Annotated in this window: 60 protein-coding genes, 6 tRNA genes and 2 pseudogenes (2 of these 68 only partly in view); 61 read left to right on the plus strand and 7 right to left on the minus strand. The window is 40.7% G+C overall.

Annotation, left to right across the window (positions count from 1 at the left end; translation table 11 throughout):
* The 7 genes in view from yqeH to MUO15_RS01545 are tightly spaced (at most 13 nt apart) and all read left to right on the plus strand, a layout consistent with a single transcriptional unit that may run on beyond the window.
* On the plus strand, positions 1-130 hold the final stretch of the coding sequence (yqeH, locus tag MUO15_RS01515; RefSeq protein ID WP_245032920.1) for a ribosome biogenesis GTPase YqeH. It extends 971 nt beyond the left edge of the window; the window shows 130 of its 1,101 coding nt (coding positions 972-1,101); the start codon falls outside the window, past its left edge; the stop codon is at positions 128-130.
* A 13-nt stretch (positions 131-143) separates the two neighbouring features.
* On the plus strand, positions 144-977 hold the full coding sequence (gene aroE, locus MUO15_RS01520) for a shikimate dehydrogenase (RefSeq protein ID WP_245032922.1): 834 nt from the start codon (positions 144-146) through the stop codon (positions 975-977).
* 1 nt (position 978) lies between these two features.
* Positions 979-1,269, plus strand: a complete 291-nt coding sequence (gene yhbY / locus MUO15_RS01525) for a ribosome assembly RNA-binding protein YhbY (RefSeq protein WP_245032924.1) — start codon at positions 979-981, stop codon at positions 1,267-1,269.
* 12 nt (positions 1,270-1,281) lie between these two features.
* Positions 1,282-1,854: a nicotinate-nucleotide adenylyltransferase gene (locus MUO15_RS01530; protein ID WP_245032926.1), complete on the plus strand. Its 573-nt coding sequence runs from the start codon at positions 1,282-1,284 to the stop codon at positions 1,852-1,854.
* Positions 1,838-2,434 carry a bis(5'-nucleosyl)-tetraphosphatase (symmetrical) YqeK gene (gene yqeK, locus MUO15_RS01535; protein ID WP_245032928.1) on the plus strand — a complete coding sequence of 199 codons (597 nt, stop codon included), beginning with the start codon at positions 1,838-1,840 and terminating at the stop codon, positions 2,432-2,434. Before MUO15_RS01530 ends, yqeK begins: the two co-directional genes overlap by 17 nt.
* Entirely contained in the window at positions 2,424-2,777 is a 354-nt protein-coding gene (gene rsfS, locus MUO15_RS01540) for a ribosome silencing factor (RefSeq protein ID WP_245032930.1), read from the plus strand. Before yqeK ends, rsfS begins: the two co-directional genes overlap by 11 nt.
* Entirely contained in the window at positions 2,778-3,503 is a 726-nt protein-coding gene (locus tag MUO15_RS01545; protein WP_245032932.1) for a class I SAM-dependent DNA methyltransferase, read from the plus strand. It abuts the gene before it with no gap.
* 68 nt (positions 3,504-3,571) lie between these two features.
* Here MUO15_RS01545 and comER read toward each other — a convergent pair whose 3' ends face one another.
* A complete protein-coding gene (gene comER, locus MUO15_RS01550) occupies positions 3,572-4,375 on the minus strand; it encodes a late competence protein ComER (protein WP_245032934.1) in 804 nt (267 codons plus the stop codon).
* A 77-nt stretch (positions 4,376-4,452) separates the two neighbouring features.
* On the opposite strand from comER, the gene MUO15_RS01555 reads away from it, so the two are divergent.
* The 3 genes from MUO15_RS01555 to MUO15_RS01565 all read left to right on the plus strand — a co-directional run bounded on the left by MUO15_RS01555 (position 4,453) and on the right by MUO15_RS01565 (position 7,959).
* Positions 4,453-5,031, plus strand: a complete 579-nt coding sequence (locus tag MUO15_RS01555) for a helix-hairpin-helix domain-containing protein (RefSeq protein WP_245032936.1) — start codon at positions 4,453-4,455, stop codon at positions 5,029-5,031.
* Between the two features lie 76 nt (positions 5,032-5,107).
* On the plus strand, positions 5,108-5,689 hold the full coding sequence (locus tag MUO15_RS01560; RefSeq protein WP_245035798.1) for a ComE operon protein 2: 582 nt from the start codon (positions 5,108-5,110) through the stop codon (positions 5,687-5,689).
* Positions 5,686-7,959, plus strand: coding sequence for a DNA internalization-related competence protein ComEC/Rec2 (locus tag MUO15_RS01565; RefSeq protein ID WP_245032938.1), 2,274 nt, complete (start codon positions 5,686-5,688; stop codon positions 7,957-7,959). The genes MUO15_RS01560 and MUO15_RS01565 overlap by 4 nt, the downstream gene beginning before the upstream one ends.
* 25 nt (positions 7,960-7,984) lie before the next feature.
* On the opposite strand, the gene MUO15_RS01570 is transcribed toward MUO15_RS01565, so the two are convergent.
* Complete coding sequence (locus MUO15_RS01570; protein WP_079530333.1) at positions 7,985-8,119, minus strand: YqzM family protein; 135 nt, start codon at positions 8,117-8,119, stop codon at positions 7,985-7,987.
* A gap of 341 nt (positions 8,120-8,460) precedes the next feature.
* On the opposite strand from MUO15_RS01570, the pseudogene holA reads away from it, so the two are divergent.
* Positions 8,461-9,461, plus strand: a pseudogene (holA, locus tag MUO15_RS01575) (DNA polymerase III subunit delta).
* Between the two features lie 134 nt (positions 9,462-9,595).
* Here the strand turns inward: holA and rpsT are convergent.
* On the minus strand, positions 9,596-9,856 hold the full coding sequence (rpsT, locus tag MUO15_RS01580) for a 30S ribosomal protein S20 (RefSeq protein ID WP_245032940.1): 261 nt from the start codon (positions 9,854-9,856) through the stop codon (positions 9,596-9,598).
* Positions 9,857-10,010: 154 nt separating this feature from the next.
* Between rpsT and gpr the strand changes: the two genes are divergently transcribed.
* The 36 genes and pseudogenes from gpr to MUO15_RS22055 all read left to right on the plus strand — a co-directional run bounded on the left by gpr (position 10,011) and on the right by MUO15_RS22055 (position 45,576).
* On the plus strand, positions 10,011-11,108 hold the full coding sequence (gene gpr / locus MUO15_RS01585; protein WP_245032942.1) for a GPR endopeptidase: 1,098 nt from the start codon (positions 10,011-10,013) through the stop codon (positions 11,106-11,108).
* Between the two features lie 81 nt (positions 11,109-11,189).
* A complete protein-coding gene (gene spoIIP, locus MUO15_RS01590; protein WP_245032944.1) occupies positions 11,190-12,344 on the plus strand; it encodes a stage II sporulation protein P in 1,155 nt (384 codons plus the stop codon).
* Between the two features lie 17 nt (positions 12,345-12,361).
* Entirely contained in the window at positions 12,362-12,580 is a 219-nt protein-coding gene (locus MUO15_RS01595) for a hypothetical protein (protein WP_245032946.1), read from the plus strand.
* A gap of 181 nt (positions 12,581-12,761) precedes the next feature.
* Complete coding sequence (gene lepA / locus MUO15_RS01600; RefSeq protein ID WP_245032948.1) at positions 12,762-14,582, plus strand: translation elongation factor 4; 1,821 nt, start codon at positions 12,762-12,764, stop codon at positions 14,580-14,582.
* Between the two features lie 65 nt (positions 14,583-14,647).
* On the plus strand, positions 14,648-15,787 hold the full coding sequence (gene hemW / locus MUO15_RS01605) for a radical SAM family heme chaperone HemW (RefSeq protein ID WP_245032950.1): 1,140 nt from the start codon (positions 14,648-14,650) through the stop codon (positions 15,785-15,787).
* Between the two features lie 99 nt (positions 15,788-15,886).
* Positions 15,887-16,903: a heat-inducible transcriptional repressor HrcA gene (gene hrcA, locus MUO15_RS01610; protein WP_245032952.1), complete on the plus strand. Its 1,017-nt coding sequence runs from the start codon at positions 15,887-15,889 to the stop codon at positions 16,901-16,903.
* Between the two features lie 205 nt (positions 16,904-17,108).
* On the plus strand, positions 17,109-17,684 hold the full coding sequence (gene grpE / locus MUO15_RS01615) for a nucleotide exchange factor GrpE (RefSeq protein WP_245032954.1): 576 nt from the start codon (positions 17,109-17,111) through the stop codon (positions 17,682-17,684).
* Between the two features lie 36 nt (positions 17,685-17,720).
* Entirely contained in the window at positions 17,721-19,550 is a 1,830-nt protein-coding gene (gene dnaK / locus MUO15_RS01620) for a molecular chaperone DnaK (RefSeq protein WP_245032956.1), read from the plus strand.
* A 142-nt stretch (positions 19,551-19,692) separates the two neighbouring features.
* Positions 19,693-20,814, plus strand: coding sequence for a molecular chaperone DnaJ (dnaJ, locus tag MUO15_RS01625; RefSeq protein WP_245032958.1), 1,122 nt, complete (start codon positions 19,693-19,695; stop codon positions 20,812-20,814).
* A gap of 120 nt (positions 20,815-20,934) precedes the next feature.
* The gene (gene prmA / locus MUO15_RS01630) at positions 20,935-21,873 is read left to right on the plus strand and encodes a 50S ribosomal protein L11 methyltransferase (protein WP_245032960.1); all 939 of its coding nucleotides are present in this window, start codon (positions 20,935-20,937) and stop codon (positions 21,871-21,873) included.
* A gap of 11 nt (positions 21,874-21,884) precedes the next feature.
* Positions 21,885-22,631, plus strand: coding sequence for a 16S rRNA (uracil(1498)-N(3))-methyltransferase (locus MUO15_RS01635; RefSeq protein WP_245032962.1), 747 nt, complete (start codon positions 21,885-21,887; stop codon positions 22,629-22,631).
* Between the two features lie 129 nt (positions 22,632-22,760).
* Positions 22,761-23,432: a deoxyribose-phosphate aldolase gene (deoC, locus tag MUO15_RS01640; RefSeq protein WP_245032964.1), complete on the plus strand. Its 672-nt coding sequence runs from the start codon at positions 22,761-22,763 to the stop codon at positions 23,430-23,432.
* A gap of 132 nt (positions 23,433-23,564) precedes the next feature.
* Complete coding sequence (locus MUO15_RS01645; RefSeq protein ID WP_245032966.1) at positions 23,565-24,134, plus strand: flavin reductase family protein; 570 nt, start codon at positions 23,565-23,567, stop codon at positions 24,132-24,134.
* Positions 24,135-24,228: 94 nt separating this feature from the next.
* Complete coding sequence (rpsU, locus tag MUO15_RS01650) at positions 24,229-24,402, plus strand: 30S ribosomal protein S21 (RefSeq protein WP_079530318.1); 174 nt, start codon at positions 24,229-24,231, stop codon at positions 24,400-24,402.
* Between the two features lie 20 nt (positions 24,403-24,422).
* A complete protein-coding gene (locus MUO15_RS01655; RefSeq protein WP_245032968.1) occupies positions 24,423-24,866 on the plus strand; it encodes a GatB/YqeY domain-containing protein in 444 nt (147 codons plus the stop codon).
* A gap of 371 nt (positions 24,867-25,237) precedes the next feature.
* The gene (locus MUO15_RS01660) at positions 25,238-26,521 is read left to right on the plus strand and encodes an NfeD family protein (protein WP_396266338.1); all 1,284 of its coding nucleotides are present in this window, start codon (positions 25,238-25,240) and stop codon (positions 26,519-26,521) included.
* A 21-nt stretch (positions 26,522-26,542) separates the two neighbouring features.
* Positions 26,543-27,526: a flotillin-like protein FloA gene (gene floA, locus MUO15_RS01665; RefSeq protein WP_245032972.1), complete on the plus strand. Its 984-nt coding sequence runs from the start codon at positions 26,543-26,545 to the stop codon at positions 27,524-27,526.
* A 29-nt stretch (positions 27,527-27,555) separates the two neighbouring features.
* Positions 27,556-28,050, plus strand: a complete 495-nt coding sequence (locus MUO15_RS01670) for a hypothetical protein (RefSeq protein WP_245032974.1) — start codon at positions 27,556-27,558, stop codon at positions 28,048-28,050.
* A gap of 69 nt (positions 28,051-28,119) precedes the next feature.
* Positions 28,120-28,419 carry a sporulation protein YqfC gene (gene yqfC, locus MUO15_RS01675; protein WP_245032976.1) on the plus strand — a complete coding sequence of 100 codons (300 nt, stop codon included), beginning with the start codon at positions 28,120-28,122 and terminating at the stop codon, positions 28,417-28,419.
* The gene (yqfD, locus tag MUO15_RS01680) at positions 28,419-29,603 is read left to right on the plus strand and encodes a sporulation protein YqfD (protein ID WP_245032978.1); all 1,185 of its coding nucleotides are present in this window, start codon (positions 28,419-28,421) and stop codon (positions 29,601-29,603) included. Before yqfC ends, yqfD begins: the two co-directional genes overlap by 1 nt.
* 2 nt (positions 29,604-29,605) lie before the next feature.
* Complete coding sequence (locus MUO15_RS01685; RefSeq protein WP_245032980.1) at positions 29,606-30,568, plus strand: PhoH family protein; 963 nt, start codon at positions 29,606-29,608, stop codon at positions 30,566-30,568.
* A gap of 756 nt (positions 30,569-31,324) precedes the next feature.
* The gene (gene ybeY, locus MUO15_RS01690; RefSeq protein ID WP_245032982.1) at positions 31,325-31,795 is read left to right on the plus strand and encodes an rRNA maturation RNase YbeY; all 471 of its coding nucleotides are present in this window, start codon (positions 31,325-31,327) and stop codon (positions 31,793-31,795) included.
* Positions 31,770-32,150: a diacylglycerol kinase family protein gene (locus MUO15_RS01695; RefSeq protein WP_245032984.1), complete on the plus strand. Its 381-nt coding sequence runs from the start codon at positions 31,770-31,772 to the stop codon at positions 32,148-32,150. Before ybeY ends, MUO15_RS01695 begins: the two co-directional genes overlap by 26 nt.
* Before the next feature lie 32 nt (positions 32,151-32,182).
* Entirely contained in the window at positions 32,183-33,088 is a 906-nt protein-coding gene (gene era, locus MUO15_RS01700; protein WP_245032986.1) for a GTPase Era, read from the plus strand.
* A gap of 109 nt (positions 33,089-33,197) precedes the next feature.
* Positions 33,198-33,338 carry a YqzL family protein gene (locus MUO15_RS01705; RefSeq protein WP_396266339.1) on the plus strand — a complete coding sequence of 47 codons (141 nt, stop codon included), beginning with the start codon at positions 33,198-33,200 and terminating at the stop codon, positions 33,336-33,338.
* 18 nt (positions 33,339-33,356) lie between these two features.
* Positions 33,357-34,100 (plus strand): DNA repair protein RecO, encoded by a 744-nt coding sequence (recO, locus tag MUO15_RS01710; protein ID WP_245032990.1) that lies wholly within the window; start codon positions 33,357-33,359, stop codon positions 34,098-34,100.
* 334 nt (positions 34,101-34,434) lie between these two features.
* Positions 34,435-35,316 carry a glycine--tRNA ligase subunit alpha gene (gene glyQ / locus MUO15_RS01715; protein WP_245032992.1) on the plus strand — a complete coding sequence of 294 codons (882 nt, stop codon included), beginning with the start codon at positions 34,435-34,437 and terminating at the stop codon, positions 35,314-35,316.
* Entirely contained in the window at positions 35,313-37,397 is a 2,085-nt protein-coding gene (glyS, locus tag MUO15_RS01720) for a glycine--tRNA ligase subunit beta (RefSeq protein ID WP_245032994.1), read from the plus strand. Before glyQ ends, glyS begins: the two co-directional genes overlap by 4 nt.
* Before the next feature lie 74 nt (positions 37,398-37,471).
* Positions 37,472-38,101 carry a transcriptional regulator CcpN gene (locus tag MUO15_RS01725; RefSeq protein ID WP_245032996.1) on the plus strand — a complete coding sequence of 210 codons (630 nt, stop codon included), beginning with the start codon at positions 37,472-37,474 and terminating at the stop codon, positions 38,099-38,101.
* Positions 38,102-38,129: 28 nt separating this feature from the next.
* Complete coding sequence (locus MUO15_RS01730; RefSeq protein ID WP_245032998.1) at positions 38,130-38,942, plus strand: pyruvate, water dikinase regulatory protein; 813 nt, start codon at positions 38,130-38,132, stop codon at positions 38,940-38,942.
* A gap of 514 nt (positions 38,943-39,456) precedes the next feature.
* On the plus strand, positions 39,457-39,636 hold the full coding sequence (locus MUO15_RS22050) for a hypothetical protein (RefSeq protein ID WP_396266308.1): 180 nt from the start codon (positions 39,457-39,459) through the stop codon (positions 39,634-39,636).
* 69 nt (positions 39,637-39,705) lie between these two features.
* Positions 39,706-41,523: a DNA primase gene (gene dnaG, locus MUO15_RS01735; RefSeq protein ID WP_245033000.1), complete on the plus strand. Its 1,818-nt coding sequence runs from the start codon at positions 39,706-39,708 to the stop codon at positions 41,521-41,523.
* Positions 41,524-41,556: 33 nt separating this feature from the next.
* The gene (gene rpoD / locus MUO15_RS01740) at positions 41,557-42,684 is read left to right on the plus strand and encodes an RNA polymerase sigma factor RpoD (protein ID WP_245033002.1); all 1,128 of its coding nucleotides are present in this window, start codon (positions 41,557-41,559) and stop codon (positions 42,682-42,684) included.
* Positions 42,685-43,334: 650 nt separating this feature from the next.
* Positions 43,335-43,703 (plus strand): cytochrome c550, encoded by a 369-nt coding sequence (cccA, locus tag MUO15_RS01745; protein ID WP_245033004.1) that lies wholly within the window; start codon positions 43,335-43,337, stop codon positions 43,701-43,703.
* Between the two features lie 63 nt (positions 43,704-43,766).
* Positions 43,767-44,474, plus strand: a complete 708-nt coding sequence (locus MUO15_RS01750) for a tRNA (adenine(22)-N(1))-methyltransferase (protein ID WP_245033006.1) — start codon at positions 43,767-43,769, stop codon at positions 44,472-44,474.
* Positions 44,471-45,576, plus strand: a pseudogene (locus tag MUO15_RS22055) (Nif3-like dinuclear metal center hexameric protein). The gene MUO15_RS01750 and the pseudogene MUO15_RS22055 overlap by 4 nt, the downstream one beginning before the upstream one ends.
* A 35-nt stretch (positions 45,577-45,611) precedes the next feature.
* Here MUO15_RS22055 and MUO15_RS01760 read toward each other — a convergent pair.
* The gene (locus MUO15_RS01760) at positions 45,612-46,559 is read right to left on the minus strand and encodes a 4-hydroxy-3-methylbut-2-enyl diphosphate reductase (protein WP_245033008.1); all 948 of its coding nucleotides are present in this window, start codon (positions 46,557-46,559) and stop codon (positions 45,612-45,614) included.
* A gap of 165 nt (positions 46,560-46,724) precedes the next feature.
* On the opposite strand from MUO15_RS01760, the gene MUO15_RS01765 reads away from it, so the two are divergent.
* Together MUO15_RS01765 and MUO15_RS01770 are read left to right on the plus strand one after the other, a co-directional pair.
* Complete coding sequence (locus MUO15_RS01765; RefSeq protein WP_245033010.1) at positions 46,725-48,050, plus strand: DEAD/DEAH box helicase; 1,326 nt, start codon at positions 46,725-46,727, stop codon at positions 48,048-48,050.
* An 18-nt stretch (positions 48,051-48,068) separates the two neighbouring features.
* A complete protein-coding gene (locus MUO15_RS01770; protein ID WP_245033012.1) occupies positions 48,069-48,962 on the plus strand; it encodes a deoxyribonuclease IV in 894 nt (297 codons plus the stop codon).
* Between the two features lie 30 nt (positions 48,963-48,992).
* On the opposite strand, the gene MUO15_RS01775 is transcribed toward MUO15_RS01770, so the two are convergent.
* Positions 48,993-49,277 carry a DUF2624 domain-containing protein gene (locus MUO15_RS01775; protein WP_245033014.1) on the minus strand — a complete coding sequence of 95 codons (285 nt, stop codon included), beginning with the start codon at positions 49,275-49,277 and terminating at the stop codon, positions 48,993-48,995.
* 144 nt (positions 49,278-49,421) lie between these two features.
* Between MUO15_RS01775 and MUO15_RS01780 the strand changes: the two genes are divergently transcribed.
* Both MUO15_RS01780 and MUO15_RS01785 read left to right on the plus strand, forming a co-directional pair.
* Positions 49,422-50,132, plus strand: a complete 711-nt coding sequence (locus MUO15_RS01780; RefSeq protein WP_245033016.1) for a lytic transglycosylase domain-containing protein — start codon at positions 49,422-49,424, stop codon at positions 50,130-50,132.
* Positions 50,133-50,275: 143 nt separating this feature from the next.
* On the plus strand, positions 50,276-50,689 hold the full coding sequence (locus MUO15_RS01785) for a DUF4190 domain-containing protein (RefSeq protein ID WP_245033018.1): 414 nt from the start codon (positions 50,276-50,278) through the stop codon (positions 50,687-50,689).
* A 45-nt stretch (positions 50,690-50,734) separates the two neighbouring features.
* Here the strand turns inward: MUO15_RS01785 and ispG are convergent, their stop codons facing one another.
* Positions 50,735-51,838 carry a flavodoxin-dependent (E)-4-hydroxy-3-methylbut-2-enyl-diphosphate synthase gene (ispG, locus tag MUO15_RS01790; RefSeq protein WP_245035800.1) on the minus strand — a complete coding sequence of 368 codons (1,104 nt, stop codon included), beginning with the start codon at positions 51,836-51,838 and terminating at the stop codon, positions 50,735-50,737.
* A 273-nt stretch (positions 51,839-52,111) separates the two neighbouring features.
* Here ispG and MUO15_RS01795 point away from each other — a divergent pair, with 273 nt between their 5' ends.
* Positions 52,112-52,747, plus strand: a complete 636-nt coding sequence (locus tag MUO15_RS01795; RefSeq protein ID WP_245033020.1) for an NfeD family protein — start codon at positions 52,112-52,114, stop codon at positions 52,745-52,747.
* Between the two features lie 37 nt (positions 52,748-52,784).
* Here MUO15_RS01795 and MUO15_RS01800 read toward each other — a convergent pair whose 3' ends face one another.
* Positions 52,785-53,285 (minus strand): DUF1189 family protein, encoded by a 501-nt coding sequence (locus MUO15_RS01800; RefSeq protein WP_245033022.1) that lies wholly within the window; start codon positions 53,283-53,285, stop codon positions 52,785-52,787.
* A 224-nt stretch (positions 53,286-53,509) separates the two neighbouring features.
* On the opposite strand from MUO15_RS01800, the gene MUO15_RS01805 reads away from it, so the two are divergent.
* From MUO15_RS01805 to MUO15_RS01845, 9 genes are all read left to right on the plus strand, one after another.
* Positions 53,510-55,147, plus strand: a complete 1,638-nt coding sequence (locus MUO15_RS01805) for a Na/Pi cotransporter family protein (protein WP_245033024.1) — start codon at positions 53,510-53,512, stop codon at positions 55,145-55,147.
* 205 nt (positions 55,148-55,352) lie between these two features.
* Positions 55,353-55,426: transfer RNA gene (locus MUO15_RS01810), tRNA-Met, on the plus strand.
* A gap of 73 nt (positions 55,427-55,499) precedes the next feature.
* Positions 55,500-55,575: transfer RNA gene (locus tag MUO15_RS01815), tRNA-His, on the plus strand.
* A gap of 4 nt (positions 55,576-55,579) precedes the next feature.
* A tRNA-Ile gene (locus MUO15_RS01820) sits at positions 55,580-55,656 on the plus strand.
* Between the two features lie 10 nt (positions 55,657-55,666).
* Positions 55,667-55,759 (plus strand) — tRNA-Ser (locus tag MUO15_RS01825).
* Between the two features lie 68 nt (positions 55,760-55,827).
* Positions 55,828-55,904: transfer RNA gene (locus MUO15_RS01830), tRNA-Met, on the plus strand.
* A gap of 195 nt (positions 55,905-56,099) precedes the next feature.
* Positions 56,100-56,175 (plus strand) — tRNA-Phe (locus MUO15_RS01835).
* Between the two features lie 305 nt (positions 56,176-56,480).
* Positions 56,481-57,095, plus strand: a complete 615-nt coding sequence (locus MUO15_RS01840) for a superoxide dismutase (protein ID WP_245033026.1) — start codon at positions 56,481-56,483, stop codon at positions 57,093-57,095.
* Between the two features lie 104 nt (positions 57,096-57,199).
* Positions 57,200-57,671: the 5' end (the start) of an MFS transporter gene (locus tag MUO15_RS01845; RefSeq protein ID WP_245033028.1), read on the plus strand. It continues 764 nt past the right edge of the window; the window shows 472 of its 1,236 coding nt (coding positions 1-472); it begins with the start codon at positions 57,200-57,202; the stop codon falls past the right edge of the window.

Consider the following 57,671-nt stretch of genomic DNA (forward strand, 5'->3'; position numbering starts at 1 on the left):
AATCCAAGAGCCTAAAACTGACATCGTATTTTCAGGATTAGGCTGGGTGACTGTCCCTGAAGGACATGCAACCGTGACGGCTTACGCTCCTGAAGGTGTAAAAGTATCTCTTCGGGATTCATTAATATAAGGAGGTGGATAGCATGAAACTTGGGTTAATTGGCTACCCAATCGCTCACTCCCTCTCTCCATGGATCCATAACCAATTACTTGATATACATGGGATGCTGGGAGAGTATCAATTGTTTGAATGTGAGACAGATGGGTTTGCTGATAAAATCAATGAGATGAAGGCAGATCACATAGCTGGGTTTAATGTTACCGTCCCTTACAAGGAACGGATCCTCCCATACCTAGATGAATTGGATGATGCGGCCCGATTTTTAGGTGCTGTAAATACAGTTAAATTAGATAAGGGACGCTATGTTGGATATAATACTGACGGAACAGGCTATCTCGCTTCTCTTGTAGATCGTCATGCTGATGCTGTAGAGTCACCAAAGCAGGTCCTTATTCTTGGCAGCGGAGGAGCAGCGCGAGGGATTTTTTATGCTTTACTGAAGCAAGGAATAAAGAAAATTGATCTCGCGAATCGAACGATTGAGAAAGCTCAGCAGGTGATCGATGATTTATCCGCAAGCTCAATCTCGCAAGCTCTTTCTTTAAAAGAAGCAGAGGAAAAATTGGTGAAGTATGACTTAATTATTCAAACTACATCGGTTGGAATGTCGCCAAATCACGAACAGACGCTTCTTTCCCTCTCAGGAATAACAAAAGACACGATTGTAAGTGATATCGTTTACCGGCCGATGAAGACAGCATTTTTAAGAGAAGCAGAAGCAAGAGGAGCACGGATACATTATGGTCACGGAATGCTTTTACATCAGGCAATCTATGCTTTTCAAATATGGACAGGAAAGCCAACGGATGCATCTGAAATGATGAAGGCGTTCGAAAAGAAGTTGAAAGGGGTATAGCATGTTAACAAGTAAACAAAAGAAATATTTACGAGGTCAATCCCATCAGATTCAACCTATTTTTCAAGTAGGAAAAGCTGGTGTCAATGAAAATATGACAACACAGATTTCTGAAGCACTGGAAAAGAGGGAATTGATTAAAGTAAGTATTTTACAGAATTGCTTCGAGGATAATTCTGTTGTAGCAGATGAAGTTATTCATAATACAGAGGCTGATCTTGTTCAACTAATCGGAAATACGATTATTTTATATAAAGAATCTAAAAATAATAAACAAATTGATTTACCATAAAGGAGAGCTCTCATGAAAAGGGTTGGGATTTTTGGGGGGACGTTTGACCCGCCACACCAAGGTCATTTGATCATGGCTGAACACGTACGTGAAGCAATGGATTTAGATGAAGTTTGGTTTATTCCCTCTCATCTTCCTCCACATAAAAAAGATGCCGCGGTGTCCCCGCAAGAACGAATGGAAATGGTAAAGGTAGCAGTAAGGGGAAATGATCGTTTTCAATGTTGTGACCTCGAATTAAAGAGGCAGGGGACATCTTATACAATTGATACGATCAAGGAATTGAAAATGGCCCATCCTGATCACCGGTTTTATTTTATTATCGGTGGGGATATGGTAAAACATTTATCAGAGTGGTATAAAATCAATGAACTAAAGGCGCTTGTCACTTTTGTTGGAGTCCAGAGACAGGACTTTGAAGGACAGGCAGCTGATGGTGTCGTGATGATTGATATCCCTAGAATAGATATTTCTTCATCATTGATTCGTGATCGATTAAGACAAGACTTAACTGTAAGATATCTCCTTCCAGAAACTGTCCATCACTATATAAAGGAGAATACGTTGTATGCAACTAAGCCGTGATGAACTTCTCGAATTTGTGCAGCCACATCTCACTGAGACGAGATATGAACATACGGTTCGAGTGACCGAAACTGCACTTATCCTGGCTAATCGATTTGGTTCAAATCAAGAAAAAACAGAAGTTGCTGCTATTTTGCACGATTATGCGAAGTATAAGTCTAAAGAAGATATGAAGCGCTGGATTGTAGCTGATCGCCGATTATCAAAGGATTTGCTGCATCACCATCATGAACTTTGGCATGGTCCTGTTGGGGCGATTATGCTCGAGCAAGAAATTGGATTACATGATTCAGCTATTCAGTCTGCCATAGCCTCTCATACATCAGGCAAGAAAAATATGAGCATTATGGATAAAGTCGTATTTTTAGCTGATTACATTGAGCCAGGCAGAGGTTTTCCAGGGGTTGAGGAAGTTAGAAAGACAGCGGAAACAAATTTAAATGCGGCTTGTTTGCAAGCATTGTCGAATACCATACAATTTTTAACTAAAAAAAGCAGATCCGTTTACCCTGACACGATCCATGCATATAATGATTTAATAGCAATTATAAACCTAAGGGAGGAAAATAATGGAAAGTAAAGAATTAGTTACATTAACTGCTAAAGCTTGTGATGAGAAACGAGCGAATGACATTGTTATTCTGGACATGGCTGACGTTTCACTTATTGCCGATTACTTTTTGATCTGTGAAGGTTCAAATGAGCGTCAAGTACAGGCGATCGCAAGAGAAGTAAAAGCACAGGCAGAAGAGAACGGCATTGAGGTAAAAAGGATGGAAGGGTTTGATAAAGCCCGCTGGATTCTAGTTGACCTAAATGATATTGTCTGCCATATTTTTCATAAAGATGAGCGAAGCTATTATAATCTTGAGCGCCTGTGGGGTGACGCAGAAACAGTTGCTGTTGAGGGTATAGAAGGATAAATGAGTTATCAGCAAATGGCAGAAGTATATGATGAATTAATGAAGGATGCACCCTATGACCAATGGGTTACATGGACAACGTATATGCTAAACAACTATCATCCAAAGGCTAAACAGTTACTCGATCTTGGTTGTGGGACAGGGGAAATAACGACGCGTTTATCTAATCAAGGGTGGCAATTGACTGGTGTAGATTTATCAGAAGAAATGCTCTCCGTAGCTGCTAATAAAGATCAGTCCATACAGTGGTTGAAACAAGATATTATCAACCTTCAGGGTTTGTCTAACTTTGATTGTATTGTCAGTTATTGTGACGTGATGAATTACATTACAGATCTTACATCACTTACAACTGTTTTTGAACATGCCTTTCTAGCATTACAACGGAATGGACTATTTTTATTTGATGTTCATTCCGTTGAGCACATCACATCTCACCTGTATGGTCAAACTTTCGCAGAAGTATATGATGATGTGTCTTACGTATGGTTTTGTGATCCAGGTGAAAAAAAGTACTCTATCGTCCATGATTTGACGTTTTTCATTCGTCACCATGATGAGTATCGACGTTTTGATGAACACCATTATCAGCAGGGATATGAGCTGAGCACTTTAAAACAGGCAATTGAAAAAGCAGGGTTTACCATTCAGCAAGTTTGCGCTGATTTCTCGGTAAATCCTGCTTCTAATGGGGACAGGCTATTCTTTGTTTGTCAAAAACTATAAAGGAGCATGAAATTTTTCATGCTCTTTTTATCTTTTTTGCAGGAATAAAGAAAAAAATGTCGAAAGTATTAAAAGTGTATTGTACGTTTATCCTCTTTATGCTTGTTATGAGTTGCTTGGAACATTTCCAGAAAAAGATCTCCTACATTTTCCTCGAGTGCCTTGATTCCTTCTCCTGTAACGCCGCCTTTAACTGTAACTTTTTCCATTAGTTCCGGCAATGTGTACGTGCGTTTTTCTAACAAAGTTCCTAACCCAATCATCATTTCCTCTGTTAACTGTGTCGCTTTATCTTTAGACATTCCCCCAACTTCTTGAGCGGCATTAATCATATTTTCCAATAAGAAGCTAATAAAAGCGGGTCCGCACGAAACAATATCCGAAGCTGAACGTATTGATTCCTCATCAATTTCAATAGGTGTTGAAATATGAGAGAAGATGGAAAGGAGTTCCTCTTTATAGAAATTAGAAATACGCTCACCGTACGTAAATAAACTAACCCCGGAAAACGCGCGATTCGTAATGGATGGGACCACTCTTGCAACTTGACACGAAGTAATTCGTTCTAAGTCATCTACGGAAACTGGGCTCGTAATGGATACGAGGCACTGGGTGGCTGACGGAGAGCATTGACTTAAAATGTCTTTATAATCATGAGGTTTAACACATATGAAAATCACTTCGTTGTCCCTGGCGACCTCCTCAACAGAATCTGCGATTGTAATTTCTTTGAACTGATTCTTTATCCATTCCGCTTTCTTGCGCGTGCGATTATAAATGGTTAAATCATTTGCATCGACCGCTCCACTTGAAATAAAGGCGTTTGCTAACATACTTCCCATGTTTCCCGTACCAATGATTCCATAACGCATCTGGAATCCCTCCTTTTTCATTTACTTTACTTACTTTATTCTTCAACTTTTTAATTATGAAAGGGGACAGGCGCACAGTGTTGTTCTTGAAAAGATATGGTTGGTTGTTGATTATTCCTTTCTTGTTATTTCTAATCATTTATCAACAAAAAGATGATCAGCAAACAGTCGTCCGTGAGAGTGAAAGACCAGCTTTAGATGCAACTATAGAAAAGGATAATGAAAAGACCTCCACGCAAAAGATGGTTGTTGATGTCAAGGGTGAGGTAGTAAAGCCAGGAATTTATGAATTAAATGCTGGATTAAGAGTAAACGATGCCATTGACTTGGCTGGTGGGATGACGGAACAGGCTGATCAAACTAGCGTCAATTTAGCTCAAAAGATTCAAGACGAAATGGTGATTTTAGTCACGTCATTGACAACAGGCAGTGAAGCTCAAACAGAGCAATCTGGAATTACTGGAAAAGTACGAATTAATCAAGCGACTCTTGAAGAGATGCAAGCACTGCCGGGAATTGGTCCTTCGAAAGCAGAAGCTATCATAAAACATCGTGAAGAGAATGGATTATTTAAAAAAGCAGAAGATTTACTTGAGGTTACGGGAATAGGCGAAAAAACATTAGAAAATATGATCGATACGATTCAAGTTCCCTAGTGGATTTGTTTGACTGGACGTCGAATGAAGGGGTAAACTGAATTCAATTAAAAACAAGTAAAGGGGGTTTAAAATGATGGAGCGCATCTCTTGGAATCAATATTTTATTGCTCAAAGTCATTTATTAAAATCGAGAAGTACATGTGAACGCTTAGCTGTAGGGGCAGTTATCGTTAGGGACAAACGAATGATCGCAGGCGGTTACAATGGTAGTGTTTCCGGTGGTGTACATTGTATCGATGAAGGCTGTTATGTGATGGAAGGGCACTGTGTTCGTACAATACATGCTGAAATGAATGCTCTTTTGCAATGTGCGAAATTTGGTGTAGCCACAGACCAGGCTGAAATTTATGTATCTCATTTTCCTTGTCTGCATTGTACAAAAGCGATTATACAGGCAGGGATTAAAGCGGTTTATTATAGTGAGGATTATCGTAATCATCCTTATGCCATTGAACTGTTAGAACAAGCTGGAGTAAAAATCCATAAAGTAGAAAGAGAAGACAACTTGATTGATCCGAGCGCAGTGGAAAAAGAACAGCTAGTCGATATTCTTTTACATAAGCTTGAACAGGGCGATCATAACAAAGAAGAAGTAGAAGGTTTAAAAGAAAAGGCAACACGGCTTTTTCAAATGAATGGAAATCAGCAGACATGAAAGCAAATCTCCATCTCCCGGTTTTAGCCATGGCTGGGGGAGGGGTACTATCTAACACTACGGGATTGATGATGTATCTGTCACTCGGTATGTTAATCATATGGTTGATTAAGCTCCGAGGGATGCCAATTTGGATAATCATCCTCTCAGTCTTTATCATGTTTGGCTATGTATATTTCACTCCCCAGGCACCTTCTTCAGCTAACCCCCCTACATTCCTTGAAGGCAAACTAATCTCACCTATTATCGAAACAGAAAGCACAATACGAACGACTCTTCGAAGGCAGCAAAGTGATGAAAAAGCGATCATTATTTATTTTAAAAAGGACGTTGAGCCGGCTGAGATTAGCCACGTCCGATCACAGTTAAAGCATGGTGCCCAATGTACCTTTTTGGGGGAGTCTACTATACCTGATCAAGCTCGCAACCCAGGGCAGTTTGATTATCGACACTATTTAAATAATCAACAAATATTTTGGGAAATGACATTACAGTCATCTGATCAGATAATCTGCAAAGGGCAGTCCTTTCTGCACAAGGCTTATAAAGCACGAAGCACAATTATATCCACGGTAGAAGAAGCAATGGATCCAAAGGCTTTTGCCTGGACGTCTGCCCTCGTATTTGGTGATACGCAATTTCTTTCAGAAGAGAGAATCGAATGGTTTCGAAATTTTAGCTTATCACATATTTTAGCGATTTCCGGTCTTCATGTCGGGCTTTTCCTGAGTGGAGTGTTCTTGCTGCTATTTCGGTCAGGCTTTACTACAATGGAACAAGCAAGAGGAATTATTCTATTCATTCTTCCTGCCTACAGTTTTCTTTCAGGTGCAGCGCCTTCTGTTTTAAGAGCCGTATTTATGGCAGTGTTTCTGCTGCTGATCCTACAATTAAAGATAAAAGCAGCTGTCATCGATGTCCTCGCTCTTGTTGCCTTTCTGCTATTATTAGTCTCTCCATCATACTTCTACAACTTGGGTTTTCAATTCTCATTTATCGTAACGTTTAGTTTACTGCTGTCTTTTCCATTGCTAAAACATAAAAATATCTGGGTGATCTCAGCTGTAATCAGTTTTATAAGCCAAGCCGTCATCTTACCTTTACAACTTCACTATTTTTATGAAATGAATCCCTTGTCCTTGATAGCAAATGTCTTGCTCGTGCCGTATTTCTCCTTTTTCATCATTCCGCTGCTGTTTTTCTTCGTATTCCTATCGTTCCTTTTTCCATCATTGACGTTGATCCTATCTAAAACCACAATTTCTATTCATGAACAGTTTCTAAATGGGCTAATGGCTGTGAGTCAACCTTTGAACATCCAGTGGGTCGTAGGTGAGCTACCTTTAGAGTGGATGCTGCTTTATTTCATCCTGTTTGGATTTATGATGGTTAACTGGGTCCAAAACCGGCTAAGCGCAGCCTTTTTGTTCGGGGTAGGTACGGTTGTCATTCTTGCTAGTTATTCGGTAAAACCCTACTTGTCTGAACATGGCACTGTGACCATGTTAGACGTCGGCCAAGGTGATTCATTTGTCATTGAGCTACCTCATAGAAAAGGAGTGATCATTATTGATGCAGCCGGACCACCAATCTTTAGCAATGATGCAAACAGGATTGCTGATCATATTATTGGGCCTTTCTTAAAGTCCAGAGGAATTAAACAAATTGATGCACTGATAATTTCTCATATGGATCGCGACCATAGTGGAAGTGTTAATCGATTAGTTGACTTATTTCGTATAGAGGAGATCTATGTAAGTCCATACCATAAAATCGATCAGAAAAATGTCAATGTAAATGTGGTCGAACAAGGGGATGTGCTTAAGCTGGGTGCGTACAAATTTCAAGTGCTTCATCCGGGGAATGATGAGAAAGAAACCAATGAAAATTCAGTAGTAATTTATACACAGCTCGGAGGCAGGACATGGCTATTTACCGGAGACATCTCAACTCAAATAGAAGCAAAACTTTTTAAAAATTACCCATCATTATCAGCAGATGTGCTAAAAGTTGGTCACCACGGAAGCCATACATCGACATCTGAAGCATGGATCAGGGGCTTAAATCCAGCCATCGCTCTAGTATCTGCAGGAGTGGATAATCGTTACGGGCATCCCCACGAAGAAGTGATCGAGCGTCTACTTCAAGAGGATGTACTTGTCTTAAGATCGGATATTCATGGAGCAGTGCATTATCAATTCACTAAACAATCAGGAACGTTTTCCACCTTCTTGCCGTATAATGCAGAAAACAGAAAAAGACTGCCTTAGGCAGCCTTTCAGCTTTCGTTATGGATTAGCGTCCGATAAATTCGAATAGTACGCCTATGAAGAAAATGACGAAAAAGAAAACAAACGAGAATACGAAACCTAATCCGGAATCAATTACGTCATTCGTCTTAGACTGTATATCCTTTCTAAATTCGTTCATTGTTACCCCTCCTATATCATTTTTATTATAAGCGAAAATAATTTAAAAATCCATATTGTTAGAAAAGGAAATTAAATATTCCTTTTCTAACAATCCTTTGCCTCATCTAGCAAGACTTGTCACAGATAATTCAATCTTAAAAGGTCACACTATACACATGAGGGGAACAATATCGTTTGCTTTCATAGCATCCGGGGTTATGAAAGCGGCGTTTATATAGATGGTTGCGGCGGCGGTACTTTTGACAGAAATGCAAATGAGCCATAAAATAGTGACACGAATGCACCCAATTGGGGACGTCGCCGTACCCCTTTTTTTAAGGTTGGAAAGGAATAGAAGATATGCCAGAACAGATTTATTTATTATACGGAACAGAAAGTTATTTAATACAGGAACACAAGCAAAAGATTATTGAACAGACGTTAAAGCCGGATGATCGGGAATTTAATATATCACACTACGATTTAGAGGAAACGCCAGTGGAAGATGTAGTTACAGATGCGGAAATTTTTCCTTTTCTAGGTGAAAAAAAGGTAGTGATTGCCCATCATCCTACTTTCTTAAAAGCGAAGCCGGAGAAGCTTGCTTTCGAGCATGATGTAGAGGCGCTGCTTGAATATGTAAATCGTCCTGCAGACTATAGTGTTTTGATTTTGATTGCCCCTTATGAAAAGCTTGATGAACGGAAGAAAGCATTCAAGCAGCTAAAAAAAAACGGAGAACTGATTCTTTGCCAGCCTATTCGGGAGTGGGACATAGACAAGTGGATTCAGTCAATAGCTAATGATTTACATATTACAATTCCCGAGTCTGTACATGAGCTTTTTGCCCAGGAAATTGGAACAAACCTCATGGCACTGCGTAAAGAAATTGAAAAGTTAGCTTTGAATGTAGAAGAAGGCGGAGTGGTTAGTCGTGAGCTCGCAGAGGATTTACTATCACATAGTGCAGAAGCCTCGGGACTTAAATTAGTTGATGCAGTTATGGAGAAAGATTTGGGGCGAGCGATTAGGCTTTATAAGGATTTAGTAAAAGCGAGCGAGGAACCTATCGCTTTAATTGCCTTATTAGCCTCTCAATTTAGAATCATCAGTCAGGTGAAAACGCTGAAGCAAAAGGGGTATGCCCAAAATCAAATGAAGAGTTATGTAAAGGCACATCCTTTGTTATTAAGATGGCACTTAAGAGAGAACGAGCGTTTACAAATGAAGAATTAAATGAAATTATGCAGCAGCTTGCTGAGACAGACTATGTAATGAAACAGGGGCAGATGGAAAAGGGGTTAGCCTTTGAAATGTTACTCTACCGTTTAATCCATATAAAAAAGACTGAAACTGTATAAGTAAAGCCTTCAGATTTTATCTGAAGGCCTTTTCTTATGGGTGGAAAGCGGGGTCTAAGCCACCCTCCCAGTTTTCCACATAAAAACGATCCCGATGAAAGGATCGCATGTTGGTCATAAAAAACGCGTAACGACTATAGTGCGTTCACTTTTTTAGCTAGGCGTGACTTTTTACGGTTACCATTGTTTTTGTCAAGAGCACCGCGTTGGACAGCCTTGTCAATTTTTTTAACGGCAGTTGTAAGGGCTTGTTTAGCATCATCTTTATCATTGCTTGATACAAGCGTTTCAACACGTTTAACCGCAGTACGCATGTCAGATTTGAATGCCGCATTTAGGGAGCGAGCATCGTCATTTACACGTACGCGTTTTTTAGCTGATTTAATATTAGGCATGGTTTCACCTCCTAGGTAAAAACATAAGAATCGTTCATTAGCGAACAAGAGACATTTTACCAAAGCGCGGGGTTGTTTTCAATAGGTTTCTAATGGAGGGTTTGCATACTATCCATTTGTATAGGGGAAAATGGGATGAAAGGAGGTCGTGAAAATGGCAATTGATGAAAACTTTGTAGTACGAACAGATTTAGCATTAGAAGCTCAGGAAATGAATGTTGAAGCTGATCCAGCTCAAACGGGTCCCGATGGTGTTGATGTAACGGAAGAACAGCTTGATGATATAAAGGTAACCTATGTAAAGGTTGACCCCGAAGGAGCGGAAAGAATCGGGAAAAAGGCAGGTAACTACGTTACGATTGAATCCCAGGCTATCCGTAAACAGGATACAAAAATGCAGGATGAATTATCGACCTGCTTATCAAAGCAGCTTAAAAAGCTGTTAGCTGACAATGGTATTAAGGATTCCGATCGCTGTTTAATTGTAGGGCTTGGCAACCACAGAGTTACACCTGATGCAATCGGTCCTTTTGCAATAGATGAAGTGTTGGTGACAAGCCATTTGTTTGAACTGCAGCCTGAAACCGTGGCGGAAGGATACCGCAATGTATCAGCTGTTACACCCGGGGTGATGGGGATAACTGGAATTGAAACGAGTGACATGATCCACGGTATCATCCATGAAATCAATCCCGATTTTGTCATTGCAATAGATGCCCTTGCATCAAGATCTATCAATCGCTTAAATGCAACGATCCAATTATCTGACACTGGGATCCATCCTGGTTCTGGTGTAGGTAATAAACGAAAAGAAATCAGCAAAGAGACTTATGGTATGCCGGTTTTTTCGATTGGTGTACCAACAGTCGTTGATGCTGTGACAATAACAAGTGATTCCATTGATTATGTATTAAAGCACTTTGGTAGAGAATGGCGTGAGAAAGATCGTCCATCTAATGCACTTTCTCCTGCCTTAAACCCTTTTGAAAAAAGAAAAGAACTGACAGAAGAAGACCTTCCGAGTGAAGAGCAAGGTCAAGCGGTCATGGGTATGTTTGCAAAATTGGGGGATGAGGAGAAGAGACAGCTCATTAAAGAAGTGTTGACACCACTTGGACACAACTTAATGGTGACACCAAAAGAAGTTGACTCATTTGTAGAAGATATGGCCCATTTGATTTCGGCAGGTATCAATGGTGCATTGCATGCAGTAATAGAAGACAGTGATGCACAATCCTATACTAAATTTTAATAACAATTAGAGATTTCGTTCTATGATTCCTCTCTCTGACATAAGATTTACTAGAGTTCAAAACAGGGAGAGGGTAGAGCGATGTCACTAATTAGAAAAAACCGCCCAAACTACATAAAACGCTTGTCAAAATGGATGGTCATTACTACTGCGATGCTGCTTTTACTATTTATCGGCATTGGGATTCTTACGGGTGCTAAATCAACCTATCGTCTTTATTCAGAGACTATCCAAAATTTTACTACACAGCTTGAAGGAAGCGATTTTCTTTATTTATTTGAAATGGAGAATAAAATTTATGCTAATGCTCGGCCTGAAGGGGCAGAGTTGCCTAGCTTATCACATTTATCTTTTCAGGTGCTTACGAGCGTCACGCCAAATGATCCTCGGAGCTTACTTGGCAGGGAAATACCGGGATTATCATCCTACAATAGTGAAATTGTTATTGCTGGTGAAGGAACAGATTATACGAACTTGCCAGTCGAATCACAGCCGCCGCTTGATGTCGTTTTAGAAGATAGGGAGGCGGTTGAACCGAAAAACAACGAGGAAGTATCTCCTCCTCCAGAGAAAGAAAATGAACGGAGTACAGGGAATCGTGATGTCGTGTTTATTTATTCCACACATAACCGGGAGTCTTTTTTACCTCATTTACCTGAGGGTACGGAAGCTGCTTATCATGATGAGGTGAATATTACGAAAGTTGGGGAACGATTCGCGCAATCATTGGAGGCAAATGGAATTGGCGCAAAAGTGGATCAGTCAGATATTACCACTACGGCTAATGAACAAGGAATCGGCTCATATGCTGCTTCAAGACCCGTTGTAAAAGAAGCAATGGCAACAAATGATGACATTAAATACGTTTTTGATCTTCATAGGGATAGTGTATCTAGAGACGTTACGACGACAGAAATTAATGGGGATACCTATGCACGAACGATTTTCGTTGTAGGTGCAAAACATCCAGATTATGAGCAAAACTTAAAAACCGCCACAGAACTTCATAAAATGTTGGAGGAGCAATACCCAGGACTTAGCCGTGGGGTGCTGACCAAAAAAGGAAGTGGGTCTAATGGAATATACAATCAGGACTTGTCGAGTAATGCTGTATTACTTGAATTTGGGGGAATTCATAACAGTCTGGATGAAGCGTATCGTACGGCTGATGTAATGGGAGAAGTATTTAGCGACTATTACTGGAAAAAGGCAGAAAAAGTTTCTTCAGAATCGTAATCGAGGGGGGAGAGGGTATGAAGGGGCTAACTATTTTACTCGTGGGTTTGTTATTATTTGCGGGCGGGGCCATGTTTGGCACAAGTCATTCAACAACAGAATCAGTGCCTCAAAACCCTAGGAAGCAGTCAGCTGAAGCTTGCAGCCCTGAGGTGAAAGAGGAGGAGGCTCCATTGATTGTTGATGTGGCGGTAGGTATGGGGAGAGTGTGGGCGCAGGGTTTGATCTTGTTCTGATGATTATGTCCGATTTTGTAAAAGCATAACTATTTAAAAGCCGTCCTATGGGCGGCTTTTCCTATAGAGATAATTAACTTGTCTAACTCCAAAGGAAGCCATTCTTTTGGTATGCATTGAATATTCGTCTTCCTATTGCTATAATCAGGCTAGCTGACTGCGTGTGAATTTAGTAGGAGTGATGAAGTTGACAAGTCAATCTAGACAGGAAAGAGTGCGGAATTTTTCAATCATTGCCCATATTGATCATGGGAAATCGACCTTGGCTGACCGTATTCTTGAAAAAACACAAGCATTAACGCAAAGAGAAATGAAAGAACAGTTTTTAGATGCGATGGATCTTGAACGTGAACGAGGCATAACCATTAAGCTTAACGCTGTTCAGTTGAATTATAAAGCGGGCGACAATCAAGACTATACGTTTCATTTAATTGATACACCAGGACATGTCGATTTTACATACGAAGTGTCCCGCAGCCTGGCAGCTTGTGAAGGGGCGATTCTTGTCGTCGATGCTGCTCAAGGAATTGAAGCACAAACCCTAGCAAACGTCTATTTAGCCTTGGAGAATGACTTGGAAATCATTCCTGTTATTAATAAAATTGATTTACCAGGAGCGGATACAGAAAGGGTTAAGCAAGAAATCGAAGACGTCATTGGTATTGATGCTTCAGATGCCATTTTAGCCTCTGCAAAAGAAGGGGTGGGTATTGATGAAATCTTAGAGCGGATCGTATCGGATATTCCTGCACCTGAAGGGGGTGCGGGTGATCCACTTAAGGCGCTGATTTTTGATTCATTATACGACACTTACCGCGGGGTAGTTGCTTATACTTGTGTCCGTGAAGGCTCCGTAAAAGTCGGAGATAAAATTAAGATGATGGCAACAGGAAAAGAGTTTGAAGTCAATGAAGTGGGAGTATTTAAGCCAACACCAACTCCATTAAAAGAGCTTCAAGTCGGGGATGTAGGATATTTAACCGCATCGATTAAGAATATTGGTGATTCACGGGTCGGGGATACGATTACGCTAGCTGGTCGCCCAGCAGAAAGCCCTCTTCCTGGTTATAAAAAAATGAACCCAATGGTATTCTGTGGTTTGTATCCTGTTGATGCCAATAATTATAATGATCTGAGAGATGCACTTGAGCGTTTAGAATTAAACGATTCCTCTCTGCAATTCGAACCGGAAACTTCCCAGGCTTTGGGCTTTGGATTTCGTTGCGGATTTTTAGGGATGCTGCACATGGAGATCATCCAGGAACGTATTGAACGTGAATATAAAATCGACCTGATTACAACGGCTCCAAGTGTTATTTATAAGGTTACGTTAACGGATGGTGAAGAAATCGAAGTCGATAACCCTTCTATGATGCCTGATAACCAGAGGCTTGAAGACGTTCAAGAGCCATATGTCAAAGCAACAATTATGGTTCCTAATGATTACGTTGGGCCGGTGATGGAGATCTGCCAGCGGAAACGTGGAAATTTTATAGACATGCAATACCTGGATGACAATCGTGTGAATATCGTGTATGACATTCCATTATCCGAAATTGTTTATGATTTCTTTGATTCATTGAAGTCCCAAACTAAAGGGTATGCCTCATTCGATTATGAACTGATTGGCTATCGCGCTTCGAACCTTGTTAAAATGGACATCTTATTAAACGGGGATACAATTGATGCGTTATCGTTTATCGTTCACCGCGATTTCGCCTACGAACGAGGTAAAGTCATTGCCGATAAACTGAAGAAACTTATTCCGCGCCAGCAATTTGAAGTGCCAGTTCAAGCAGCCATTGGCAACAAAATTGTTGCCCGTACGACGATTAAGGCGATGAGGAAAAATGTATTATCAAAATGTTACGGTGGTGACATTTCACGGAAGCGTAAACTGCTTGAGAAGCAAAAAGAAGGTAAAAAACGCATGAAGATGGTTGGCTCAGTAGAAGTGCCACAGGAAGCGTTTATGTCCGTATTAGAAATAGATGACGATTAATAAGAACAGGGTTAGGCCGCAGGAGATTCTCTTCTTGCGGTTTTCCTTATGAAAGGTTGAACACCATGACGATTTCCTCTGCATATATTCATATTCCGTTTTGCCAGCAAATTTGTCATTACTGTGATTTTACTAAGTTTTTTTATAATGAACGTTTAGCTGACGAATATTTAGACGCTCTTTACCAGGAAATACACACGTATATTCCTCAAGAAAAAGCCAAGGTTAGGACGATTTTCGTGGGAGGAGGGACTCCAACTGTTGTAACCCATAAACAGCTTGAGAAACTTTTAACCATGATTGACGAACACTTTGATGTCTCTACTTGTGAGGAGTACACCTTTGAAGCAAACCCCGGAGATTTAGATATGGAAAAAGTAAAACTTCTGAAGTCATACGGAGTCAACCGAATATCCTTAGGTGTTCAGGTATTTGATGATGAGATGCTTGAAAAGATCGGCCGAGTTCACCGAGTGAAAGATGTTTATACAAATATTGACCGTCTAATGCAAGTGGGTCTCACAAATATAAGTATCGACTTAATGTATGCTTTACCAGGGCAGACTGTTGAGGGCTTTGAGAAAACGGTTGATGAAGCAATGCAGTTCGGTTTGCCGCACTATTCTTCTTATTCGCTGCAAATTGAGCCAAAAACCGTTTTCTATCAAAGGTATAAAAAAGGGACCCTTGTTAAACCTCCAGAGGATGATGAAGCTGAAATGTATGAGTTGCTTCAAAGAAAGCTGACGGCTAACGGTGTAAATCAGTATGAGATAAGTAATTTTGCTAAACCTGGCTTTGAAAGTAAGCATAACTTGACATACTGGAATAATGATTACTATTACGGGATTGGCGCCGGTTCCCATGGGTACATGCCAGGAAAGAGAACAATTAATATTCGCCCGCTTCCAGCCTACGTTAAACAAGCGATGGAAAACGGGAGGCCCATCTTACATGAAGAATCAGTTGGTTTAAAAGAGCAAATGGAGGAAGAAATGTTTCTCGGTTTAAGGAAAGCGAGTGGCGTTTCCTTGGTGGGATTTGAGCGGAAATTCGGAAGAACCCTGAACGAAGTATTCAAAGGGGCAGTACCTAATCTGAAACAGCGTAATCTATTGATTGAAACCGAGGGAAATGTTCGCTTGACGGAACGTGGAAAGCTATTAGGAAATGAAGTGTTCCAGGAATTTTTGCTGGATTCTTGAAAAAAAGAAGTAAATTCGTTGACATCCCCACACCCATTTGATAATTTATTATTAGATTTAGCACTCACTAAATCCGAGTGCTAACAGAGGTGATCATCGATGTTAACTGAAAGACAATTGCTAATTCTGCAAGTGATTATTGATGACTTCATCCTGACTGCACAGCCTGTGGGCTCGCGGTCGATTTCTAAAAAAGAAGCTGTAACCTTTAGTTCTGCAACCATACGCAATGAGATGGCTGATCTTGAAGAAATGGGTTTCTTAGAGAAAACCCATTCATCTTCAGGAAGAGTTCCATCGGAGAAAGGTTATCGCTTTTATGTCGATCATCTTTTATCTCCGCTTCGATTGTCGAATAAGGAAACAGAGACAATTAGAGATGCATTTAAGGACCGTATGATGGAATTTGAACGAGTTGTTCAGAAATCGGCTGGTATTTTGTCCGACCTGACTAACTATACGTCAATCATTCTAGGCCCGGAAGTATTCGAAACGAAGCTGAAGCAGCTACAGATTGTTCCTCTAAACGAACAGTCTGCGATTGCTATTTTGGTGACGAATACTGGTCATGTTGAACATAGGGCTTTTAATGCTCCAGTAGACATGCACCCAGCACAGCTTGAAAAAATGGTCAATATTCTAAATGACCGCCTGCGCGGTGTGCCATTGGTACAGCTTCATGAGAAACTTCAAACGGAAATTCGTTACCTGGTAAGAGAACACATGGATGAGCAGGCATTTATGTATTTGCAAGCTGCCTTAATGGATGAGCACCCGGCTAAGCTTTATATTGGCGGAAAGACGAATATACTCATGCAGCCGGAATTTAAGGATTTAGAGAAAGTACGCTCTCTTTATGCCATCATTGAAAGGGAAAATGAAATGGCAGACTTGTTAAGGTCAGGTGATCAAGGTCTTCATGTCCGTATCGGTCATGAGAATCCTTTTGATGCCATGCAAAACTGCAGCCTGATCACCGCGAGCTATACACTTGGAAATGAGCAGGTAGGTACGATTGCTTTACTCGGACCTACACGTATGGAGTACAATCGGGTGATTTCATTATTAAATGTTTTATCCAAGCATATGACAGAGACGTTTAAAGGATGGTATTAACTTACGTGTAAGAAATACATCCTGTGGGATCATTTACCCATCGCTTCTTTTTGTCTCTTGCTTTTTTAGATCTAGCATATAAGCGGATCAGGACATGAAAGCTTAATAGAGACTGTACAGGGAGGTTCTGAAGTGAGTCGAGCTTTTTTCTGCCGAGACTCCCGTGCTTTTCTTAGGATATTTTTTCATGTTATAGTCAATAACGGTGAATAGGAACAAGGAGGTGGAAGTCGTGGAAGAAAAAGATCAACAAGAACAAGAAATTATCGAACCTGAAAATGAAGCAGAACCAACAAATGCTGAGGTGGAACAGGCTGATGCTGAGGAAGCTATCGGTGAACTTGAACAGCTTCAACAAGAGAAGGAAGAAGTTCAGAACCGCTTGCTTAGACTTCAGGCTGATTATGATAATTTTCGACGCCGTACTCAAAAAGAAAGAGAAGCGGATCGAAAATATAAATCACAATCAATAGTTGAAGAACTTATTCCAGTCCTTGATAACTTTGAAAGAGCATTGCAGGTCGAAGTAGACGGAGATGCTGCCAAAAATTTCGCGAATGGAATGGAAATGGTGTATGACCAATTCCAAGCTGCTCTTGTAAAAGAAGGTGTGGAAGAAATTCCTGCCCAAGGAGAAGTATTCGATCCACATCTACATCAAGCAGTGATGCAAGTTGAGGACGACAACTTTGAGTCGAATGTAGTTGTAGAACAGCTGCAAAAAGGCTATCGTTTGAATGATCGGGTCATTCGCCCGGCTATGGTTAAAGTTAATCAATAAATGAAAAGGTAATTTGTTAGAGGAGGATACACGACAATGGGTAAAATTATTGGTATTGACTTAGGTACAACAAACTCTTGTGTAGCAGTTATGGAGGGTGGAGAAGCAAAGGTTATCCCTAACCCAGAAGGAAACCGTACAACTCCATCTGCAGTCGCATTTAAAAATGGCGAACGCCAAGTTGGTGAAGTAGCCAAGCGCCAAGCAATCACAAACCCTAATACGATTCTTTCCGTTAAGCGTCATATGGGTACGGACTATAAAGTCGAAGTGGAAGGCAAAGAATACACTCCACAAGAAATCTCTGCAGCGATTCTTCAGTATATTAAAGGGTATGCAGAAGATTATCTTGGTGAGACCGTCGATAAAGCCGTTGTAACGGTTCCTGCCTACTTCAACGATGCAGAACGTCAAGCAACTAAAGATGCTGGTACAATTGCTGGTCTTGAAGTTGAACGTATCATCAATGAGCCAACAGCAGCAGCTCTTGCCTACGGAATTGATAAAGAAGACCAAGACCAAACCATCTTAGTATATGACCTTGGCGGTGGTACGTTTGATGTATCTATTCTTGATATCGGTGAAGGTACATTTGAAGTTGTAGCTACAGCAGGTGATAACCGTCTAGGCGGGGATGACTTTGATGAAGTGATCATGAATCACATGGTAGCAGAATTCAAGAAAGAGAATGGCATTGACCTGTCTCAAGATAAGATGGCTAAGCAGCGTCTTAAAGATGCAGCTGAAAAAGCGAAGAAAGACCTTTCTGGTGTAGCACAAACACAGATTTCCCTTCCATTTATCACTGCAGGTGAAGCAGGTCCACTGCACCTAGAAATGAACTTGACTCGTGCGAAATTCGAAGAGCTTGCTTCAGATCTAATCGAACGTTCTATGAAGCCAACACGCCAAGCAATGAAGGATGCTGGCATGAGCTCAAACGATATTCACAAGGTACTTCTTGTTGGTGGTTCCACTCGTATTCCAGCAGTACAAGAAGCCATCAAAAAAGAAGTAGGGAAAGAGCCTTCTAAAGGGGTTAACCCTGATGAAGTAGTAGCTCTTGGTGCTTCCATTCAAGGCGGCGTACTTCAAGGGGACGTTAAAGATGTTGTCCTTCTTGACGTAACACCACTATCACTAGGGATCGAAACAATGGGGTCTGTGACAACAAAACTGATTGAACGTAATACAACGATTCCTACAAGCCATTCCCAAGTGTTCTCTACAGCTGCCGATAACCAAACAGCTGTTGACATCCACGTGCTTCAAGGTGAACGTGAGATGGCACAAGATAACAAGACATTGGGTCGTTTCCAATTGACTGATATTCCGCCAGCACCACGTGGCGTTCCTCAAATCGAAGTAAGCTTCGATATTGATGCAAACGGTATTGTTAATGTTCGCGCGAAAGACATGGGCACGAACAAAGAACAATCCATTACAATCAAGTCTTCTTCCGGTCTTTCTGATGAGGAAGTAGAAGATATGGTGCGTCAGGCTGAAGAAAACGCTGAAGAAGATAAGAAAAAACGTGAAGCAATAGAACTTCGTAATGAAGCCGATCAACTTATCTTCACAACGGACAAAACCATCAAAGATCTTGAAGATAAAGTATCTGATGAAGAGAAGCAAAATGCTGAAACAGCTAAAGAAGAGCTTCAGACAGCTCTAGAAGGCGAAGATCTTGATCAAATTAAAGAGAAAAAAGAAGCATTACAAGAGCAAGTTCAAAACCTATCTGTTAAACTTTACGAACAAGCACAGCAACAAGCTGAAGCTGCTCAAGGAGAACAGTCAGGTGCTGAAGATGATGTAGTTGATGCAGACTACGAAGAAGTAAACGAAGACGAAAATAAAAAGTAAGCAAGTAGTGAAAAGTCAAAGTCAGGATCTCCTTGACTTTGACTTTTTTCACGTATGTCTTGATGGTAAACTATTTGCTTGAAACGAAAAGAAAATGGTAATATAAATCTTATGTAATAGCGCCTGGGAGAGTGATCGACAAGTGAGTAAACGTGATTATTATGAAGTGCTAGGTGTATCCAAGGATGCCTCTCAACAAGAAATAAAGAAGGCATACCGCAAACTAGCACGTCAATATCATCCAGATGTCAGTGAGGAAGAAAACGCATCTGATAAATTTAAAGAAGCGAAAGAAGCTTATGAAACATTAAGTGACCAACAGAAGCGTACACAATATGATCAATTTGGTCATGCCGGTCCACAAGGCCAAGGATTTGGCGGCTTCGGCGGCGGTGAAGATTTCGGAGGCTTCGGAGATATTTTCGATATGTTCTTCGGCGGTGGCGGTCGTCGTGATCCTAATGCTCCACGTAAAGGGGCCGACCTCCAATATTCCATGACATTACAATTTGAAGAAGCGATTTTCGGCAAAAGTACCGATGTTGAGATTCCTGTCGAGGAGTCTTGTGACACGTGTGATGGATCTGGTGCTAAGCCTGGGACGTCCCCTGAAACATGTACACATTGTCAAGGAAGCGGGCAAATTAACCAGGAGCAAAACACCCCGTTTGGCCGTGTTGTCAATCGTAGAGTATGCCACCATTGTCAAGGAAGCGGGCAAATCATTAAAGAGAAATGTAATACTTGCGGTGGAGACGGCCGCGTAACGAAGCGAAATAAAATCCACATTGATATCCCCGCGGGTATTGATGAAGGACAACAAATTCGCGTACCCGGAAAAGGGGAAGCCGGTGTAAACGGCGGCCCAGCAGGGGATCTGTTCGTTGTTATTCGTGTACAGCCGGATGAATTTTTTGAGCGTGAACAGGACCACATCTTTTGTGAAATGCCGCTGACTTTTGCTCAAGCAGCTTTAGGTGACGAAATCGAAGTACCTACAGTGCACGGTAAAGTTATGCTTAAAGTGCCGGCTGGGACTCAAACAGGAAAGACATTCCGTTTGAAAGATAAGGGATCACCAAATGTTCACGGCCGTGGCCACGGAGATCAACACGTGAAAATGCGTGTCATCACACCGAAGAATTTAACAGATCGTCAACGTGAGCTGATTCGAGAGTTCAATGATATTAGCGGTAATGATGCAACGGAAGAGCAGCATGGGACATTTTTTGAACGTATGAAGCGTGCATTTAAAGGTGAATGATGTTATCAATGAAAGAGTGTCTGGACGTATGGATAAATCGGTAGGCTGATGAGTACTACCTGTGCCAAAGTTCCTGGCACTCTTTTTTTACATAATTCTTATGAAAAGTGAGTTGATTAGATGAAGTGGTCCGAAATTTGTATTCACACAACAAATGAAGCGATTGAACCTGTCTCAAACATCCTGCATGAGTCTGGAGCGAGCGGTGTTGTTATCGAAGACCCACAAGATATGATTAAAGAGGTAACAGGACTTGGTGAAGTTTATGAACTTAATCCTGAAGATTATCCTGAAGAAGGAGTTTTCGTAAAGGCTTATTTGCCTGTCAATAGTTTTCTATCAGAATCCGTTGATGCCGTGAAGCAGTCTGTTAGTCAGTTGAAAGTGTTTGACATTGACATCGGTCGTAATGAAGTAACTCTTACCGAAATCCAGGAGGAAGACTGGGCAACAGCTTGGAAAAAGTATTACAAGCCAGTAAAAGTTTCAGAAAGGATTACAATCATCCCGACGTGGGAAGACTATACACCTGTACAAAGTGACGAGTTAATTATTGAAATGGATCCAGGAATGGCATTTGGAACGGGAACCCATCCTACCACGGTATTGAGTCTGCAAGCTTTAGAACGATATTTAGCACCAGGGGATGTAGTCTTCGACGTTGGTTCAGGTTCGGGTGTATTGAGTGTTGCCTCTGTGCTGTTAGGCTCCGATCAGGTTCATGCTTTCGATCTTGATGAGATCGCAGTGAAAAGCACAATGAATAACGCTCAACTGAACCAAGTATCCGATAAGGTAATGTCAGCTAAAAACAACTTGCTGCAAGGTGTCACAATTGAGTCTGACTTAATTGTTTCAAATATACTAGCTGAAATTATTATTCAATTTGTTGAAGATGCCTATCGCCAACTTAAGCCAAATGGATATTTTATTACCTCAGGAATTATTGAAGGGAAAAAGGCTCTCGTAAAGAGTCGCCTTGAACAAGCCGGCTTTGAGATTGTTGAAACGAACAAAATGGAAGACTGGATCTCAATCATTGCTAGAAAGCCAGAATAAGGTGAACTGACATGCAACGATATTTTATTGAACAGGCGAACTGGGAAGAAGACAGGGTTGTTATTAAAGGTGACGATGTACACCATATAGTGAGAGTGATGAGGATGCAAAAGAATGACTCCCTCATTTGTGTCCATCCTGAGCGTGGGCCTGCCCTTTGTAAGATCATTGCTGTAGAGCAGGAAGTAATTTGTTCCATAAAAGATTGGCTAGATGAAAATAAAGAACTTCCAGTTGAAGTTACCATTGTTCAAAGCCTCGGAAAAGGTGATAAGCTTGAACAAGTGGTTCAAAAAGGCACTGAGCTTGGGGCCCATCGTTTTATTCCCTTTAATGCAGAGCGATCAGTTGCCAAATGGGATGCAAAGAAAGCGAATAAGAAAATCACACGGCTGCAAAAGATTGCTAAAGAAGCGAGCGAACAATCTGAACGTGCGATGGTCCCGGCTGTCTTTAATGTGATGACGCTATCTGAACTGATAGAACAAAGCAGTCTACATGAAGTTAAATTGATTGCTTATGAAAATGAAGCGCGATCAGAGAGATCTCAATCATTAGCTAGTCGTCTACGGGAGATTAAGAACGATCAACGGGTGATCATTATTTTTGGTCCGGAGGGCGGTTTCACCTCAGAAGAAGCGGATAAGCTATTTAGTGGTGGATTCTTTCCTGTACGTTTAGGACCAAGAATTTTGCGTATGGAGACAGCTCCTTTATACTTTTTATCTAGTTTGTCTTACCAACTAGAGGAACAGTAACACCTATGTCACTAGCGTTTTTGAAGTGGCATGTTTCTTATGACAGCCCTTTCATGTCCTCGCCTTTTGGAAAAAGACATGCTATGATACAATAGATGTACGAACAACTTAGTGAAGGGAAGTGTTTCAATGGAACAAGATCTTGCAAAAATGATTGATCATACACAATTGAAACCAGATACACCAAAAGCAAAGATTACTGAAATCTGTAAGGAAGCTAAAGAATATGACTTTATGTCTGTTTGCGTTAATCCATATTGGGTAGAGTACTGTTCGGAACTACTTAAAGATACGCATGTAAAAGTATGTACAGTAATCGGTTTTCCATTGGGTGCGACAACAACAGAAACGAAAATATTTGAAACTCGCCAAGCTATTGAAAATGGGGCGACAGAAGTGGATATGGTTATAAATGTTGGTGAGCTGAAATCTGGAAATACGGAAGTTGTCAAAGCAGATATAGAAGCGGTTGTAAGTGAAGCAAAAGGAAAAGCGCTAGTTAAAGTCATTATTGAAACTTCACTATTGACAGATGAAGAGAAGGTAGCAGCTTCACAGCTTACTAAGGAAAGCGGTGCTGACTTTGTTAAAACATCGACAGGGTTCTCAGGCGGGGGTGCAAGCGTTGAGGACGTTAGTTTGATGCGTAAAACAGTTGGTCCTGATCTAGGTGTGAAAGCATCTGGGGGTGTCAGGGATTATGACGGTGCGAGAGCTGTTATCGAAGCGGGAGCGACTCGTATCGGCGCCAGCGCTGGGATTGCCATTATAAGTGGCGGAAAAGGATCGTCTGATTATTAAATAAGTCAGTCGCTCGAAAACTGTTCATTGAATCGTATACTTTTTTATGAGAAAGGCTGCTTGCAACTTTTGTAAGCAGCCTTTCTTCCTTTAGTTTTTGGCAGAATCTACGATGGGAAATGGGGGGATTATGTGGAAAAACAAGATCATATTAAAATGCACAGCTACCCCGGAATGGTAGCTATTGTTGGTGTGAGGAATGCAGAAGGAACAAATTTCATGGCTGCAGGATGGCATAGCTATTTATCTATCGATCCGCCAATGTATGGCGTAGCAATTGGTCGTAAAAGGTTTACATATGAGCTTATAAATAAAAATAAGGCTTTCACCATTAACTTTCTTCCTTTTGAAGAGGTGGCATTTATCCAATATAGCGGGAGTGTTACTGGATCAGGAGCCAATAAAGTGATAGACTATAATCAGAAGTGGTATGAAGCTAACGGTGGTTTTCCTCTTTTGCAACGCGCTTATCTAGCCTACGAGTGTGAGGTTCAGCAAGTAGTTCCAACAGGTGATCATGATTGGATAGTTGGCAAAATTACAGCTTGCCATTATGACAGTAATTTATTTAAGGGGAATGGGCTGCCTGATTTTAGTAAACTTCATATCCCGCTCTACCTCGGAAGATCCAACTATTTAAAGCTGGATGATTCTACTCAGTCATACGATAATTTTCATCGTAACAATAATAAAAAAAGTTGACCATATGTCATCAATATAATATAATTGTCGAAGGTGTGGGAGACCCTCATGCTATATAGAAACAGTTTTTTTGCTTTGGAGGGAGGGAAATAGCATGTCAAAAACAACTCGCGTTCGTAAAAACGAGTCTCTTGAAGATGCTCTTCGTCGCTTCAAGCGCGATGTATCGAAAAGCGGTGCATTATCAGAATATCGTAAACGTGAATATTACGATAAGCCTAGCGTACGCCGTAAGAAAAAGTCTGAGGCCGCTAGAAAGCGCAAGTGATTAAAAGAGGGTGTAAGTAGATGTCAATTCTAGAACGTCTAAACCAGGATATGAAGACAGCGATGAAGGCAAAGGATAAGAAAACCCTTGGTGTCATTCGCATGGTCAAAGCTTCGATGCAAAACGAAGCGATCAAACTGGGTAAAGATCTATCAGAAGAAGAAGAACTTACTGTTTTATCCCGCGAGGTAAAGCAGAGAAAAGATTCCCTCCAAGAGTTTAAAGAAGCTGGACGCGAAGATCTTGTAGAAGGACTTAATGAGGAAATTGAGATTTTACAAGTATATATGCCGAAACAGCTCACACAAGAAGAGCTTGAACAAATCGTTCAAGAAACAATTGAAGAAGTAGGAGCATCATCTAAGAGCGACATGGGTAAAGTCATGAGCGCTGTCATGCCTAAAGTAACAGGTAAAACAGAAGGCTCTAAGGTGAATAAACTCGTACTTAAGCAATTATCTTAATTGGTAAAGGTCTCTCTTTATAAAAAAGAGAGACCTTTTTATTAGAATTAATTTCATAATTTAGGTCCCATGTGCCCCAAGAGATTCAAAACGAAAGCACCTCCCCAAGTTTAGTCAAGTTTTTGAAATCATTTTTATTAGGTTAAGGGCAATCTGCTGGATAAGAATCCATTTTGAACCTTTTCGAAAAAAGAGCCTTATATTCTGCCAGTCTTGGGCGTTTTAAAAAGAGCAATTATGAAATTGATTCATTAATGAAACTTTTTACATAATTGTCACGTATAAATAGTATCCAGAGCAGGCCAAATGAGGAGGTGAATCGTTTGAAGCGGTCAATCCGTCTTGTTTTATTAAGTTCGCTACTATTGATAATGGCTTTTCTCACATTTTATCAATGGAAAGATCATGTTCAAGCAGAAGGTGAAGGAAAGCAGGTGTACATCATCCCTGTTGAAAATACCGTGGAAAGAGGAATGGTTTCTTTCCTGCAGCGAACAACGAACGAGGCCATTGAAGAAGGGGCCGACCATATCATATTTGAGATTGATACACCTGGAGGAAGGGTAGATGCAGCTGGATCAATTGGGGAACTGTTGGCAGGCCTCGACATTCCTAATACAGCCTTTATTGCAAGCCGTGCTTATTCAGCAGGGTCCTATATCGCGCTTAGTACAGACCAAATTTATATGAAGCCGCAAGCGACGGTGGGTGCCTCGGGGGTGATTAATTCTGACGGTACAGCTGCTGATAAAAAGGCACAATCTGCCTGGATTTCTGCAATGGTTTCAGCTGCAGAGGCGAATGGGCGGGATCCACTATATGCACGGGCCATGGCAGACAGCAACGTTGATCTTCCTAAGTATGGCGCTGCTGAAGGTGAATTTTTAACACTTGGTCCCTCCGAAGCTGTTGAAGTAGGATACGCGGAAGGAATTGTGAAAGATCGTGTTGAATTACTTAATGAGATTGGCTTTAGTAACGCCAAAGTGGTTGAAACAAGCCCGACCCTCGCTGAAAATTTTGCTCGCTTCCTTACACATCCTGTAGTCATCCCGATTCTTTTATCGATTGCCAGTCTAGGATTGGTCGTTGAATTATATTCACCTGGATTTGGGATACCAGGAATTATGGGAGTATTATCATTAGTTCTATTTTTTTACGGTCACATTGTCGCAGGGCTGGCTGGTTATGAAGCTATCATCCTCCTTGTTTTAGGGATTGGCTTGATTGTTGCCGAATTGTTTTTACCCGGAGGCATCGCCGGTATTGCAGGTATTGCTGCCGTTGTTACTTCCTTGATGCTATCGTCTGCTGATATGGGCCATATGGCCATGAGTATTGGTATTGCCTTGTTAATAACCATCATCGTTTCAATTATTCTTGTTAAAAAGATTGGATTTGAACGTGGTTTTTTTCGGCATGTGATTCTCAATGATTCGACATCAGCGGAGAAAGGCTACGTGTCCACCATGAATCGACTTGAACTGATTGGCATGGAGGGTGAGACCATCACACCTCTCAGACCATCTGGCACCGCTTTGATTGATGAAGAACGTATGGATGTAGTGTCAGAGGGTAGTTTTATTGGTGCTAATCAGCCGGTTAAAATTGTCAAAATAGAAGGAGCAAGAGTTGTTGTTCGTGCCGTAAATTAAATTTTTTAGGAGGAAGAAAACATGTCACTTGAGGAACTTATGCCCATTATTATAATTGGGATCATTATTATTGTTATTGCCGTTCTATTTACATTTATTCCAGTGATGCTTTGGATTAGTGCCTTAGCTGCTGGGGTAAAAGTAAGTATCTTCACACTGGTAGGGATGCGCTTAAGAAGGGTTATTCCTTCTAGGGTCATTAACCCGATGATTAAAGCACATAAAGCAGGGGTGACTGTCGACACAAATCAGCTTGAAAGCCATTACTTAGCCGGGGGTAACGTTGACCGAGTGGTAAATGCTCTGATTGCTGCCCAACGTGCAAATATTGAACTAAGTTTTGAACGATGTGCCGCGATTGATCTTGCAGGCCGTGATGTGCTAGAGGCCGTTCAAATGAGTGTGAACCCGAAAGTGATTGAAACACCGTTCATTGCTGGTGTAGCTATTGATGGTATCGAAGTCAAAGCTAAAGCACGTATTACAGTTCGTGCGAATATTGACCGTCTTGTCGGTGGTGCCGGTGAAGACACAGTTATCGCCCGTGTTGGTGAAGGAATCGTATCTACGATAGGGTCAAGCGTAAACCACAATAAAGTTTTAGAGAATCCCGATAGGATTTCGCAAAATGTTTTAGGAAAAGGATTGGATGCAGGAACGGCGTTTGAAATTCTTTCTATCGATATAGCCGATATTGATATTGGTAAGAACATTGGTGCTATGCTGCAAACAGATCAGGCTGAAGCAGATAAGAATATTGCCCAGGCGAAAGCGGAAGAACGTCGTGCCATGGCCATTGCTCAAGAACAAGAAATGCGTGCCCGTGTTCAAGAGATGCAAGCTAAAGTGGTCGAATCTGAAGCTGAAGTTCCTCAAGCACTTGCTGAGGCTTTACGTTCAGGTAAAATGGGTGTCATGGATTATATGAACTACCAAAATATTAATGCTGATACTGACATGAGACAAACATTAGGTGACATGGATAAAGATAAAGATGAACAATAAATTTCCTAACACCGTAAAGGGGAAGTTGTATGGGAGATATTCTTGAATTACTATTTAGTAATATTGTCATCTTAGCTGCGGTTATAGGTGGGATAATCAGCTTTGTCTCTGGCTTGAATAAGAAAGAAAAAGAAAAATCTAAACAACCAAAACAACCGAGCTCCCCTTTATCAACAAGTTCACAGCAGCCGTCAACGAACCAGGAACCTGAACAAATGAAGGAAAGCGCTTCTACCAGTGATGGTCGTATGAAAGAGTACTATGAGGAAAAACAAAAACGGTTGGATGAGATAAGGGAGTATCAGAAGAAACGTGGGCAACGATCTACCCCATCCTCTCAAACAAATGAAGAACTTGATCAACATGCAGACGATGAACAAGCTGGCTCAGTGAACAAAAAGAGTGCCTTCAGCCATTCAAATCAGTGGGATAAAAAGCGATTGGCTGATGGAATAATTATGTCAGAAGTTTTAGGGCCGCCAAGAGCTCATAGGCCACATCGGTCACATCCAAGAAAAAGATAAAAAAACGCACGAATTGTAGTGATACAATTCGTGCGTTTTTCGTATGTATAAGAGAAAGGAGGAAATCGAATGGTGAAATGGCAAAAACAACTTCGTTCATGGGTCGGCCGTTATTTCGATTTACCTTCTGATGTTATGCTCGATCTTCCGCGTATAACAACGATTGGGTCGATCCATGCCTACATAGAAAATCATACAGGACTGCTACACTTTTCAGACCAAGAAGTTCGCTTAAAATATCGTGATGGTCACATCTCCATCAAAGGGAAAGAATTGCGGATAAAGATGATGCTGAAGGAAGAACTGCTTTTAGAAGGAACTCTTGATTCTGTAGAATTCTTTACCGATCAAAAGGAAGGAGGGAAATAATGGCAAGACACCAGTTGGACTATTTCTATGGGCTAGTTACCGTACATGTAAAGGGGACGTTGATTGAAGCATTCCTTCAAGCCTGTACGAGAGAAGGAACCTACATTACAAATGTAAAACACATCTCCCCAAACGAAATTGAAATGACCATACGCCTCAAAGATTGGACAATCTATCGAAAACTTCGGAAAAAATACCACTGTAAAATCAAAATAGTCAATCGTAAAGGAATACCGTTTTTATATCATCGTATGATTACAAAAAAAGCTGTGCTCGCTGCTTTTATTTGTGGTATTTTTGCTTTACTTTTACTCGCCAATACGTTGTGGTCAGTACAAATAAAAGGATTACCACCTGAACTCGAGGCCACTGTCGAAAGTCAATTAGAGGAATATGGTGTAAACGAAGGAAAGTTAACGATTGGCATGAAAGATCCTAATGAAGTACAACGGCTTTTGTTAGAGGATGTACCTGACCTGCTTTGGATTGGTGTGAAGAAGAAAGGGACAAGTTATCAGCTATATGGTGTTATGAAAACGAGACAAGATCCAGACGAAACAACAAGACCAGCTGATTTAGTTGCATCAAAAAAGGGCATGATAACAAAAATGTTTATCACAAAAGGCAGGCCATTAGTTTCTGTTAATGAGGTTGTTGAAAAAGGAACAAAGCTGGCTACAGGTGAACTTAAAGAAGACAGCGACGAATATGTTGAGGCAGAAGGCGAAGTTATTGCTGAAACATGGTACAAAGCTGAAGTGAAGGTTCCTTCTACAAAGCAGCTTCAACTTACAGATGGGGAAAAGTCATCCTCCTATGCCTTAATCGTTGGTTCGTTACGAATTCCACTTTGGGGTTGGTGGAATGATGATACAAAGGGCATGAGAATGGAGGAAGATGAGAAGCAATGGGAAGTGTTCGGTTGGGAGCTGCCTTTTAAACTGCAAGTAAAAAGCATGTATTCAGAAAACTCCAATATTAATGAACTTACATCAGAACAGAGTATTAAGCAGGGGACCTTAACAGCTAAAAGAACTTTAAGACAACAATTGTCTGAAGAGGCGGAAATTATAGAGGAAAAAGTTTTGCACCAAAGTGAGGAGAATGGTAAAGTAAAATTAATCCTTTTATTTAAAGTGCATGAAAACATTGCGGTGACCAAGTATATAACCCAAGGAGATTGAGTATGCAAGGAAACTTAAAAACAATAGATATCCAATTAAATAACCCGACAGAAGCATTGGCCCTGTTCGGTACAGAAGATAGAAATTTAAAGCAAATTGAAGAACAATTAAAAGTGTCTATTATTTCACGCGGTGAACGAGTTAATGTTTCTGGCGAGGCAGAACATGTTCAATTAGTTGAAGACATCTTACTAGCCGTTTTAGCGGTTATCCGTAAAGGATTATCGATTACTGAACGTGATATCGTCTATGCTGTTGATCTTGCTAAAAAAGGTAAAATCAATCAGTTTGAAGCTCTTTTCGAGGACGAAATCACAAAAAATGCTAAAGGGAAGTCTGTTCGAGTTAAAACCCTCGGTCAACGAAGGTATGTCTCTGCGATAAAAAATCATGATCTTGTATTTGGAATCGGTCCGGCTGGTACCGGGAAAACGTATTTAGCCGTTGTAATGGCTGTCAACGCTCTCAAAAATGGAGATGTGAAAAGAATTATCCTCACACGGCCAGCTGTGGAGGCCGGAGAAAGCTTAGGTTTCCTGCCAGGAGATTTAAAGGAGAAGGTGGACCCGTATCTACGTCCGTTATATGACTCGCTACACGATGTATTTGGAGCAGAACATACAGCAAGGTTAATTGACAGAGGAACAATTGAAATTGCTCCTCTTGCCTATATGAGAGGGCGAACCCTCGATGATGCCTTCGCTATCCTAGATGAAGCACAAAATACGACTCCTGAGCAAATGAAAATGTTTTTAACACGTCTTGGCTTTGGCTCGAAAATGATTATCACAGGTGATATTACCCAAGTAGACCTTCCAAAAGGAGTAACATCAGGCCTTAAAGTTGCCGAGCAAAAGCTTGGTAAAGTGAAAGGATCTGCGTTTATTCATTTGGACCAAACAGATGTAGTGAGGCACCCACTTGTCCAAAGAATTATTGATGCATACGAGAATGACCCATCTTAAGACCCGGTAAGCGGGTCTTATTTCTTATGTGAATTTGATAGGAGGTAAGTTTTGCAGGTGAGAACTCTCCCTCCTAAGGATGTCAAGGCAAAGCTCCATAAATGGGTGGGGATGAATCGCCTTCGGACAAGGTGTGGCTTCTTTCTGTATCGATGGCCCGATGTTTATAAGGCTATTTGGAAAGAAACGTACCAAGAAAAAGGGAAGGGATTGGCATACCATATATGCTCGTCTCAATTAACCCAATTGAAAAAACTCATTTGGCTGAAAGAAGTCGCAAGCATTTCCTTCAATCCTCCCTCAAATTACCTTGCTGATTCATACAAAATTCTTCGTGAAACAGAACCAAGCTCCACGCTTTAAAGCGAACGTAACAGCGTACAAATCCTACACGGCACAGCATACGAAGGCAATAGTGCGAGCCCTGTTCGTCCTATGGAAGCCGAATGAAGGAATCCACACAATTTCCTAAAAACCGAACAAAGTGCTACGATTATTATTAATCCTCCCAATAATGGGGTAGAATTATTTGAAAATGCTATTTTTTGTAGGTGGAAGCCGCTGTCATTTTACTTAATACCACTGAAGAAATTAGAAAGAGCATTCAATTATTGAGGACAGGCTGCTGGATGGGCAACTTGAGGAATAGAAAATAAGCTAAGCACAATAGAAAACGCTTTGTAAAACCTAACAAGGCATTTTTATTCTCGGATCCAATATCCTGATCAGAAATCGTTAGTAAAGGAGGATAAATAAATGATTGAGATCGATTTTCAAGATGAAACTGAATCAGTAGACGAAGCGTATATTGACCTTATTCAAAGGGTGATTGAATTTGCAGCAGGGAAAGAGAAGGTACCAGCTGAGTCTGAGGTTTCTATATCATTTGTAGGCAATGATGATATTCAGGAGTTAAACCGTAATTACAGGCAAAAGGATCAACCTACAGATGTGATCTCTTTCGCCATGCAAGAGTTAGGCGAAGGGGAAATCGAAGTACAAAACGAAGAATTGCCTACGATGCTCGGTGATATTGTTGTCTCTGTAGATAAAGCAAAAGAACAGGCGGAAGATTATGGACATTCGCTAGAGAGAGAGTTAGGATTTTTAGCTCTACATGGATTTTTACATTTACTCGGCTATGATCATATAGATGAAGCGGATGAAAAAGAAATGTTCGCAAGGCAAGAGGAAATCTTACATGAGTATGGCCTCAAGCGGACGTAAACGGAGGAAGTTCATAGGCTTACGGTTTGCGAAAAATGGGCTGAAGGAAATCTTTCTAACGGAAAGAAATTTTCGAATCCATCTCTTTATTGCTGGTCTTGCCTGCCTAATGGGAGTATGGCTCCCGATCTCATGGATCGAATGGGCGGTTCTGATTACCATCATTGCTCTAGTTCTGACACTTGAGGTCATTAATTCAAGTATTGAGAGAGTTATCGACTATTTAGCACCAGAGCAACATCCGTCAGCACGTATCATTAAGGATATGGCTGCAGCAGCGGTGTTAATCGCGGCTATAGCTTCTATTCTGATCGGCATGTGTATTTTTCTGCCGAAGCTGATGTTGTTAATGTAATAAAAGAATGATGTTTTTATGGAGGAACAATTATGGAAGATCAATTTAAGTCAGGTTTCGTTGCAATCATAGGACGCCCGAATGTTGGGAAGTCAACATTTATGAATCATGTTATAGGTGAAAAAATCGCGATTATGAGTGACAAACCTCAAACAACAAGAAATAAAATACAAGGTGTGCTGACGGAAAAAGATGCACAGCTAGTGTTTATCGACACACCGGGTATTCACAAGCCGAAGCATAAGCTTGGGGATTATATGGTTAATGTTGCTGAAAGTACGTTAAACGAAGTGGATACGATTATGTTTATGATAAATGCTGAAGAGGGGTTTGGTCGTGGTGATCAGTTTATTATCGAGCGGCTGCAACGTGTGGACAAGCCAGTCTTTTTAGTCGTCAATAAAATAGATCGTGTTCATCCTGATCAACTGCTTCCGCTTATAGACCAATACCGTGAGAAGTTTGATTTTGAAGAGATTATTCCGATTTCTGCACTGGAAGGGAGCAATGTTAATCACTTGCTTCATGTGGTTAAGGAGCATCTTCCCGAAGGACCGCAGTTTTATCCAGAAGATCAAATTACAGATCACCCTGAACGATTTATTATTAGTGAGTTTATTAGAGAAAAAGTACTGCACTTAACACGTGAAGAGATCCCACATTCGATTGCTGTAGTTATAGAGAGTATAGAACCTAGAAAAGATTCTAACGCCGTTTATGTCCAGGCGGCCATTATTGTTGAGCGTAAATCTCAAAAAGGGATTATTATCGGTAAACAAGGAAGCATGCTGAAAGAGGTTGGACAACGGGCTCGCAAAGATATAGAGTCGTTGTTAGGAAGCCGGGTGTATTTAGAGCTTTGGGTTAAAGTACAAAAAGATTGGCGGAACCGTCAAGTTCAGCTCAGTGATTTCGGCTATAATGAAGATGAATATTAGATTTGGAAAATATTAAGCCTTATCGTTTTTCTCATATGAAGCAACCTAAGTATGTGATGACATTTCTTTATTTACGATAATACGAAAGGCGGTGTTTCTTGTGCATGATATGTCTTGGAATGTGTTTAGACAAACAGGAAACATAGAAACCTATTTGCTAATGAAGGAACTGGAAATGAATGGCGAATCATCAGAACAGGAATATGTTTCAACTGGGACAGGGCAGGTTGAGGAAAACGACGGGCAATAACAAGAGCAGGTGAATGCTTTGTTAGAAAAAGTAGAAGGCATTGTCATTCGAACGAGAGACTACGGGGAAACGCATAAGATCGTTACACTAATGACTAGAGAAAAGGGGAAAATCGGGGTCATGGCTCGAGGAGCTAAAAAGCCGAAGAGTCGGATGACCTCCGTGACTCAGCCCTTTATTCACGGTCATTACTTAATACACATTGGATCAGGTTTAGGCTCTTTAAGCCAAGGAGAAGTAACGACCTCTCTTCGGTCTATACGCGAAGATATTGTTCAAACCGCGTATGCTTCTTACATGGCTGAATTAACCGACAAGTTAATTGAAGAGAAACAGCCTGATCCCTTTATTTATGAACAATTATTACAATCATTGATATGGATGGCTGAAGGAAAGGATCCAGAAATTCTCTCCATGATGTATGAGTTAAAACTGTATAAAAAAGGCGGCTTTGCTCCGAGTGTGAATGGTTGTATGGGTTGCGGCAATGATCAAGGACCGTTCTCCTTTTCTATCAGAGAAGGCGGCTTACTGTGCAATCGCTGTAAACAGTTAGACCCAGAAGCCTATGGTTTACCAGACCCTTTAGCGCATTTGCTGCGTGTATTTCTACATATGGATGTAAGGAGACTAGGGCAAATATCAATGAAAGAGGAGAATAAAAAGAAGCTGCGCCGGCTTCTAGATGAATATTATGATCGTTATGGTGGCTATTTCCTTAAGTCAAAAAAATTCCTTAAACAATTGGATCTTTTTAAATGATTGACAAACGAACGAGGATTCAGTATAATTTCATTACTAAATAAACTGTTGCTATGAAGGAAAGTAGTAGTTGACGCCTTACACATTGGAAGCGAACCTGTGATGGTGAAAGTCAGGTAGTGTAACTCAGCGAAGGCATTCTGGAGCAAAGATCGTTACAAAGCGGCTTGCATTTGGTATTCAAAAGCAGGCAAGTAGGGTGGAACCGCGGAAACCCCGTCCCTATGTCAGATGGCATAGGGACGGGGTTTCTTTATGTTTCGATAGCACATCTGAGTCTAGTGTTTACAACTATTCAGGGCACATGTCCATATGAATGAGGAGGTACGTAAATTTGAACATTCAAACAATGATCCAAACATTACAAAACCATTGGTCGAAAGAGGGTTGCCTGCTTATGCAAGCCTACGATACCGAGAAGGGTGCAGGTACAATGTCGCCGATGACTTTGCTGAGAAGCTTAGGTCCTGAACCCTGGAATGTCGCTTATGTTGAGCCCTCAAGGAGACCAGCAGATGGAAGGTATGGCCAGAACCCTAACCGTCTTTATCAGCATCATCAATTTCAAGTGATTATGAAGCCGTCACCTGACAATATTCAAGAACTGTATTTGGATTCATTAAAAGCGTTAGGCATTGATCCGGCGAAACATGATATCCGTTTCGTTGAAGACAATTGGGAAAACCCAACATTAGGCGCAGCAGGACTCGGATGGGAAGTATGGCTTGATGGGATGGAAATTACCCAGTTCACCTATTTCCAGCAAATTGGCGGATTGGAAGCACGTCCAGTATCAGCAGAAATCACCTATGGTCTGGAGCGTCTGGCTTCATATATTCAAGATAAAGAAAATGTCTTCGAGTTAGAGTGGACGGATGGCGTAACCGTTGGAGATATTTACACACAGCCTGAATATGAACATTCTGTTTATACATTTGAACAATCAGATGATGACATGCTCTTTGGCCTCTTTTCAACTTATGAAAAAGAAGCTAAACGCATCATGGAAGCTGGACTCGTCTTTCCTGCTTACGATTATGTATTAAAATGTTCTCACACCTTTAACCTGTTAGATGCGAAAGGCGTTATTTCTGTGACAGAACGAACAGGATATATTTCAAGAGTTAGAAACTTAGCACGTAAAATCGCTAAAACGTACGTCGAGGAAAGAGAAAAACTAGGCTTTCCAATGTTAAAGGGGGGAAGGAAGTCATGAGTAAAACAGTTTTATTCGAGCTTGGAATGGAAGAAATGCCTGCAAGATTTATTGATGAGGCCTTAAACCAATTAACAAACAACACAGAAACCTGGTTCAAAGAAAATCGGATTCCTTTTGGGACAATAAAGGGATATGCGACACCAAGGCGGCTAGCTGTCAGCATTTCGGAAGTGGCAGAGCAACAACCTGATATAGAAGAGGAAGCGAAAGGCCCAGCTAAAAAAATTGCGTTAGATGAGGAAGGAAATTGGTCTAAAGCAGCAATTGGCTTTTCTAAAGGACAGGGTCAGACAGTTGATGACATTTACTTTAAAGAGATCAAAGGTATCGAATATGTGCATGTGAACAAATTTATTAAAGGTGAATCTTCACTTGAGCTGTTAACAGGTTTTAAAGACGTATTGTTAAGCTTGAATTTTCCAAAGAATATGAGATGGGGAAGTTATGACTTACGATTCATCCGACCAATTCGTTGGATCGTTGCTTTATATGGTGAAACGGTTATTCCTTTTGCTATTGAAAATGTTACAACAGGGAAAACCACGTACGGTCACCGCTTCTTAGGAGATAAAGCGACGGTTGCTGAAGCAGATGAGTATGAAACGGTTATGGATCAAGAATATGTCCTTGCTGAAAAAGACAAACGGAAGCAGGTAATAGTTAATCAGCTAAATGAGCTTGAGAAAGCGAAGGAATGGACTATTATAAAAGATGAAGAACTTCTCAATGAGGTGAACCACTTAGTTGAATATCCTACTGTTTTCAGCGGTTCATTTAGTGAGGAGTTTCTTGAAGTTCCTGAAGAAGCCCTGATTACATCGATGAAGGAACACCAGCGCTATTTTCCTGTTCGATCAAAGGATGGAAGTCTGTTGCCTTATTTTGTTGCTGTCCGTAACGGCAATGATGAATATCTCGATACAGTATCGAGAGGGAATGAGAAGGTGTTAAAGGCTCGCCTTTCTGATGCCCAATTCTTCTATAAAGAGGATCAAAAGGGAACACTTGAACAAAAACTGGCTAAGCTCGAAAGAATGGTATACCAAGAAGAACTGGGTACATTAGCTGACAAAGTTGATCGAGTCAAAACCATTTCCGATAAAATAAGTTCGCTGCTTACATTATCTAAAGCAGAAACAAGCAGCACCTTAAGAGCTGCCCAGCTTTGTAAGTTTGATTTGGTCACACATATGGTTGATGAGTTTTCCGAGCTCCAAGGAATTATGGGAGAGAAGTATGCTCGTTTATTCGGCGAAGAGGAAGCAGTTGCTGTGGCGATAAGGGAACATTATCTGCCGACCCAAGCAGGCGGCGATCTGCCGATTACAACGGCCGGTTCCATTGTCAGCATTGCCGATAAATTAGATACAATTATTGGCTCCATCGCAATCGGAATTATCCCGACTGGTTCCCAAGACCCTTATGGTTTAAGACGTCAAGCACTAGGTGTCTTGCAAATTTTAAAGAAAAATAATTGGTCTATTGAAGTAGAGGAACTGTTAAACATTGTTCATAACCTATACGCTGAGCTTAATCTTGCTTCACGGAGCGAAACCGATGTGAGGCACGATGTTCAGGAATTCTTCAAAGTCCGCGCTTCCTATTTGTTAAGGGATGGGGATGTTGCATCAGATGTGGTAGAAGCGGTGCTAGCAGATGGGATTCATGTCTACCCTGTAGCCTTAGAGAAAGCAAAAATCTTAGCTGATAAACGTCAGGATCCTAATTTCAAATCAACTCAGGAAGCATTAGGACGTGTACTAAACTTAGCAAAAAAAGCAAACACATATGACGTGGATCCAGATCTTTTTGAAAATAATTCAGAAGCTGAACTAAGTAAGGTTTATCAGCGTATTCATGAAGATTATCTGAAATTAATAAAAGAACAACAACCAGAGAAAGCCTTACGTAAATTGTCAGAACTCACTGAACCTATCCATTCATTTTTCGACGATACCATGGTCATGGCGGAAGATGAAAACGTGAAGGTGAATCGTTTAGGATTGTTAAACCTAATTTCTCGGGATATCACTTTGTTTGCTGATTTCAACGCCGTTCAATGGAAACAGCAGTTTTAACGGCCTTCTACTCCTAATAATGTGTTATAATAGATAAATAGTATGTCACAGTCAGTGATTAGGGTGGTGAAGGAATGGATCTATCCAACCGTCAAGAACAAATTATCCAAATTGTTAAAGACAACGGTCCGATTACAGGTGAAAATATAGCTGATCATCTAAGCCTTACACGCGCCACATTGCGGCCTGATTTAGCTATCTTAACGATGGCTGGATTTTTAGATGCTCGGCCGCGGGTAGGCTACTTTTTTACTGGAAAGACGGGATCAGAGCTTTTAACCGAAAAGCTTAAAAAGTTCAAGGTACATGAATATCAAGCTTTGCCCATAGTGGTTGAAGAAGATGTATCAGCCTATGATGCGATTTGCACGATGTTTCTTGAGGACGTCGGAACATTGTTTGTTACCAATGATCAATCACTGCTAGTCGGTGTTCTCTCAAGGAAAGATTTGCTCCGAGCGAGCATCGGTAACCAGGATCTAACATCAATTCCAGTCCATATTATTATGACAAGAATGCCTAATATATCAATCTGTAAAAGAGACGACCTGCTTCTAGATGCTGCTCAAAAACTAATTGAAAAGCAAATTGATGGACTGCCTGTCGTTAAGCCTAACGATCAAGGTTTTGAGGTTGTCGGGCGGTTAACCAAAACAAGTATTACGAAAGCTTTAGTGGAGCTTGCACGAGATCAACACTTATAAGCAACTCCTATGAAATGGAGGATGACAGATGAAGAAGCCATGCATTTATATCCTATCTGATTCTGTAGGGGAGACGGCTGAGCTAGTTGTAAAGGCAGCCCTCAGCCAATTTGACGATGGTCCGTTTGATGTCCAGCGTATTCCATACGTTGAGGATAAAGGCACAATTAATGAAACGATTGCTCAAGCGAAAGAGCATGAGGCATTGATTGGCTTTACTTTAGTAGCACCAGAATATAGACAACACCTTTTAGAGAGAGCCAAGCAGGAAAATATTGAATGTATCGATATCATGGGACCGATGATGGATGCCATGCAGCGGTTTTTCAAAACAGAACCAAGACTGGAACCCGGACTTGTTCATAAACTTGATGAGGACTATTTCAAACGTGTGGAAGCAATCGAGTTTGCCGTTAAGTACGATGATGGTAGAGATGCGCGCGGGATATCAAAAGCAGATATTATCTTAATCGGTGTATCTCGTACTTCGAAAACACCGTTATCGCAGTATTTGGCCCATAAACGTTTGAAAGTTGCTAACGTGCCGATTGTTCCTGAAGTGGAGCCGCCGGAAGAATTATTCAGGGTTGATCCAAGTAAATGTATTGGACTTAGGATTAGTCCCCAAAAGTTAAATGATATTCGAAAGGAACGGTTGAAGTCACTCGGGTTGGGAGAACAGGCAAGCTACGCCAATATGGATCGAATTCATCAGGAGATTGAACACTTTGACAATGTGGTAGGAAAAATCGGCTGCCATGTGATTGATGTTTCCAATAAGGCTGTGGAAGAAACCGCAAATGTAATTGTGAATAAATTAAGAAATGGTTCACTACAATAGTATTCATTTGACAGAAGTCGCGCTGTTTTTTAGTGCGGCTTTTGTTGGGAAATAACCAAGCAATCTCTTTGAGACAACTCGCATGATATGAGAGAGTGAGGTCCCACTAATAAAAAATAGGTATAAAAATGTATAGATTTTAATGTATAAATGTATTATAATTATTATTTGTGAAAAAATGATAGGAACTTTAATTACTTTCAGAATAATAAAACATTAAGAATTGGGCAGGATTCTTTCGTTTATTGTAGAATTATTGAATTATGCTAAAACAAAAGCCGAGTGTTTAGATGGACGCGGACAGCTGTTCAGTACAAGAAGAAATCGTGCACGCTTGTAAGCAAGTCAGCGAGCGTCACACCCACATTCATTGCAACCGTTAATCATTACAAAACCGATCAAACAGAAGAAGACCGGATTTCCTTGATCATGGGTCACAAGCTGTCGATCTTATATTATAAATGCTGTGGGAAAAATGATACTGTGATCACCCAGGATTTGTCCATTAGCTGTATTGCTTACTGCTCAGGGGGTTTATGTCATTACTCCTAGAGGTAAACTAGTATCAGAGGGGGACGCAGACGAAATTATGAACCAGAAATACCTCAGGCAGCAAACGAAGAAATGTAAGAGAAAGTGGAAGGGGCCGAGGGCATTTCGAACCATGGTCGTGAAATTTCACACTAGTTCTTAAAAGATGCTGTTGAATCATGGAGGTTTTAGATAAATTGTCCCCAATAATTTTTGTAGTATGGTGATGAATATGGCAGGACACATTCCAGATGAAAAAGTAGATGAAATTCGTAAGTCAGTGGATATAGTAGATGTCGTAGGTGAATATGTCCAACTAAAAAAGCAGGGCAGGAACTTCTTCGGACTTTGCCCCTTTCATGGGGAAAGTACTCCTTCCTTTTCCGTATCTGGTGATAAGCAAATTTTTCATTGCTTTGGATGTGGAAAGGGAGGGAACGTCTATTCATTTCTAATGGAAATAGAAGGGTTCGGCTTCCTTCAAGCAGTTAAGCGGGTGGCTGATCAGACAGGACATTCCTTACCAGAGCAGTACAATGAAGAACAAAAAAGAGAACGGGATCCTGAGTCACAAAGTATATTGGATGCACACGAATGGTTATCGAAGCTTTATCACCATTTATTGCGAAACTCCAAAGAAGGTCAAGAGGCTTATCAATATTTACTTGAACGTGGATTCACTGAGGAGACAATCATCCGTCATCGACTAGGTTATTCTCCTAGCTCAAATGATTTCGTTGTTACATTTTTGGAAAAAAAAGGTTTTCACCCACAAACAATGGTGAAAGCGGGTCTCTTGAACACAAACGAGCAAGGTGAATATTTTGATCGTTTTAGAGGCAGGATCATGTTCCCACTCCGCAATCATCTTGGTAAAACCGTTGCATTTGCCGGACGGGCCACAGGTTCATTCGAGCCTAAGTATTTGAACAGCCCTGAAACTGATTTATTTCACAAGGGACGTCTCTTATATAACTTTGATCTGGCGCGAGCATCGATTCGCAAACAAAATACAATCATTTTGTTTGAGGGCTATGCGGATGTGATTTCGGCTGACCAAGCAGGCATCCCAAATGGTATAGGTACAATGGGAACATCAGTCTCGGATATTCAAGCACAGCTTATTAAGCGTTATGCTGATAAAGTAATCATTTGCTACGATGGAGACAATGCCGGGATAGAGGCGGCTGTGAAAGCCGCAAAATTACTAAAAAAAACGGGTTGTCAAACAAATGTAGCACGGTTGCCAAACGGGATGGACCCTGATGATTTTATTAAAGAATATGGTGGGGAGCGCTTTAAGCGTGAGGTGTTAGATGCAAGTGATCCTTATACTTCCTTTATAATCCGTTATTTAAGGCGTGGCTTTAATCTTCAATTAGAAGGAGATCGGATCACTTATATCGAAAATGTATTACAGGAGGTTGCTCAGTTAGACCGAGCAATTGAAAGAGAGCACTATTTAAACGAATTAGCAGAAGAATTTCAGATGTCGATCGTTACACTTAAAGAAGAAGTCGAGCAGCATAGGTATCGGAAGACGAATAAGGATAGCATGTCCGAGAGGCGACATACTAATCCCACAAAGCAAAATTTCGTTGACCATAAACTTCTTCCAGCCTTTCATAATGCGGAGAGAAAGCTGATAGCATATATGTTGAAAAACCCTATCATTGCTGATAAAGTTCAAGAAGAATTAGGGGGATCGTTCAATATTTCTGACCATCAAGTCATTGTCACGCATCTCTATGCATATTATGAAGACGGTCATGAATCTGATATTAGTCAATTTGTAGAGCGAATTGAAGATCAATCCCTAAGAAATCTTATCATTCATTTAGCCATGTCTCCTTCTTCAGAGGAAGAAGTTTCAGATAAGGAGATTGAAGATTATATTCATCGTATTCGATCAGAAAGTAGTAATCGAGTCGATATTAAAGGTTTAGAGACAGAGCTTAAACGTGCTGAACAACACGATGAACCGATAAAAGCGGCTGAAATTGCAATGGAAATCTTGAGGCGTAAACAAGAGTTGAAAAATACTCATTAAACTGGTATAGGATAGTCGGAAGGAGGGGGACTCATGGCAGATAAGCAACAACAGCCATCACGTTCTAAAGAAAATGAAAGCGAATTGACCCTGGAACAGGCAAAAGAGCAATTGCTTGAAATGGGTAAAAAGCGAGGGGTTCTGGCCTACGAAGAAGTGGCAGAGAAACTTTCGAGCTTTGAGTTAGACTCAGATCAAATGGATGAATACTATGAGCACCTGAATGAACAAGGTGTTGAGGTCATTGGTGATTCTGACCGGGATCCGAGCATGCAGCAGTTAAATAAAGAGGAAGAGTTTAACCTGAATGATTTAAGTGTACCGCCAGGAGTGAAAATAAACGATCCTGTTCGCATGTACCTTAAAGAAATCGGCCGAGTGAACCTTTTATCAGCAAAGGATGAAATCAGCTTAGCTCAACGAATAGAAGAGGGCGATGAAGAGGCAAAGCGCGATTTAGCTGAAGCTAACTTACGTTTAGTCGTCAGTATTGCTAAAAGGTATGTAGGTCGAGGAATGTTGTTCCTGGACTTAATACAGGAAGGCAACATGGGTTTAATAAAAGCTGTTGAAAAATTTGATTATCGTAAAGGTTACAAATTTAGTACGTATGCGACATGGTGGATTAGACAAGCCATTACTCGTGCAATAGCTGACCAGGCACGTACAATCAGAATTCCAGTGCACATGGTTGAAACCATCAATAAATTGATTCGTGTACAGCGCCAACTGCTGCAAGACTTAGGACGTGAACCAACTCCGGAAGAAATTGCACAGGATATGGAACTTACTCCAGATAAAGTCCGTGAAATCCTAAAAATTGCCCAAGAGCCTGTCTCACTTGAAACACCTATTGGGGAAGAGGATGATTCCCATCTCGGTGATTTCATTGAAGATCAGGAAGCAACTTCACCGTCTGATCACGCTGCCTATGAATTGCTTAAAGAGCAATTGGAAGACGTGTTAGATACGTTAACTGACCGAGAAGAAAATGTGCTCCGTCTTCGCTTCGGATTAGATGATGGCCGTACACGTACTCTTGAAGAGGTTGGAAAAGTTTTCGGTGTAACGAGAGAACGTATCCGTCAAATAGAAGCAAAAGCACTTCGCAAGCTAAGACACCCTAGCAGAAGCAAACGCTTAAAAGATTTCATGGAATAAAGTCTTTTGTATATCGAGTGAGGGATCCCTCAGCTAAAACCGTTTAGTGTGTGGATCCCTTCTTTTATAACTCCGTTATCCAGAGTGATAGGGTAGTACGTAAAGAGATTCACTGTTGGAAGCAAAATCGGTTATTGGCGATGAGTACTGCGACTTTCTCCCTGCTTTATATACAAAAGAAGACAGTGTCTTGGTTAGACGAACAAAGCAACATAACCTAAAGGGAACAGGCTGACTTACCTTTATATAACAGGCATCCTAGTTTTGTTAGCCCTTTCATTTCTTGTCATTTATTTTACTGAAGTCAGCTTCATATTGCAAACAGGGCTTTTGTCGACATTTGTATTCATTATTTTAGGAGCAAGCAAACCTTTAAGTCAAACCCACCCGATATTAAGGCAGCTGTCATTAGTTCTAGGGTTGCTTATCTCATTCCTATTAACTGTTTATAGCATTTAGACTGGCGTGGGAAGTAGAGTCATTTAACTATTGCAAAGCTTTATTGAACTGTTATTACTTGACTTTGTCATTGTTTTATAAAGTTTTCACACGTTATCCCTTTTCTAAGTAGACGTTTTCAAGTAAAATAAGTATAGTCTGATAGATAATTTGTTACACTAAAAAGGGAATACATAAGGAGGATGCAAGCTATGAAGAGAAACCCTGTGATTCCTTTTGCAATTATTGCCGTTATGGGAATTCTAGCTATGATTGTCATATCATCAATTGGTGTAAACCAAAAACAGGCAATACAAGATGCAGAAGAAAATGGTGGAGAGCAACAAGAGGAGACAGCAAGTGCGAGTCCGGAAGAGATGTTCCAGGCTAAATGTGCGAGCTGTCATGGTGGAGATTTAAGTGGGGGAGTAGGCCCGGCCCTTCAGGAAGTAGGGAGTCGTTACTCTGCTGAAGAAATTCAAGACATCATTATAAATGGTAAAGGTTCACAAATGCCTCCAGGTCTGTACACAGGTGAACAGGCAGCTAAGCTGGCACAATGGCTGGCTGAAAAAAAATAAGCACATAAGAAAAGCTTTCTGGATCTATCAGAAAGCTTTTCTTTATGGAGAGGAAAATGGTTTATGAATGGAACACAACTATCACTTCGTCTGAAAAAAGTAGCAGAATACTTGCCACAAGCAGCTTATTTTGCGGATATCGGTTCTGATCATGCTTATCTTCCTTGCTACGTCTGTCTTCATGATCGGCATGCCAGAGCAGTAGCAGGCGAAGTAAACAACGGCCCCTACCAAAGTGCCTTGAAAGAGGTAGACACCCATCAATTAAATGATCAAATTGATGTAAGGTTAGGGGATGGTTTAGATGTTCTTATAAACAATGAAGTGGAACAAGTAGTGATCGCCGGTATGGGTGGGCCGCTCATCCGTGATATATTAGAAAGTGGCAAAGATAAGTTAAGCAGTGTTTCAAAGATTATTGTCCAGCCGAATATTGATGCACGCTCGATTCGTAGGTGGTTTTACGATAATCAATACCAGTTAGTACATGAAGCCATTCTTGAAGAAAATGGACATATTTATGAGGTGCTGGCTGCTGAAAAGGGAGATCCTGAACACATATACCAGCAGGAGAGTTTTGAAAAACAGCTATGGCTCGGCCCTTGGCTGATGAAGGAACGAAGTCCGGTGTTTAGAAAGAAGTGGAAGGAGGAAAAGAGCAAAAAAGAAAGGATAGTACATCAGATTAGGTGCTCTAAACAGCCAGATGAGAAAAAAATTCAGTTATTTCAAAAAGAATTAGTTTGGTTAAAGGAGGTTCTAGAACAATGACATGGCAAGCAGATCTTATCATTAAGCAGCTCGAGAAAATGTCACCAAAGCACTATGCCTTTGATTGGGACAATGTTGGTCTTCAAGTCGGTACATTAAATAAACCCGCATCTAAAGTGATGATCACGCTGGATGTATTAGAAAATGTAGTGGATGAGGCAATCGAAAACGGGGTGGATTTAATTATTGCGCATCATCCTTTATTGTTTACTTCTCTGAAACAAATTGATTTAGATAAACCTAAGGGAAGAATTATTAAAAAGCTTATTCAGTATGATATAGCTGTATATGCCGCTCACACAAATTTAGATGTTGCTAGTGGTGGTGTGAATGATGTAATGGCAGAGCTTTTACAAATGAAAGATGTAAAGCCATTAATCGAAACAGAGAAAGAGGTACTCGTTAAGCTTGTGGTATTTGTACCAGAAGATTATGCTGATGACCTAAGAAATGCTCTAGGCGAGGCAGGGGCTGGCCATATAGGAGCTTACAGCCACTGTACATTTCAATCAGCGGGTCAGGGTACATTTAAGCCTTTAGACGGTACGAGTCCATTTATTGGCAGTCAGGGGAGCTAGAAAGAGTTGATGAGTATCGTGTAGAGACCATCATACCAAACTCAAAGCTTGCTAACGTTCTCAAGGCCATGAATAAGGCCCACCCATATGAGGAAGTTGCCTATGACCTCTATCCACTTGTAAACGAAGGTGAGGCGATGGGTGTTGGGAGAGTGGGAACACTTTCGGAAGCGACAACACTTGGTGAACTTTGTGATGTAGTGAAAGAACAGTATGATGTGCCTGCTCTACGTTATGTAGGAGACCGTGATCAAACTATTCAAACCGTTGCCCTCCTAGGGGGGAGTGGGGAAAAGTATATCCATGATGCGAAGAAAAAAGGAGCAGATGTATATATTACGGGTGATCTTTCTTTTCATTTAGCACAAGATGCTGAACAAATGGGGTTGGCAGTGATTGATCCAGGACACCATGTTGAAAAGGTTATAACCCCTCATCTTCAGAAACGATTACAAGAGGAATGCGGTCCTGATGTCGAGTTTATAGTATCGAACTCAAAAACAGAGCCCTTTCGCTTTATGTGAGAAAATGCCACCTGAGCGCAGGTGGCATTTTAAAATTATTTCTTTTTAGCTTTTATCTTAGGTAGAATCTTGTCTTTTTTTACTTTTGATTCTTGGTTCCATGTATCTTCATTCTCAGGGTCATATTGTTCGATAAATTTAATCACTTCTTTAGTAATTGGTGTTGGTGTAGAGGCACCCGCGGTTACGGCTACTTTGTTAACACCATCAAGCCATTCTAGTTTTAAATCAGAAACATCTGCAATACGGTAAGCTTGAGTGCCGGCTACTTCTATAGAAACTTGAGCCAGACGGTTCGAATTGTTGCTGGTCGGATCACCGACTACTAGTGTTAAGTCCGCATCTTTCGCTTGTTCGGACACAGCCTCTTGGCGAACTTGGGTGGCCATACAAATTTCTTGGTGTTTTTCTACCTCTGGGTACTTTTCCTTAACCTTTTCCATGACGTCATATACGTCCCATTGACTCATCGTCGTTTGATTAGTAATGAGAAGCTTGTCATGATCGATGGTGAGATATTCTACATCTTCTTCCGTTTGGACAAGGTGTACCTTGCCAGGTGCTACGCCTAACGCACCTTCAGGTTCCGGATGTCCTGCTTTGCCAACATAAATGATTTCATACCCTTCAGCCACTTTATCGCGAATTAAGTTATGAGTACTTGTAACATCTGGACAAGTGGCGTCCAGTGTCGTTAGTCCCTTCGCTTTAGCTCTTTCCTTAACTTCAGGTGATACGCCGTGGGCAGTGAAAATAACCGTTCCCTCATTAATATCCTCTAGAAGGTCAAGTCGGTCTTTACCATTTACTGTAATAATCCCTTCATTTTCAAATGCATCTGTAACGTGAGCATTGTGAACAATCATCCCTAAAATATATATGGGACGTGGCAAATTGGGGTCTCTGGCTGCGTTTTTAGCAATAACCATCGCATCTACCACTCCGTAGCAATAACCGCGCGGTGCGATTTTAATAATTTCCATTTTATAGATCCTCCTCTTAAACCCAAACTGTTACTTTTATCATCTCACTTCTTATTATAAATGGAAATAGGGAAGATGACAAAGAATGTCTATATGCTCGTGCAATTATCTTATCACTCAGGTTATAATAGAGGATGGAACAATTTACTTTAAAGGAGTACGGAAATGCGTAATCATTCGTTTAAACAATACGCAATTAATAAAAGCGTAGACCAAATTATAAATCAGTTAAGTTTTTTTGAGCCGACACCTATACAACAGGAAGTAATCCCGGCAGCCTTACGGGGGGAAAGCCTTATAGGACAATCTCATACAGGTTCAGGTAAAACACATGCTTATTTACTTCCACTGTTCAATCAGTTGAATGAGGAAGACAATCATGTGCAATTTGTTGTAACAGCACCTACCAGGGAACTGGCCATGCAAATTTACGAAGAAGTAAAAAAAGCAATTCAGTATGCCGACAAAAATGAAATATGGAAAGCAAAACTTGTGATCGGTGGAACCGACAAGCAAAAAATGATCGACAAATTGTCATCGAATCCTCCGCATATTGTCGTGGGGACGCCAGGGCGAATTTTAGATATGGTCAAAGAAGAAGCATTGGATTTGCACCATGCGAATGCCTTCGTACTTGATGAAGCGGACCTCATGGTTGATTTAGGTTTTATAGAGGACGTGGACCAAATTCTTGTCCGTATGGATGAGGACGTCCAAACCCTTGTCTTCTCTGCAACAATTCCAGAGCGGCTGCAGCCGTTTTTGAAAAAGTATCTAACAAACCCTACCCATATTCAGATCCAAGATGATAAGCCCTCACCGGAGTCAATGGAGCATCGTTTAGTTGCTTTACGCCACAAGAATCCTGCTGATGTAATTATAAACATTACAAAAGGTATTCAACCGTATTTAGCGATTATTTTTACGAATGGGAAAGAACAGGCGAATGAGTTAGCAAGTGATTTACTGGACCGGGGACTTGAAACTGGACTTCTTCATGGAGGACTCTCCCCTAGGGAGCGGAAGCGTATGCTTAAGGAACTTCAAAGCCTTAAGTACCAATATATTGTAGCAACTGATCTAGCTTCTCGTGGGATAGATATTCAGGGAGTCAGTCATGTTATTAACGCACGTATGCCTAAGGAAGAGGAATTCTATATCCACCGTGTTGGGCGTACAGCAAGGGCTGGCCTTGAAGGAACAGCGATCAACCTTTATACAGAAGAAGACCTTCCATTGATTGAAAAGTTAGAAAAACGCGGGCTTACTTTCACCTATTATGAAGTGAAAAACGGGGAGTGGAAAGAAGCTAAATCTTATAAAGAACGGCAGACGCGTACACGAAAAGAATCGGATATGGAAAAGCAAGCGAAACAAATGGTTAGAAAGCCTAAAAAAGTGAAGCCGGGTTATAAAAAGAAAATGAAGCGAAAAGCTGATCAAAATTTAAAAAAGATCAAACGAAACAGCTATCGCGGTAAGCAAAAGTAGCTTTAGGAGGGGAATAATATGGTTAAGATTGGTTCACACGTTTCGATGAAAGGAAAGAAAATGCTGCTAGGTGCAAGTGAGGAAGCAGCGTCATATGGTGCTTCTACATTTATGATTTATACCGGTGCACCACAAAACACGAGGAGACGCCCAATCGAGGAAATGAATATTGAAGCTGGAACTGAACATATGGAGGCCAATGGCATCCATGACATTGTTGTACATGCACCCTATATTATAAATATCGGCAACACAACAAAGCCTGAGACGTTTCAGCTTGGCGTTGATTTTTTAAGAAATGAAATTGAACGTACCGAAGCCTTAGGGGCAAGACAGATCGTACTTCATCCTGGATCACATGTGGGACAAGGTGCTGACAAAGGGATCCCTAAAATTATAGAAGGATTAAATGAAGTTCTTCATAAAGATCAAAAGGTGCAAATAGCCCTTGAGACGATGGCTGGAAAAGGCTCAGAGTGTGGCCGCAGTTTCGAGGAACTCGCTGAAATTATTGATGGTGTGACGTTAAACGAGAAACTTTCCGTTTGTATGGACACCTGCCATATTCACGATGCCGGCTACAATGTCATAAAAGACTTTGATGGTGTGCTTGATGAATTTGAACGTATAGTCGGTGTTGATCGTATAAAAGTTGTTCACGTCAATGATAGTAAAAATATTCAAGGTGCACAAAAGGACCGCCATGAGAACATTGGGTTTGGTCACATTGGCTTTGAGGCTCTTCACTATGTTGTTCATCATCCTAGCTTTAAAGATATTCCAAAGATACTGGAAACACCTTACGTAGGCGAAGATAAGAAAAACAAACAGCCTCCTTATCGTTTCGAAATTGGTATGCTTAAAGAAGGGAGCTATGACGAGTCTTTAAAAGAAAAAATTATGGAGCAGTAAGACTAGGGAGAGTGCAGTGCACTCTCCTTTTTATTGCAACCAATGTTCAACACCATGTTCTTTAGCAAGTTTAATCAACAATTGATTAACGGACCTGGCCGTATCGTTTGATGTAATTGCTGCTAAATTATTCAGCATTCGCTTTCTTCCCTTAGGATCGAATGGGTTCTCATTACTTTTCTTAAGGGCAGAAACAATTTGTTTAGCCTCTCCTCTTGTTATTTTAATCTTATATTTTTGACTATAATGAAGAAGATCGTCTACGGTTAATTGCTTTAGTTTTTGGGCGATGATCTGTTGAGCCACATGTTTCATTTATAATTACTCCCCCGTTTCTTTACTCCATACAACTTATGAATGAAGCACGGAATTGTTCACAAGACAGTATATTTTTTTAAAATGCTTTAAATAAGGCAGAAAAGGGTATATATACTGGTGAACTAAGAGGAGTGTGTAAAAATGAAGGGATTGGTAATATTTGTCCAAGTGGGAATATCAATTATATTAGTTGTAGGAACCTACTTGATCATGAATCATTATAAAGAACAGGAGACCTCAGCCATTGCTGAAAAAAATAAACGCTTAAATGAGAAAATTGAGCGGCTTCAGGCGAAAAGTGACTACTTGCTGACAGAAACAGGAGTTAGAAAGAAAACACAAGAGTTTAAAAAATGGCCGAATCATGCCAAACTGGCTAATATTTTCTATGAAGACAGTGATCAGAAGTTCAAAAAGTCATGGGCTCTTTATTTAATTAAACAGTCAGCGCAGTATGGAGTCGATCCTTACGTTGCTTATGAGTTGTTAAAGGTGGAAACAGGAGGAACGTTCGATCCTAAACTTGTTGGACCTGAAACGGAATATGGGAGAGCTTATGGCATGGCTCAATTTATGAAAAATACTGCACCTTGGATTGCTGAGATGGCAGGTCTTCCTTATAAGGATGAACTTCTGTTTGACCCGTACTATTCCATGCAATTGTCAGTTGTTTACTTAGATTATTTGCATAATAAATATGATAATTGGGATAAAGCGCTTACGGCCTACCACCGTGGTGTTGGCGGATTAAAGGATTATATTGATAAAAATGGACATGCTGAAAGTTGGTATGCGAAGGAAATCCAATCAAAGGCAGAAGCATATGAAACAATAGCTTTAGTAAACAAATGACGAGGGCCTTCACGTCGACTGACGTGAAGGTTTTTTTGAAAGTTAAAAAGTGCTTTTCTTCATTCCCATCAACTTCCTTCTATAAAAGTGAGTTCATATCACATACTAATCATGATTCTCCAATAGAAAGTGAGGGTGATCTCATGAATGAACCCAAGGAACCAGTAGAGAATCGTAATACAGAGGAAACTCCAGAACAGCATGAGGAGTTAGAACAAGTTCAAGAACCAAAAGAAACTTCTAACGAACCCGTTTATGGGGACAGTTATGAGGAAGAATTTGCTGAAGAGGCAATGCCGATGAACCAGACAATGAGGTCTGAGGAACAAGAAACGACGATGCAAGGTGAAGTAAACACTGCTATGGCGTGGATAGGCTTATCTGCCGCTATATTATCTTTCTTCTTTGCCCCCCTTTTATTAGGGATTGTCGGGATCGTTTTCGGTATCATTGGCAAACGCCAAAATGCAAATACACTTGGAAATATGGCGATCATCATTAGTGCTGTATCCATTTTATTCTCCGTGTTTTTCGCAACGGCAGGTAATTTAGTTTAGCAAAAAAGGTGGACCCTCGAGTGGTCCACCTTTTTTGCTTGGATTTTAAACTTTTTGCTTTTCTTTTTCTAGACGTTCTTTCTCATAGTGTTCTTCAGCAAGCTTATCGACTTCTTTTTTAAGCTCTTCTACCATAATGTCTTCCGGAACTTTACGGATGATTTCCCCATGGCGGAACAGGAGCCCCTCACCTCGTGCGCCAGCAATACCAATATCAGCTTCACGGGCTTCACCAGGGCCGTTTACTGCACAGCCGAGAACAGCCACTTTGATTGGTGCTTTGATGGTTTGGATATATTCCTCTACTTCATTTGCAATAGCAATCAAATCAATTTCGATTCGCCCACATGTTGGGCAAGAGATAAGTGTTGCAGCATTTGAAGCCAAACCATAAGATTTAAGGAGTTCGCGGGCAACTTTCACCTCTTCAACCGGGTCAGCACTCAAGCTGATTCTTAGTGTGCTGCCAATCCCTTTACTAAGAATCGCGCCAAGTCCTGCGGCACTTTTCACGGTTCCCGCAAACAGTGTACCTGACTCAGTAATTCCTAAGTGCAATGGATAAGAAATCGCTTCTGCTGCTTTTTCGTATGCTTCAATAGCGAGCTTAACGTCTGAAGCCTTAAGGGATACAATAATATCGTGAAAATCTAGATCTTCAAGAATTTTAATATGGTGCAGTGCACTTTCTACCATGCCATCTGCTGTCGGGTAGCCGTATTTTTCTAGGATATGTCGTTCTAGCGAGCCGGCGTTAACTCCAATACGGATCGGAACCCCTTTAGCTTTAGCTGCTTTTACAACTGCTTCGACTTTTTCACGTTTACCGATATTTCCTGGGTTAATACGGATTTTATCGGCTCCACCCTCAATCGCCTTGAGTGCTTTCTTGTAATCAAAGTGGATATCAACTACAAGAGGAATATTTATACGTTTTTTAATTTCTGGAATGGCATCTGCCGCGCGGTCATCCGGGCATGCGACTCGGACAACCTGGCAGCCTGCTTCTTCCAGTCGTTTTATTTCTGCAACAGTTGCTTCAACGTCGTGTGTTTTAGTAGTTGTCATGGACTGAATCACAACTTGGTCTGCTCCACCAATTGTAAGATCTCCCACTTTTACAGGCCGAGTATCTTTTCTGTGAGTTATTGCCATATAGAATCGCTCCTTTATATGTGAAACAAGGTTTTACTACATTACCATCCCTAATTATAAGGGGTATTCTTATAAATGAGAAGTCATGCCTTTTGAATAGTCACAATTTAATGTGAAGATAGTGTAAATGATCTGTATCTTAAACAACTTAGAAGATTATATCACGGTATTTGTTTATTATAAAATCATAACTGTTAAATTGAAACGTTTTTTAACATAATTCGTACATATAGTATCTTAAGGTTATGGGAAAGGGTGTGAGCATAAATGGATTTATTATCCTTTGACTGGATCGTTTTATTTATGACGTTATTTGGAACGATGTTTTTAGTCGGAGAATTGTTAGTAAACATGCGTGGTTTATTGGGGATACTAGGTTTAGGTTTTATTACAGTTTACTTTTCCTCTTACTTATCTTTAAATATGTTTGTCATTATGATGATTATCTATTTAATTGGGTTAGCCCTTATTATAATTGATGGAAAAGTTGTAAATGACGGAACACTTGCGACAATTGGCGCTGCAGCCATGATTGTTGCTGTAGGCTTTAGTGCGCCAAACTGGGTGGCTGGTTTATACAGTGTGATAGGTGTTTTACTTGGAGGAGCGAGTTCTTTGGTGTTCCTTAAAGTGTTTAAGCGCAGGGAGATGTGGACGAAAATTACGCTTGTAGATCAACTCACCTCTGAAATGGGATATAATTCGATGAAAGAGTCGTATGCCGGTTTAGTTGGACAGACAGGAAAAGCCTCAACAGATATGAGACCTTCTGGAACGATCCAGATCGAAGAGGAAGAGTATAGTGCAGTATCAAACGGAAAATGGATCTATAAAAACGAATCAGTAAAAATAATTTCTGTCGATGGAACAAAAGTGTTAGTTAAAAAGATTGAAGAAAACTAATGACCCAAAAACCCCTTTGCTTTTTATGGCAAGGGGGTTATTTAGGGAGTTTAGGGAGATAGCTAAGAGCGTATAGAACATAAAAGCATGAAATGAGAAAATACAGACAGATAAGAAGAGGGCTTGACACAATAAAGGATTCCACGCATACAAGCACTAAGGTAGGTGCTGTTATGGCGAATGCTGATATATTCCATAATTGCTTATAATCAGCACGCATCCTTCGATAATGTGTGTATGGAACAGCTAACCCAGCAAGAGCGGATACAAGCAGGAATAAACTGAGAGCAATGAAAAAATAAATAAATGGCAGAAAGATAACGACAAAAATTCCACTTGAAATACCATGGCTAATCGTATCGTTAAGTGAATCCTGGGTTGTTAAATATGTATAGACAGAACTTATTAACACAGGAATAAGGACAATTAGACTTAAATAAAACAAATAGCTGATTGCTTTTCCAACAGGCTGTACACGAAAAGCAGCAAGCATCTTAAAATGGTAGAAGCTTTTTAATAGTTGTTTTGTTTTGCTCATGATTGGAAATCCCCTTTATTTTAACGTCTCTATAGTAAGTGACAACACCCGTATAAGCAAGTGAAACCACAAAAGTTTAAGTGAAGATTAAATCGAATGTAAATTTAATGTTAAGTTTTGCGGATTTCCTTTACAAATGAAAATAAGATCAGCAATAATGAGAAAGGCATTAAAAAAAAGATAAAAAAATGTAAAATAATTGGATGAGAAAGGGTGGAGAGAAATTGGATATCGATGTTCAAAAGATGATATTTGAATTCATTGGTGGTCTAGGGATATTCCTTTTTGGTTTGAAATATATGGGGGACGGGCTGCAAAAAGTTGCAGGAGAACGTCTGCGTGAGCTGTTGGACCGTTTCACCAGCAACCCTTTTATGGGCGTAGTAGCTGGTGCTGTAGTAACTGCCTTGGTCCAAAGTAGTTCGACAACTACTGTATTAACAGTTGGACTTGTTAATGCTGGATTTATGACATTCCGTCAAGCGATTGGTGTCATCATGGGGGCTAACATTGGAACAACGATGACGGCGTTTATTATTGGTATTGATATCAAAGCATATGGTTTGCCTATCTTAGCTATTGGTGCACTATTATTATTCTTCTTTAAAAACAAGCGTGTTACGTATATCGGACAAACTATCTTTGGACTTGGAGCCCTTTTCTTTGGTCTAGAGACTATGAGCGGTGGAATGAAACCACTTCGTTCATTAGAAGCGTTTCAAGAGTTAACAGTAAGCATGAGTAACAACCCGATTTTAGGTGTTGTCATTGGTACGTTATTTACCGTAATTGTACAAAGTTCCAGTGCAACAATTGGTATTCTTCAGGAGCTCTTTGGTTCCGGGTTAGTGAGGCTGGACGCAGCTTTACCAGTGCTTTTCGGTGATAACATTGGAACGACTATTACTGCTGTTCTAGCTGCCATTGGTGCAAGTGTTGGAGCAAAGCGTGCTGCATTTGTACATGTCATCTTTAATGTCGTCGGTGCAACAATATTCTTACTTTTGCTAGTACCTTTCACAGCTTATGTCGAATGGCTGCGGGGAGCATTAAGTTTAGAGCCGGAAATGACGATTGCTTTTGCTCATGGGTCCTTTAACATTGCTAATACGCTTATCCAATTTCCTTTCATTGCTGTATTAGCATGGATTGTGACTCGCCTTATTCCTGGAGAGGATTCTGTGATTGAATTCAAACCGCAGCATCTTGATCCAATCTTTATTGAACAGTCTCCAGCCCTTGCGTTGGACCAGGCAAAAGAGGAAGTTATCCGCATGGGTGAATATGCCTATAAGGGATTAGAAGAAACGAGCTTATACCTGAACAATAAACAAAAGAAGCATTCTGAAATGGCCTTGCAAATTGAAGAGGCATTGAATAACTTAGATAGAAAAATCACGGACTATTTAGTTGATCTTTCACAAGCTTCGTTAACAGACGAAGAAAGTCATAAGCACTCTGCATTGATGGATTCTGTAAGGGATATAGAACGTATAGGGGATCATTTTGAGAACATTATTGAACTGATTGACTATAAAAATTCAAATAAAATTGATTTAACTGAACAAGCTCGAAAAGACATGAATGAAATGTTTAATCTGACTCTAATGACAGTTAAGCAATCTATGAATGCTCTTGAACTCATGGATAGGGAAGAAGCGCTATCTGTCGTACAAAAAGAGAACGAACTTGACCGAATGGAGCGCAGTTACCGTAAGAAGCATATTATCCGTATGAATGAAGGTGTATGTTCAGGACAAGCTGGTATCGTATTTGTGGACATGTTGAGCAATCTTGAACGAATCGGTGATCATGCGGTAAACATTGCAGAAGAAGTACTTGGTGAAAAAGAAAGCCTATAAATAAAGTAAGACAGGAGGGCGTGTGTATACACCGTCCTCCTGTTAATATAAGAAATTTAAAAAAAGTATTGAAAGCAGAACTAGGCCATGCTATATTATTTTTGTCGCTGCAATAAATCTTACATAAATTTTTGTTGACAGATTGTTTGTGGTCATGCTATATTAATATGCGTCGCTTCATTAGAAATGGTTAGCGACAACTTATGGCGGTGTAGCTCAGCTGGCTAGAGCGTACGGTTCATACCCGTGAGGTCGGGGGTTCGATCCCCTCCGCCGCTACTATTTAATGCTGAATAGACTTGCCTGAACACGGGTAAGATCAGCTACATATATTAGATTCATTCCAATCATGGCGGTTGTGGCGAAGTGGTTAACGCACCGGATTGTGGTTCCGGCATTCGTGGGTTCGATTCCCATCAGCCGCCCCATGTTGGACCCTTAGCTCAGCTGGTTAGAGCTATCGGCTCATAACCGATCGGTCGCAGGTTCGAGTCCTGCAGGGTCCACCATTCTATTCGCGGAGGAGTACCCAAGTTCGGCTGAAGGGATCGGTCTTGAAAACCGACAGGGGCTTCACGGCCCGCGGGGGTTCGAATCCCTCCTCCTCCGCCATATTTTATTAAGGTGAGAAGCAGTTTTACAAAAATTATGAAAAACTGATAAAAGGTTTTTCACATTACCGCGGGGTAGAGCAGTCTGGTAGCTCGTCGGGCTCATAACCCGGAGGTCACAGGTTCAAATCCTGTCCCCGCAACCAAATAAATTTCATTACATATGATGGTTCGGTAGCTCAGTCAGTAGCTGTATTTCTCCCTGAGCAGTCTTCTTCGCAGGCTTTGCGAGGGGGCGTAGGCTTCACCGAATTTACATGAAACGAGACGAGCAGATAACTTCCTTAAATCTGGTTCGAAGCAAACCCAGGAGCGAGAATCTAATCGAATACCTTTATGATGGCTCGGTAGCTCAGTCGGTAGAGCAACGGACTGAAAATCCGTGTGTCGGCGGTTCGATTCCGTCCCGAGCCACCACTTTTATTTTCGAACAAGCGTATAGGCTTGTCTTTTTTATGACCAAAATCACCATAGTGACCTTTAACTCTGAATTTGATTTTATCCAAGGACTAAATTTCTTACCATATAACCTCATTAGACGTAATTATGGGGTTATTATTTTATTTTTTAGGTTTTGAATAGAAATTCACGGGGAAAGCATAATATCGAAAGCAAATTTTGTTATGCATAAGATTTGCAAGTAAAAAGTCCGTTTGGTAATGTACAGTAGAGAGGTTCAATTGGAGCTGATCATGTACATATTATAAAAAGGAGGAGTTAACATGGCTAAATTTGAACTACCAGAATTACCTTACGCTTATGATGCATTGGAACCAACAATCGACAAGGAGACAATGAACATCCACCATACGAAGCACCATAACACTTATGTGACTAAGCTAAATGCTGCACTTGAGGGAAATACGGATCTTCAAGAAAAATCATTAGATGAGCTTTTAGCAAATAACCTGTCAGCAGTACCAGAAGACATTCGCACTGCTGTTCGTCGCAACGGTGGTGGCCATGCAAACCATAGTCTTTTCTGGACGATTCTTTCACCGAATGGCGGTGGCGAACCAACTGGTGAAGTTGCTACAAAAATCAATGACACATTTGGTGGATTTGATCAGTTTAAAGAGAAGTTTGAAGCAACAGCAAAAGGTCGCTTCGGTTCAGGCTGGGCTTGGCTTGTAGTAAACAATGGCAACCTTGAAGTCATTGATACACTTAACCAGGATTCTCCAATCATGGAAGGTAAAACTCCAATCCTTGGTCTTGATGTTTGGGAGCACGCATACTACCTGAATTATCAAAACCGCCGTCCTGATTATGTTGCAGCTTTCTGGAACGTAGTCAATTGGGATGAAGTAGCTAAGCGTTACGACGCTGCTAAATAAGATTATATACAAGAGCAGCACGGTTAATTACCGTGCTGCTCTTTTTGTATATCTGAATGCGTTCTGCCAACACTAAGAACAGAATGTAAAGGAGATATACAACTATGATGAGAATGCTCAGAGTGTGGCTCAACCAAGAGAATATATCGAGAGATCTACTCCTCTTATTGCTAATCGGTGGTTTGTATTCTCTAGGTATATTTTTATCAAGTACGTTTGTGAATATTTATTTATGGAAACAATCCAACAGCTATTCAGAAATTGCTTTATATAATTTGTGCATATACATTATGCAGCCGTTGACGTTCATTTTGGCTGGAAAGTGGACGAAACGGATAGACCGTGTAATTGTTTTGAGAGCGGGAGTGACCGTACTCTCTATTTTTTTTCTTATGGTATTAATAATCGGTGAGCGGGCAGCTTCCTTTAACTTGTTACTTGGATCAATCCTTGGTATTGGCTATGGTTTTTATTGGCTTGCGTTCAATGTGTTAACATTCGAAATTACGGAGCCTGAAACAAGGGATTTCTTTAATGGGTTTTTAGGGATACTTCAATCCTTTGGCGGAATGACAG

Origin of the sequence: Halobacillus amylolyticus (assembly GCF_022921115.1) — a bacterium.
Taxonomy (GTDB): Bacteria; Bacillota; Bacilli; order Bacillales; family Halobacillaceae; genus Halobacillus_A; species Halobacillus_A amylolyticus.

Bases quoted from the DNA above. Each gene is read 5' to 3' on its own strand.
- rpsT (WP_245032940.1), bottom strand. From the start codon at position 9,856: ATGCCTAATATTAAATCAGCTAAAAAACGCGTACGTGTAAATGACGAT.
- MUO15_RS01800 (WP_245033022.1), bottom strand. From the start codon at position 53,285: ATGAGCAAAACAAAACAACTATTAAAAAGCTTCTACCATTTTAAGATG.
- MUO15_RS01695 (WP_245032984.1), top strand. From the start codon at position 31,770: ATGAGTATGGCCTCAAGCGGACGTAAACGGAGGAAGTTCATAGGCTTA.
- MUO15_RS01780 (WP_245033016.1), top strand. From the start codon at position 49,422: ATGAAGGGATTGGTAATATTTGTCCAAGTGGGAATATCAATTATATTA.
- MUO15_RS01705 (WP_396266339.1), top strand. From the start codon at position 33,198: ATGTCTTGGAATGTGTTTAGACAAACAGGAAACATAGAAACCTATTTG.
- MUO15_RS01750 (WP_245033006.1), top strand. From the start codon at position 43,767: ATGAATGGAACACAACTATCACTTCGTCTGAAAAAAGTAGCAGAATAC.
- MUO15_RS01840 (WP_245033026.1), top strand. From the start codon at position 56,481: ATGGCTAAATTTGAACTACCAGAATTACCTTACGCTTATGATGCATTG.
- ybeY (WP_245032982.1), top strand. From the start codon at position 31,325: ATGATTGAGATCGATTTTCAAGATGAAACTGAATCAGTAGACGAAGCG.
- lepA (WP_245032948.1), top strand. From the start codon at position 12,762: ATGAAGTTGACAAGTCAATCTAGACAGGAAAGAGTGCGGAATTTTTCA.
- MUO15_RS01655 (WP_245032968.1), top strand. From the start codon at position 24,423: ATGTCAATTCTAGAACGTCTAAACCAGGATATGAAGACAGCGATGAAG.
- aroE (WP_245032922.1), top strand. From the start codon at position 144: ATGAAACTTGGGTTAATTGGCTACCCAATCGCTCACTCCCTCTCTCCA.
- MUO15_RS01565 (WP_245032938.1), top strand. From the start codon at position 5,686: ATGAAAGCAAATCTCCATCTCCCGGTTTTAGCCATGGCTGGGGGAGGG.
- glyS (WP_245032994.1), top strand. From the start codon at position 35,313: ATGAGTAAAACAGTTTTATTCGAGCTTGGAATGGAAGAAATGCCTGCA.
- yqfD (WP_245032978.1), top strand. From the start codon at position 28,419: ATGGCAAGACACCAGTTGGACTATTTCTATGGGCTAGTTACCGTACAT.
- MUO15_RS01760 (WP_245033008.1), bottom strand. From the start codon at position 46,559: ATGGAAATTATTAAAATCGCACCGCGCGGTTATTGCTACGGAGTGGTA.
- yqeK (WP_245032928.1), top strand. From the start codon at position 1,838: ATGCAACTAAGCCGTGATGAACTTCTCGAATTTGTGCAGCCACATCTC.
- MUO15_RS01560 (WP_245035798.1), top strand. From the start codon at position 5,108: ATGGAGCGCATCTCTTGGAATCAATATTTTATTGCTCAAAGTCATTTA.
- gpr (WP_245032942.1), top strand. From the start codon at position 10,011: ATGGCAATTGATGAAAACTTTGTAGTACGAACAGATTTAGCATTAGAA.
- floA (WP_245032972.1), top strand. From the start codon at position 26,543: ATGTCACTTGAGGAACTTATGCCCATTATTATAATTGGGATCATTATT.
- MUO15_RS01545 (WP_245032932.1), top strand. From the start codon at position 2,778: ATGAGTTATCAGCAAATGGCAGAAGTATATGATGAATTAATGAAGGAT.
- MUO15_RS01660 (WP_396266338.1), top strand. From the start codon at position 25,238: ATGGCTTTTCTCACATTTTATCAATGGAAAGATCATGTTCAAGCAGAA.
- MUO15_RS01670 (WP_245032974.1), top strand. From the start codon at position 27,556: ATGGGAGATATTCTTGAATTACTATTTAGTAATATTGTCATCTTAGCT.
- MUO15_RS01530 (WP_245032926.1), top strand. From the start codon at position 1,282: ATGAAAAGGGTTGGGATTTTTGGGGGGACGTTTGACCCGCCACACCAA.
- MUO15_RS01595 (WP_245032946.1), top strand. From the start codon at position 12,362: ATGAAGGGGCTAACTATTTTACTCGTGGGTTTGTTATTATTTGCGGGC.
- MUO15_RS01635 (WP_245032962.1), top strand. From the start codon at position 21,885: ATGCAACGATATTTTATTGAACAGGCGAACTGGGAAGAAGACAGGGTT.
- MUO15_RS01570 (WP_079530333.1), bottom strand. From the start codon at position 8,119: ATGAACGAATTTAGAAAGGATATACAGTCTAAGACGAATGACGTAATT.
- MUO15_RS01685 (WP_245032980.1), top strand. From the start codon at position 29,606: ATGCAAGGAAACTTAAAAACAATAGATATCCAATTAAATAACCCGACA.
- era (WP_245032986.1), top strand. From the start codon at position 32,183: ATGGAAGATCAATTTAAGTCAGGTTTCGTTGCAATCATAGGACGCCCG.
- MUO15_RS01795 (WP_245033020.1), top strand. From the start codon at position 52,112: ATGGATTTATTATCCTTTGACTGGATCGTTTTATTTATGACGTTATTT.
- yhbY (WP_245032924.1), top strand. From the start codon at position 979: ATGTTAACAAGTAAACAAAAGAAATATTTACGAGGTCAATCCCATCAG.
- MUO15_RS01785 (WP_245033018.1), top strand. From the start codon at position 50,276: ATGAATGAACCCAAGGAACCAGTAGAGAATCGTAATACAGAGGAAACT.
- MUO15_RS01725 (WP_245032996.1), top strand. From the start codon at position 37,472: ATGGATCTATCCAACCGTCAAGAACAAATTATCCAAATTGTTAAAGAC.
- dnaG (WP_245033000.1), top strand. From the start codon at position 39,706: ATGGCAGGACACATTCCAGATGAAAAAGTAGATGAAATTCGTAAGTCA.
- yqfC (WP_245032976.1), top strand. From the start codon at position 28,120: ATGGTGAAATGGCAAAAACAACTTCGTTCATGGGTCGGCCGTTATTTC.
- MUO15_RS01730 (WP_245032998.1), top strand. From the start codon at position 38,130: ATGAAGAAGCCATGCATTTATATCCTATCTGATTCTGTAGGGGAGACG.
- comER (WP_245032934.1), bottom strand. From the start codon at position 4,375: ATGCGTTATGGAATCATTGGTACGGGAAACATGGGAAGTATGTTAGCA.
- prmA (WP_245032960.1), top strand. From the start codon at position 20,935: ATGAAGTGGTCCGAAATTTGTATTCACACAACAAATGAAGCGATTGAA.
- spoIIP (WP_245032944.1), top strand. From the start codon at position 11,190: ATGTCACTAATTAGAAAAAACCGCCCAAACTACATAAAACGCTTGTCA.
- MUO15_RS01775 (WP_245033014.1), bottom strand. From the start codon at position 49,277: ATGAAACATGTGGCTCAACAGATCATCGCCCAAAAACTAAAGCAATTA.
- cccA (WP_245033004.1), top strand. From the start codon at position 43,335: ATGAAGAGAAACCCTGTGATTCCTTTTGCAATTATTGCCGTTATGGGA.
- hrcA (WP_245032952.1), top strand. From the start codon at position 15,887: ATGTTAACTGAAAGACAATTGCTAATTCTGCAAGTGATTATTGATGAC.
- rsfS (WP_245032930.1), top strand. From the start codon at position 2,424: ATGGAAAGTAAAGAATTAGTTACATTAACTGCTAAAGCTTGTGATGAG.
- MUO15_RS01770 (WP_245033012.1), top strand. From the start codon at position 48,069: ATGGTTAAGATTGGTTCACACGTTTCGATGAAAGGAAAGAAAATGCTG.
- rpsU (WP_079530318.1), top strand. From the start codon at position 24,229: ATGTCAAAAACAACTCGCGTTCGTAAAAACGAGTCTCTTGAAGATGCT.
- dnaK (WP_245032956.1), top strand. From the start codon at position 17,721: ATGGGTAAAATTATTGGTATTGACTTAGGTACAACAAACTCTTGTGTA.
- hemW (WP_245032950.1), top strand. From the start codon at position 14,648: ATGACGATTTCCTCTGCATATATTCATATTCCGTTTTGCCAGCAAATT.
- rpoD (WP_245033002.1), top strand. From the start codon at position 41,557: ATGGCAGATAAGCAACAACAGCCATCACGTTCTAAAGAAAATGAAAGC.
- MUO15_RS01765 (WP_245033010.1), top strand. From the start codon at position 46,725: ATGCGTAATCATTCGTTTAAACAATACGCAATTAATAAAAGCGTAGAC.
- deoC (WP_245032964.1), top strand. From the start codon at position 22,761: ATGGAACAAGATCTTGCAAAAATGATTGATCATACACAATTGAAACCA.